At 65.4% G+C, this 42,562-nt stretch carries 40 protein-coding genes; 23 read left to right on the top strand and 17 right to left on the bottom strand.

The window, feature by feature from the left end:
- From AC6LJY_RS24080 to xseA, 4 genes are all read right to left on the bottom strand, one after another.
- Positions 1–1,629: methyl-accepting chemotaxis protein (locus AC6LJY_RS24080; protein ID WP_498136923.1), on the bottom strand; the 1,629-nt coding region annotated here is incomplete at its 3' end.
- Positions 1,630–1,907: 278 nt separating this feature from the next.
- The gene (gene sodB, locus AC6LJY_RS24075) at positions 1,908–2,486 is read right to left on the bottom strand and encodes a superoxide dismutase [Fe] (protein ID WP_046804702.1); all 579 of its coding nucleotides are present in this window, start codon (positions 2,484–2,486) and stop codon (positions 1,908–1,910) included.
- 162 nt (positions 2,487–2,648) lie between these two features.
- Positions 2,649–5,828, bottom strand: a complete 3,180-nt coding sequence (locus tag AC6LJY_RS24070) for an ankyrin repeat domain-containing protein (RefSeq protein ID WP_498136922.1) — start codon at positions 5,826–5,828, stop codon at positions 2,649–2,651.
- Positions 5,829–5,923: 95 nt separating this feature from the next.
- Complete coding sequence (xseA, locus tag AC6LJY_RS24065; protein WP_498136921.1) at positions 5,924–7,291, bottom strand: exodeoxyribonuclease VII large subunit; 1,368 nt, start codon at positions 7,289–7,291, stop codon at positions 5,924–5,926.
- Positions 7,292–7,644: 353 nt separating this feature from the next.
- Between xseA and AC6LJY_RS24060 the strand changes: the two genes are divergently transcribed.
- From AC6LJY_RS24060 to rpsT, 10 genes are all read left to right on the top strand, one after another.
- Positions 7,645–8,310 (top strand): MotA/TolQ/ExbB proton channel family protein, encoded by a 666-nt coding sequence (locus AC6LJY_RS24060; RefSeq protein WP_046804704.1) that lies wholly within the window; start codon positions 7,645–7,647, stop codon positions 8,308–8,310.
- Positions 8,307–8,720 (top strand): ExbD/TolR family protein, encoded by a 414-nt coding sequence (locus tag AC6LJY_RS24055; RefSeq protein ID WP_046804705.1) that lies wholly within the window; start codon positions 8,307–8,309, stop codon positions 8,718–8,720. The genes AC6LJY_RS24060 and AC6LJY_RS24055 overlap by 4 nt, the downstream gene beginning before the upstream one ends.
- A complete protein-coding gene (gene lpxK / locus AC6LJY_RS24050; RefSeq protein WP_498136920.1) occupies positions 8,717–9,820 on the top strand; it encodes a tetraacyldisaccharide 4'-kinase in 1,104 nt (367 codons plus the stop codon). Before AC6LJY_RS24055 ends, lpxK begins: the two co-directional genes overlap by 4 nt.
- A 64-nt stretch (positions 9,821–9,884) precedes the next feature.
- Positions 9,885–10,064 (top strand): Trm112 family protein, encoded by a 180-nt coding sequence (locus AC6LJY_RS24045; RefSeq protein ID WP_120156251.1) that lies wholly within the window; start codon positions 9,885–9,887, stop codon positions 10,062–10,064.
- 10 nt (positions 10,065–10,074) lie between these two features.
- A complete protein-coding gene (kdsB, locus tag AC6LJY_RS24040; protein ID WP_046804708.1) occupies positions 10,075–10,839 on the top strand; it encodes a 3-deoxy-manno-octulosonate cytidylyltransferase in 765 nt (254 codons plus the stop codon).
- Between the two features lie 91 nt (positions 10,840–10,930).
- Positions 10,931–11,587: an adenylate kinase gene (gene adk, locus AC6LJY_RS24035; protein WP_046804709.1), complete on the top strand. Its 657-nt coding sequence runs from the start codon at positions 10,931–10,933 to the stop codon at positions 11,585–11,587.
- Positions 11,588–11,722: 135 nt separating this feature from the next.
- Positions 11,723–12,481, top strand: coding sequence for a 3-hydroxyacyl-CoA dehydrogenase (locus tag AC6LJY_RS24030; protein WP_046804710.1), 759 nt, complete (start codon positions 11,723–11,725; stop codon positions 12,479–12,481).
- A gap of 184 nt (positions 12,482–12,665) precedes the next feature.
- The gene (gene murJ, locus AC6LJY_RS24025) at positions 12,666–14,225 is read left to right on the top strand and encodes a murein biosynthesis integral membrane protein MurJ (RefSeq protein WP_314358647.1); all 1,560 of its coding nucleotides are present in this window, start codon (positions 12,666–12,668) and stop codon (positions 14,223–14,225) included.
- A gap of 193 nt (positions 14,226–14,418) precedes the next feature.
- Positions 14,419–15,390 (top strand): FecR family protein, encoded by a 972-nt coding sequence (locus AC6LJY_RS24020; RefSeq protein WP_498136924.1) that lies wholly within the window; start codon positions 14,419–14,421, stop codon positions 15,388–15,390.
- Positions 15,391–15,679: 289 nt separating this feature from the next.
- Positions 15,680–15,943, top strand: coding sequence for a 30S ribosomal protein S20 (gene rpsT, locus AC6LJY_RS24015; RefSeq protein ID WP_025135824.1), 264 nt, complete (start codon positions 15,680–15,682; stop codon positions 15,941–15,943).
- Between the two features lie 208 nt (positions 15,944–16,151).
- On the opposite strand, the gene AC6LJY_RS24010 is transcribed toward rpsT, so the two are convergent.
- Complete coding sequence (locus AC6LJY_RS24010) at positions 16,152–17,060, bottom strand: LysR family transcriptional regulator (RefSeq protein WP_046804783.1); 909 nt, start codon at positions 17,058–17,060, stop codon at positions 16,152–16,154.
- Between the two features lie 114 nt (positions 17,061–17,174).
- Between AC6LJY_RS24010 and lysA the strand changes: the two genes are divergently transcribed.
- Positions 17,175–18,407 carry a diaminopimelate decarboxylase gene (lysA, locus tag AC6LJY_RS24005; protein WP_498136919.1) on the top strand — a complete coding sequence of 411 codons (1,233 nt, stop codon included), beginning with the start codon at positions 17,175–17,177 and terminating at the stop codon, positions 18,405–18,407.
- A gap of 177 nt (positions 18,408–18,584) precedes the next feature.
- Here the strand turns inward: lysA and garL are convergent, their stop codons facing one another.
- The 5 genes from garL to AC6LJY_RS23980 all read right to left on the bottom strand — a co-directional run bounded on the left by garL (position 18,585) and on the right by AC6LJY_RS23980 (position 23,490).
- Positions 18,585–19,352: a 2-dehydro-3-deoxyglucarate aldolase gene (garL, locus tag AC6LJY_RS24000; RefSeq protein WP_104144412.1), complete on the bottom strand. Its 768-nt coding sequence runs from the start codon at positions 19,350–19,352 to the stop codon at positions 18,585–18,587.
- 68 nt (positions 19,353–19,420) lie between these two features.
- Positions 19,421–20,419 carry a Bug family tripartite tricarboxylate transporter substrate binding protein gene (locus AC6LJY_RS23995; RefSeq protein ID WP_046804715.1) on the bottom strand — a complete coding sequence of 333 codons (999 nt, stop codon included), beginning with the start codon at positions 20,417–20,419 and terminating at the stop codon, positions 19,421–19,423.
- Positions 20,420–20,516: 97 nt separating this feature from the next.
- Entirely contained in the window at positions 20,517–21,629 is a 1,113-nt protein-coding gene (locus AC6LJY_RS23990; protein WP_498136918.1) for an Ldh family oxidoreductase, read from the bottom strand.
- A gap of 53 nt (positions 21,630–21,682) precedes the next feature.
- Positions 21,683–22,384, bottom strand: a complete 702-nt coding sequence (locus tag AC6LJY_RS23985; protein ID WP_162941334.1) for a FadR/GntR family transcriptional regulator — start codon at positions 22,382–22,384, stop codon at positions 21,683–21,685.
- 176 nt (positions 22,385–22,560) lie between these two features.
- Positions 22,561–23,490: a dihydrodipicolinate synthase family protein gene (locus AC6LJY_RS23980; RefSeq protein WP_498136917.1), complete on the bottom strand. Its 930-nt coding sequence runs from the start codon at positions 23,488–23,490 to the stop codon at positions 22,561–22,563.
- Between the two features lie 166 nt (positions 23,491–23,656).
- On the opposite strand from AC6LJY_RS23980, the gene AC6LJY_RS23975 reads away from it, so the two are divergent.
- From AC6LJY_RS23975 to AC6LJY_RS23965, 3 genes are all read left to right on the top strand, one after another.
- A complete protein-coding gene (locus tag AC6LJY_RS23975) occupies positions 23,657–24,658 on the top strand; it encodes a Bug family tripartite tricarboxylate transporter substrate binding protein (protein WP_046804719.1) in 1,002 nt (333 codons plus the stop codon).
- A 74-nt stretch (positions 24,659–24,732) separates the two neighbouring features.
- Entirely contained in the window at positions 24,733–25,704 is a 972-nt protein-coding gene (locus AC6LJY_RS23970; RefSeq protein WP_104144410.1) for a Bug family tripartite tricarboxylate transporter substrate binding protein, read from the top strand.
- A 150-nt stretch (positions 25,705–25,854) separates the two neighbouring features.
- On the top strand, positions 25,855–26,811 hold the full coding sequence (locus AC6LJY_RS23965; RefSeq protein ID WP_314358660.1) for an NAD(P)-dependent oxidoreductase: 957 nt from the start codon (positions 25,855–25,857) through the stop codon (positions 26,809–26,811).
- Between the two features lie 174 nt (positions 26,812–26,985).
- On the opposite strand, the gene AC6LJY_RS23960 is transcribed toward AC6LJY_RS23965, so the two are convergent.
- The 3 genes from AC6LJY_RS23960 to radA form a co-directional block, all read right to left on the bottom strand.
- Positions 26,986–27,222: a hypothetical protein gene (locus tag AC6LJY_RS23960; protein ID WP_046804722.1), complete on the bottom strand. Its 237-nt coding sequence runs from the start codon at positions 27,220–27,222 to the stop codon at positions 26,986–26,988.
- 200 nt (positions 27,223–27,422) lie between these two features.
- Entirely contained in the window at positions 27,423–28,262 is an 840-nt protein-coding gene (locus tag AC6LJY_RS23955) for a sulfite exporter TauE/SafE family protein (RefSeq protein WP_498136916.1), read from the bottom strand.
- A 48-nt stretch (positions 28,263–28,310) separates the two neighbouring features.
- On the bottom strand, positions 28,311–29,672 hold the full coding sequence (gene radA / locus AC6LJY_RS23950; RefSeq protein WP_046804723.1) for a DNA repair protein RadA: 1,362 nt from the start codon (positions 29,670–29,672) through the stop codon (positions 28,311–28,313).
- A 351-nt stretch (positions 29,673–30,023) separates the two neighbouring features.
- On the opposite strand from radA, the gene AC6LJY_RS23945 reads away from it, so the two are divergent.
- Together AC6LJY_RS23945 and hpaR are read left to right on the top strand one after the other, a co-directional pair.
- Entirely contained in the window at positions 30,024–30,653 is a 630-nt protein-coding gene (locus tag AC6LJY_RS23945; RefSeq protein ID WP_498136915.1) for a hypothetical protein, read from the top strand.
- A 141-nt stretch (positions 30,654–30,794) separates the two neighbouring features.
- Positions 30,795–31,265, top strand: a complete 471-nt coding sequence (hpaR, locus tag AC6LJY_RS23940) for a homoprotocatechuate degradation operon regulator HpaR (RefSeq protein ID WP_104144408.1) — start codon at positions 30,795–30,797, stop codon at positions 31,263–31,265.
- Between the two features lie 27 nt (positions 31,266–31,292).
- Here the strand turns inward: hpaR and hpaD are convergent, their stop codons facing one another.
- Together hpaD and hpaE are read right to left on the bottom strand one after the other, a co-directional pair.
- Positions 31,293–32,144 (bottom strand): 3,4-dihydroxyphenylacetate 2,3-dioxygenase, encoded by an 852-nt coding sequence (gene hpaD, locus AC6LJY_RS23935; protein WP_104144407.1) that lies wholly within the window; start codon positions 32,142–32,144, stop codon positions 31,293–31,295.
- Positions 32,145–32,166: 22 nt separating this feature from the next.
- Positions 32,167–33,633 carry a 5-carboxymethyl-2-hydroxymuconate semialdehyde dehydrogenase gene (gene hpaE, locus AC6LJY_RS23930; RefSeq protein ID WP_498136914.1) on the bottom strand — a complete coding sequence of 489 codons (1,467 nt, stop codon included), beginning with the start codon at positions 33,631–33,633 and terminating at the stop codon, positions 32,167–32,169.
- A gap of 186 nt (positions 33,634–33,819) precedes the next feature.
- Between hpaE and AC6LJY_RS23925 the strand changes: the two genes are divergently transcribed.
- The 4 genes from AC6LJY_RS23925 to hpaI are packed head-to-tail and all read left to right on the top strand — an operon-like array spanning position 33,820 to position 37,270.
- A complete protein-coding gene (locus AC6LJY_RS23925) occupies positions 33,820–34,866 on the top strand; it encodes a fumarylacetoacetate hydrolase family protein (RefSeq protein WP_498136913.1) in 1,047 nt (348 codons plus the stop codon).
- A 10-nt stretch (positions 34,867–34,876) separates the two neighbouring features.
- Positions 34,877–35,632 (top strand): fumarylacetoacetate hydrolase family protein, encoded by a 756-nt coding sequence (locus AC6LJY_RS23920; protein ID WP_498136912.1) that lies wholly within the window; start codon positions 34,877–34,879, stop codon positions 35,630–35,632.
- 18 nt (positions 35,633–35,650) lie between these two features.
- Complete coding sequence (hpaH, locus tag AC6LJY_RS23915; protein WP_120156259.1) at positions 35,651–36,454, top strand: 2-oxo-hept-4-ene-1,7-dioate hydratase; 804 nt, start codon at positions 35,651–35,653, stop codon at positions 36,452–36,454.
- A 15-nt stretch (positions 36,455–36,469) separates the two neighbouring features.
- Positions 36,470–37,270 (top strand): 4-hydroxy-2-oxoheptanedioate aldolase, encoded by an 801-nt coding sequence (gene hpaI / locus AC6LJY_RS23910; protein WP_046804731.1) that lies wholly within the window; start codon positions 36,470–36,472, stop codon positions 37,268–37,270.
- Between the two features lie 78 nt (positions 37,271–37,348).
- Here hpaI and AC6LJY_RS23905 read toward each other — a convergent pair whose 3' ends face one another.
- Together AC6LJY_RS23905 and alr are read right to left on the bottom strand one after the other, a co-directional pair.
- On the bottom strand, positions 37,349–38,068 hold the full coding sequence (locus AC6LJY_RS23905; protein WP_046804732.1) for an SDR family oxidoreductase: 720 nt from the start codon (positions 38,066–38,068) through the stop codon (positions 37,349–37,351).
- A 161-nt stretch (positions 38,069–38,229) separates the two neighbouring features.
- Positions 38,230–39,357 (bottom strand): alanine racemase, encoded by a 1,128-nt coding sequence (alr, locus tag AC6LJY_RS23900; RefSeq protein ID WP_046804733.1) that lies wholly within the window; start codon positions 39,355–39,357, stop codon positions 38,230–38,232.
- Positions 39,358–39,507: 150 nt separating this feature from the next.
- On the opposite strand from alr, the gene hpnC reads away from it, so the two are divergent.
- The 3 genes from hpnC to hpnE are packed head-to-tail and all read left to right on the top strand — an operon-like array spanning position 39,508 to position 42,537.
- On the top strand, positions 39,508–40,338 hold the full coding sequence (gene hpnC, locus AC6LJY_RS23895) for a squalene synthase HpnC (RefSeq protein ID WP_104144403.1): 831 nt from the start codon (positions 39,508–39,510) through the stop codon (positions 40,336–40,338).
- Positions 40,339–40,354: 16 nt separating this feature from the next.
- Positions 40,355–41,218, top strand: a complete 864-nt coding sequence (hpnD, locus tag AC6LJY_RS23890) for a presqualene diphosphate synthase HpnD (protein ID WP_046804735.1) — start codon at positions 40,355–40,357, stop codon at positions 41,216–41,218.
- Entirely contained in the window at positions 41,215–42,537 is a 1,323-nt protein-coding gene (gene hpnE, locus AC6LJY_RS23885; protein ID WP_104144402.1) for a hydroxysqualene dehydroxylase HpnE, read from the top strand. Before hpnD ends, hpnE begins: the two co-directional genes overlap by 4 nt.
- The last annotated feature ends 25 nt before the right edge of the window (positions 42,538–42,562 follow it).

Genomic DNA, 42,562 nt, shown 5'->3' with positions numbered 1-42,562 from the left:
GCGCGCGGCCAGGGACGCGGGCGGGGGCGTAAGCAAACGCGCCTCGGCGCCACGCCCGGAACCCGCGGCGGCGTCCACCTTGAAGCGGCGCACTTCCTGCGCGAGGCGGCCGGCTTGCTCTTGCATGCTGGCGGCTGCGGCGGCCGCTTCTTCAACCAGCGCGGCGTTCTGCTGCGTCACGGTATCCATCTGCGCCACGGCCTGGTTGACCTGGCCGATGCCGGACGATTGCTCTTCGGATGCGCTGGCAATTTCCCGCACCAGCGTTGCTACCTGACGCACGCTGTCGACCACTTCGCGCATGGTGCGGCCTGCCTCGTCCACCTGGCGCGTACCGCCCTGCACACGCGCGGCGGATTCGTCGATCAGCGCCTTGATTTCCTTGGCGGCCACCGCCGAGCGTTGCGCCAAGGTGCGCACTTCACCCGCGACCACGGCAAAGCCCCGGCCCTGCTCGCCCGCGCGCGCCGCTTCCACGGCGGCGTTCAGCGCCAGGATGTTGGTCTGGAAGGCAATACCGTCGATCACACCCGTGATATCGGCGATGCGGCGCGAGCTGTCCGAAATGGCGCTCATGGTCTGCACCACGCCTTCCACCACTTCGCCCCCGCGCACTGCCACGGTGGACGCCTGCGTCACCAGACGATCGGCCTCGCTGGCGTTGTTGGCGTTTTGCTGCACGGTGCTGGTCAGCTCTTCCATCGACGCGGCAGTCTGCTCCAGCGACGAGGCTTGCTCTTCAGTACGTTGCGACAGGTCGGAGTTGCCTTGCGCGATCTGCGAGGACGCCGAGGCGATGCTTTCACAGCCATCGCGCACGTCCGCGACGATGCGCGCCAGGCTTTCGTTCATGGCCTTCAGTGCCGTCATCAAGTCGCCCGTTTCGTCACGCGTGGCCACCTGGATGTCGGTGGTCAGATCGCCCGCGGCGACCTGGCGCGCGGCTTTCACCGCCTGTTCCAGCGGACGCACGATGCCGCGCGTGACCAGCCAGCCCAACAGCATGCCGATCACCACGCCGGCCACGGCCAGGATGATCATCACGGCGCGCACGGTGTCGTACAGGTCGGTGGCTTCGTCCACCGATTGCGCGGTGGCTTTTTCCTTGCCCACGGCCAGGTTGGTCATCAGGTCGTCAAGCTTTTGCGACGAGGCGATAACCCGCTTTTCGATCTCGGCCACACGCGGATCGGTTTGCGTCAACGACTGCGACTTCGCCGCCGTGAAGAACGCTTCCGACTCCCGCTTCCACACCTGTTCGGTTTCGACAAACTGCGCCAGCAGGCGCTTGCCCTCTTCTTCGTGGAAATTCTTCGCGGCCTTGTCGCGCAGCACGTCCATGTTCTTGACGGCGTCGTCAAACTGCTTTTTCAACGCCTGGCGATCCTGATCGGTGCTGGCGGCCAGGTAGCCGCTGCGGGCGCGGCCCGCGTAGATCAGATTCAGATTGGATTCTTTCAAATCCGAGATGCCACGCAGCTCGGTGTCGTACAGCCGGTCATTCAATTCGTTGATGCGCGACAGCCCCCAAACACCAAAGGCCCCGATGGCACCGCCGATTACCGCCACGAGCAAAAACGCGCCCGACAGGCGCGCCCCAATGCGCAAGCCTGAAAATAAGCGAAACATGCTTCCCTTCCCTGTAGTTACCCCGGTTGTAAGCGGGCATGCCGCGATCCGTTGGCCCCGTGGTTCAGCCCTGACCACTGGCAACAATAGCGGTCGGGATTCCTAGGGATAACCCTAAAGAAAAGGTTGTTTCTTTGTCATTTCCCTGGAATGAAATCGACAATCGACAGGGTTATGTCAGCTGAATTTTTCCTGAAATGGAATAAAAAAACCCCTGCGCAAGGCACCAGGGGTTTTTTCTTGCGGGCGCCGTGTGTGGCCCGGCTTGTCTTTACCGATCAGGCAAAGTTCTTGGCGGCGAAATCCCAGTTGGCCAGTGCCCAGAAATTTTCCAGGTACTTGGGACGCGCGTTGCGGTAGTCGATGTAGTACGCGTGTTCCCAGACATCACAGGTCAACAGCGGCTTGTCGGCGGTGGTCAGCGGCGTGGCGGCGTTGCTGGTGTTGACGATGTCAACCGAACCGTCGGCCTTCTTGACCAACCAGGTCCAGCCCGAACCGAAGTTGCCGGCTGCCGACTTGTTGAACGCTTCCTTGAAAGCGTCGAAGCTGCCCCACTTGGCGTTGATGGCATCAGCCAGCTTGCCGGTGGGTGCGCCGCCGGCCTTGGGGGCCAGGCTGTTCCAGTAGAACGTGTGGTTCCAGACTTGAGCGGCGTTGTTGAAAATGCCACCCGAGGACTTCTTCACGATGTCTTCCAGCGACAGCGTTTCGAATTCCGTACCCGGGATCAGGTTGTTCAGGTTCGTGACGTAAGTCTGGTGATGCTTGCCGTAGTGGAACTCCAGCGTTTCCTTGGAAATGTGCGGGGCCAGGGCGTCGAGTTCGTAAGGCAGGGGGGGAAGAGTATGTGCCATGTGTTGGTTCCTTCTGTTGAGTGCACGATCAAGCCGGTCAATTGTATCGGCAACTAATGAGGATACCGCGTTAACCCCGCGTCCGCGCGGGGTTAACGGCGCGCATGAGCATATGCGCATTCACGCCGACGCACGGCGTGTCGCACTGGGTTTTTGTAAACGCTACTCTTTCTCGTATCGCAGTTCCCTGCCGCCTTCCGACTCCACCAGCGTGCCGTCTTTGTGCACGGTGAATGTCTTGTGCAGCGGTGCACCGGCGGCTTCTTCCGGTACGTCCAGGTCCACGCGTATCGCGCGCGTGCCGGCGTCCAGTTTGCTGATGTCTACCTGATGCCAACGCGCGCCCGAGGGCAGCGGCACAAACACGGCCAGTGTTTTCAAAGCGCCCGGCTCGATGGGTGCGCTGATGCCGTCTTCACCTTCGGACGGGCGCGGACCGCCCCCGTGATCGGCATCCGCCGACGACATCGCCACGTCAACTTTCACCGGGCGATCGCGGTAGAAAACGCGCACGGACAAAAAGCCGGGCTGGGCGGGGCGTGCGGGCCGGGTATCAGCACGCACGTCGTGGACAGGCGAATACGGCTGGATCGGCGGCGTGTCCAGAAACACCTGCTTGCCGTCGCTGCGCCAGGCGCCGCGCGTCGCGATGTCGACGGCGCCGTAGCTCAGCATGTAGTCAAAGCTGCCGTCCGGCGACAACAGCAATTGGCTACCGACTTCGCGCACACCGTTCAGCACATACCGGCCCGCCAAGCCCGCGGAGTCGGCGGATTTGCTGGCAACCTTGGCGGCCCCTCGCCTGGACGGCGCGGGGGACGGGCAAGTGGCCGGCGGGGATGCACCGGCCGCTTGGACGACACGCTGGAACGCGGGTGCGGACTGGCATGCCAGCGTGTGGGCGAAGGACTGGCCAGGCGGTGCGGCGACCTTGTCAAAACGCGCACCGTGGCGCGCCAGCAATGACAGCATGGCGGGCTGACCGGATTGCAACGCCACCCACGCCGGCCCGCGGCCCATGGCGTCGGCCTGGTCGGGACGCGCGCCGGCCGTGAGCATGGCGCGGACCAAGTCTTCGCGGCCCAGTTCGATTGCGGTGTTCAAGGGCGTCGCGCCGTCGTCCAGTGCGGCGTCCAGCGACCCCCCGGTGGCGTTCACGAACCGCAACAGCTGCACAAGTTCGCCCTGCCGGGCCACGTACCACTGCCGGCTATGAAGCAACTGAACCACGATGCGTCGCGACAGCGGCGCGGCGTCGAGCGCGCAGGTCGAGGGCTTGCCGGTAAAACCGGCCGCCTGCAATGCCGCGATATAGCCCGGCGCTTCGATCAGGCTGGCTTCGCCGCGTTCGGGCATGCAGGCTTGCGCCACGGGTTGGCCGGTGGCTTTGCTGATGCGGCGCACCAGCGCGATGTCGCCCGAGGCCACGGCCGCGTTCAACAGCGCGTACGAAGCCGGGGCGCGCGGCAGGCGTGGATCGTCCAACTTGGCGCCTGCCCGCAGCAGCCGTTCCAGCATCGCGGCGTCTTGCCTGCCGATCAGCCAATACAGCGCGCTTTCGCCATCGGGCGCCAGGCCGACCGGGTCCGCGCCCTTGGCCAGCAAGGCGTCAACGACGGGCACTTGCCCCGACGCTGCGGCCAGCAGCAACAGCGGCGCGCCGTCGCCGCTGTCCGCGTCCCCCGCCTTCACTTCCGTGGGCACGCCAGCTTCGATCAGCATCAACGCCAATGACGTATCGCGGTTTTCCACCGCGCGCCGGATCGCCCCCGTGCCCAGCGCCTTCAGGTCGAAGCCCGCATCGGCGAACAGGCGCAGCGTTGCGGCATCACCCGATTGGACCGCGACATCGACGGGCGATTTCACGTCATAGCCTTCACGCTTGGCGCGGGGGTCGGCGCCCGCGGCCAATAGCAGCTTAATGGCTTCCGGTTTGCGGGCCTGTACCGCATCGGCAAGCGGCGTGTTGCCGTTTTGATCTTGCGGGTCGCCATCGACTGGCGCCCCCAGCGCCAGCAAACGTTGCAGCGTTTGCACGTCGCCACGGCGCGCCGCCAGATTCATGATGGGCTGGGCGTCGGACTCCACTTTGGTGAACAGCGCCGCGCTGGAACCCGTTTGTGGGCCGCGTTGTGCGAACGGCATGTTCTTTTGCAGCAACTGCGCCGCAATATCGGGATGACCGCCCTGCACCGCCGCCTGCGCGGCGTCCAGCCAGATGTCGTATTGGCCGCTCTGGCCGTAGCCGGTGTTGGGGATTTGGCGCGGCCCAAGTTCCTTCAACACGGGCACCGCGCCGGCATTGCCCAGGTAGGCGGCCAGCGCCAAGGCGGTCAGCCCGTCTTCATACGCCGGCTTGGTGCCGGTGGCGGCCAGCGCCTGCAACGGTGCCGCGCCCTCGGTCAGTTCAACCATGGGCGACCACGCCAGGTAATCCGCCACGTCGGCGCCCGCGTCGGCATAGGGCTTGGCGGCGCCGGCCTTGAACAAGGCCAGCACCATGTGTGTCATTGATGGGCGGTCGACCAGACGCGGCAGATAGGTCATGCGCACCGCGAATTCAAAATCGCGATTCAACAGGAATTCAAGCGGGGTGCGGTGTTCATCGCCGCGCTGATTGGCGTCGGCACCGGCCGCCAGCAGCATGTCCATGAGTTCGGGCGTGCCATACAGCAGCGCCAGATGCAGCGGCGGACGACGCGATTCGTAGGTGACGTCGTTCAGCGGTGGCCGGGTGGCCAGCAGCGCGGCCAGCATGCGCGTGCGCGCAGGCAGCGTGGCCTGGTGAGCTTGGCGTATGCGATCGGCATCCTCGGTTGAAATGCCCCAGTACACGTTCTGGGCGCGCAATTCGCGCGGCGGCTTGAGCAGCGCGTGCAGCAGCGGCACGCCGTCCAGCGCGTAGTCGCCGGGCTGCCGGACCTGCGCCAATGCAGAGGCAAAGGCGTCGGGATCGTTGTTGCGTACGGCGGCAAACAGTGCGCGGGTGTCGGGGGTGTCGGCCTCTTTGTAGTCGCGGTAGGGCGACTGGCAATCGCAGTTGGCGGCGGGGGGCTGGCTTGCGGCCTGAGGCGGGGTCTGGGCCGAGGTCTGGGCCGAGGTCTGGGCCGGGGTCTGGGCCGGGGTCTGGGTCGGGGTCTGGGTCGGGGTCTGAGCCGGTACCTGCGTTGATTCCTGCGCTGATACCCGTGCCGGTCCTTGTGCTGATTCCGGCGATGTTGCCTGCGCTGATACCGGCACTGGTGTGGCCTCTGCCGCTTCCACTAGCGCTACGTGCCCCAGCGCCATGACCGTTCCGGCCAACACACCGGCCATCCAACCCATGCTTTCGTTGTGCCGCATCGCATCGCCTCAGAGTGCGTCAACCTGTCGTGCACCACCCCGCCGGCGCCCCGCGCCGAATGCATGGGCGTTGCCGGCCGGCGGATCGTTTCTGCTTAACCGGCGTCGCGGCTATTGCGGGTTTGCTGCACCTGCACCTGCGCCCCGCCCTGTGCAAAGCTCAGGTCCAGCGCCTGCCCGGCCGCCAGACTTGCGGCATCCCGCACGATGCGGCCATCGGCGTCCCGCGCGATGGCGTAGCCGCGCGACAAGGTATTGCCCGGGTCCAGCGCGCGTAACTGCGCCGTGGCCGCCGCCAACCGGTTGCGACCCTGCACGAGCAGACGCGCATGCGCCTGGCCCAGCTGACGCACGGCGCCTGCCAGGCGGTCGGCGGCGCGTCCGGTATCGGGCACGCGATGCGCCAGGCGTTGCGTCAGCAGATTGACGCGCGCGGTGCGCCGGGCTTGTGGGCCCGACCACGCGGACGCAAGCCGGAAGGGCAGGCTGTTCAGGCGTTCTTGCTGGTGCTCAAGCCGTTGCGACGGCGACACCAACTGCCCGGACGCACGATCCAGGCGCTGCGCGGCGCGTTCCAGCCGCCGTTGCTGGCCCCGAACCATGGCCTGGGCCGACTGCATGACGCGGCCCATCAATTCGGAACGTGGCACGCAGGCCAATTCGGCGGCGGCCGTGGGCGTGGGCGCGCGCACATCGGCCACAAAGTCCACGATGGTGAAGTCGGTTTCATGCCCCACGCCGCTGATCACCGGAATTTCGCTGACCGCGACCTGCCGCGCCAGGTCTTCGTCGTTGAAGCTCCACAGATCTTCGATGCTGCCCCCGCCGCGCACCAGCAGCAAGGTGTCGACCTCGGCGCGGGCGTTGGCCAAGCGCACTTGGGCGGCCAGGCGGCTGGCGGCATCGGCGCCCTGAACCGGGGCCGGATAGATGATGACGGGCACTTGCGGCGCGCGCCGGGCAAGCGCCGACAGCACATCGCGCAGCGCCGCTGCGTGCAGCGACGTAATGACCCCGATTGCACGCGGCAAGCGGGCGGGCTCGCGCTTGCGGGCCGGATCGAACAGGCCTTCCGAGGCCAATTGCTCTTTCAGCCGTAGAAACGCTTCATACAGATTGCCCAGACCGGCCCGGCGCATGGCGTCGGCCTGCAACTGGTAGTCGCCGCGCGGCTCGTACAGGGACACCCGCGCACGGATTTCGACCTGGTCGCCCGCCTTTGGGACAAAGCCGACTGCGCTGGCGCGGCTTCGGAACATGACAGCCCGCACCGAGGCCCGGCTGTCCTTGAGCGTGAAGTACCAATGCCCGGATGCCGCCTGCGTGAAGTTCGAAATCTCTCCGCGCACCCATAAAGCCGGGATGCTGCGCTCCAACAACTGCCCCACTGCTTGGTTTAGCTGGGCAACTGTCAGGATATCCCGCGTGAATGCGTTGTTTGTGACTGCAAATTCAATTGTCATGAGGCTTTCCGATGCGTACCTGTCCACAGGGCATACGTAGCGGGGCGCAATGATACCGCGTCCACAGATTTTTGCAGCGGCAGGCCCGAAAGCCAGCAAACTCCGTGCAAGTTATTGATTTTTATATATAAATTATAAAAACTCGATTGCGCTAATTTGAAGCAAACAAGCGCAAGCCCTGTGCCCACAAGCGTTCCGGCGAAGTTTTGCACAGAATTATCCACAATTTCTGTGGATAAATCGCGGGCCTTCCCGCCTTGCCACAAACCCGCCGCCCCGTTACAGTTTCGGCTTGATCTGATGCCACGGCGCACGCACTGTTGCCGCCCTATGGCCCCCGGGAGTTGAACGCTTTGCTTTCCATTTTGCGCGAGGCCGGCTGGCCCATCTGGCCCCTGCTGGCGACATCCGTGCTGGGACTGGCGCTGATTTTCGAGCGCTTCCTCTCCCTGCGCCGCAGCCTTATCCTGCCCCGCGGCCTGAACGAACAGGTCGTGGACATGCTGCGCAACCGCCAGGACACCCCCGAAGCCATCAACCGCCTGGAACGAAACTCGCCGCTGGGCCGGGTGCTGGCCGAAGTGATGCGTCACCGCCATCTGCCTCGCGAAGAACTGCGCAACGTGGTCGAAGACACCGGCCGGGCCGTGGCGCATGACCTCAGCCGCTACATCCCCGCCATCGGCACCATCGCCGTCGTCGCGCCCTTGATGGGGCTGTTCGGCACCGTGGTCGGCATGATCGAGATCTTCGGGTCGTACACGCCCGGCGGCGGCGACCCCGCCCAACTGGCGCGCGGCATCTCCATCGCGCTGTACAACACCGGCTTCGGCATCCTGATCGCCATTCCCGCCATGATTGCCCACCGCTACCTGCGCGGTCGGGTCGACGGCTATCTCAGCGCCATGGAGCAATCCGCCTCGCGCCTGGTCCGCGCCGTGTCGCCCGTGCCGCCGGCCCCTTCCACCCATCCCGCAGCCCACCCCGCGGCCTACCCCGCACGCGAGGGGCGTTCATGAATTTCCGCGGTTCCCGGGGCGATCGCGACGAGCTGGACATCAACCTGATCCCGCTGATCGACGTCTTGCTGGTCATCCTGATTTTCCTGGCCGCCACCACGTCGTTCACCCGCTTCACGCAGTTGAAGGTGACCCTGCCGCAGGCCTCGTCCGAGCAGGACACGCCGCCGGCGCTGGAAGTGGCCGTCAGCCAGGATGGGCGCTATGCGCTGAACGGCACGCTGATCGACGTCTCCACGCCTCCTGAAATCGCCGACGTACTGCGTCAGGCGGCCGCCGGCAAGACCGAGCCGCTGGTCATCATCAACGCCGACGCCCAAGCCACCCACCAATCCGTGATCAACATCATGGAAGCCGCCCGCCTGGCCGGCATCGGGCGCGTCAACTTCGCCGCCCAGACCTCACGGTGAGCACCCCGCGTTCGTCTCCTTCGCTGCTGGCCCGCCAGTGGCAGCATGGCGGCTGGCTGTCGACCCTGCTATCGCCCCTGGCTGCGCTGACCGAATGGGCGGTGGCCAGAAAGCGCGCCGCCTACCTCAGCGGCGCCAAGCCCAGCTACCGCGCGCCGGTGCCGGTCGTGGTGGTGGGCAACATCTACGTCGGAGGCACCGGCAAGACCCCCATGGTGATCGCCACGGTGCAAGGCTTGCGGGCGCGCGGGTTCACCCCGGGCGTGGTCAGCCGCGGCTATGGCGTGAAGATCGGCCGCGAAGCCCGGGTCGGCGTCGGTGCATTGGCGGCTGATCGCTTTGGCGACGAGCCCGCGTTGATCGCGCGCGCCACGGGTGCCCCGGTATCCGTGCACCCGAAACGCGCGTTGGCCGCCCGTGCGCTGCTCCAGGCGCATCCCGATGTGGACGTGATTGTCTCGGACGACGGCCTGCAACATCTGGCGCTGGCGCGTGACGTCGAAATCGTGGTGCAGGACGCGCGCGGCGTGGGCAACGGTAGGCTGCTGCCCGCCGGCCCACTACGCGAACCCGCGCACCGCTTGCAGGACGTGGATGTGGTCGTCACCAACATCGGCACGCCGGTCGGCCCCGGGGTCCAGGCTAACGCCAACGCCGACGCTGTTCCCGCCCGCCGCCCGCGTCCGGTGCGGATGTGGCTGGAACCGGGCGACGCCCGCCACATCGAAGACGGCGCGACGCGCCCGCTTTCCGCCTTTGCGGGCCAGCCGCGCGTGGCCGCCGCCGCGGGCATCGGCAACCCGGAACGCTTCTTCTCGACGCTGCGCGCGGCCGGAATCGAAGCGGACGCGACGCTGCCCTTGCCCGACCATCACGACTACGCCGACTCGCCCTTCCAGGGCCTGATGGCCGACGCGATCCTGGTGACATCCAAGGACGCCATCAAATGTGCTGCGCTGCACGACACGCGCCTGTGGGAAGTCCCCGTCACGGCGGCTTTTTCCGACGCCCGGTTGTTTGACTGGCTGGCACAAACGCTACACCAACGTCTCGCTCCAAAGTCGGCATCGGCAATCACCCAAGCGCGGCCGCCGACTTGAAAATCTGACTCTCGCCCGGGCCCGCCGGGCCTTGCCCGCCGCAAACTGTTTTAGAATCCCCGTCATGGAATCCCGACTTCTCGACATCCTCGTCTGCCCCCTGTGCAAGGGGCGCCTTGAAAACGACCGGCAGCACGCCGAACTCGTTTGCCGCGCCGACCGCCTGGCTTTCCCGATTCGCGACGGCATCCCCGTCATGCTTGAGTCGGAAGCCCGAGTGCTGGACGAAACCGCCCCCACCTGACCGCCGCACCGTGAGTTTCATCGCCTTGATCCCGGCGCGCGCCGCCTCGACCCGCCTGCCCGACAAGCCCCTTGCCGATATCGCCGGCAAGCCGATGGTCGTGCGCACTGCCGACCGCGCTGCGCTGTCCGGCGCATCCCGGCTGTACATCGCCACGGACGACGCGCGCGTGCAGGCGGCCGTGCAGGCCCATGGCCTGACCGCCCTGATGACGCGCGGCGACCATCCCACGGGCACCGACCGGCTTGCCGAAGCCGTCCAGCAACTGGGCTTGGCGGACGACGCCATCGTCGTGAACGTGCAAGGCGATGAACCGCTGATCGAACCCGAACTGATCGACGCCGTGGCGGCCAAGCTGCAAGCCTGCCCCCACGCCGATATCGCCACCGCCGCCTGCCCGCTGGCCGACGCCGAGGCGCTCTTCAACCCGAATGTCGTGAAAGTCGTGTGCACCGCCGACGATCGCGCCCTGTATTTCTCGCGTGCCCCGATTCCCTGGGCGCGCGATGCGCTGGCCAGCGGCGAACGTGTGCTGGCCGACGGGCTGCCCGCCTGGCATCACATCGGCCTATACGCCTACCGCGTGTCGTTCCTGCGCCGCTTCCCGACGCTGCCGCAAGGCATGCTGGAACGCTTCGAGGCGCTGGAACAGCTGCGCGCCATGGAACATGGCCATCAAATCGTCGTACACCGTACGCTCAACCCTCCCGCAGCGGGCGTAGATACCCCGGCGGATCTGGAACGCGTGCGCTTGGTCTACAGCAAACAGATGTAAGGGTTATTTCCCATGGCGCAGCCCCGCATTGGCTGCTGCGTTGCGGCATAATCCCCCGGATCACAAAAAATAAACCCCATCAGGAGCACTCATGCGTCTCATCTTGCTCGGACCTCCCGGCGCCGGCAAAGGCACCCAGGCCGCGTTTCTCACCCAACACTTCGGCATTCCCCAGATCTCCACCGGCGACATGCTGCGAGCCGCGGTGAAGGCGGGCACGCCCTTGGGTATTGAAGCCAAAAAGGTCATGGATGCCGGCGGTCTGGTTTCCGACGAGATCATCATCGGCCTGGTCCAGGACCGCCTGAAGCAGCCCGACTGCGCCGGCGGCTACCTGTTCGACGGTTTCCCCCGCACCATCCCGCAAGCCGACGCGCTGAAAAGCGCCGGCGTCAAGCTGGACTACGTGGTGGAAATCGAAGTGCCCGAAGAGGACATCATCGAACGCATGAGCGGGCGCCGCGTGCACCAGCCCAGCGGCCGCAGCTACCACGTGCGCTTTAACCCGCCCAAGGTTGAAGGCCGCGACGACCTCACTGGCGAAGAACTGATCCAGCGCGACGACGATCGCGAGGAAACGGTGCGCCATCGCCTGTCCGTGTACCGCGAACAGACCCGTCCGCTGGTTGATTACTACTCGACCTGGGCACAGCAGAACGCCGCCGAAGCCCCGAAGTACCGGAAGATCTCGGGCGTGGGCGCCGTCGACGAAATCAAGTCGCGCCTGTTCGAGGCTGTCAACAGCTGATAGGCGCTTGGTTGGCCCAAAGGCCTTCGGCGCCGGCTGGACGCACTGCGCTCCAGCATCGGCCCGAAGGCCTTGTCGCATTCGGCGCCTGCCGCGCCGCTTTCATCCCCTTTGAATTGAACTGGTGGTAGAGACATGGAAATCGCGAACAAGGTATTCATCGTTACGGGTGGCGCATCGGGACTGGGCGCGGGCACCGTGCGCATGCTGGTGGAAAACGGCGCCAAGGTCGTCATCGCCGACGTGCAGGACGAGCCGGGCCAGGCCCTGGCCAAGGAATTGGGCCAGCGCTACGTGCATTGCGACGTCACGCAGGAAGCCGACGGCAAAAGCGCCGTGGCGGCCGCGCTGGAACTGGGTGCGTTGTTTGGGCTGGTGAACTGCGCGGGCGTCGCGCCTGCCGCAAAGATCGTCGGCAAGAACGGCGCGCACCCGCTGGAACTGTTCCAGAAGGTCGTGTCGATCAACCTGATCGGCAGCTTCAACATGATGCGCCTGGCCGCCGAAGCCATGAGCGCCAATACCCCGGAACCCACGGGCGAACGTGGCGTCATGATCAACACGGCGTCCGTTGCCGCCTTCGACGGCCAGATCGGCCAGGCTGCCTACGCGGCATCGAAGGCGGGCGTGGCGGGCATGACCCTGCCGATCGCGCGCGATTTGGCCAAGACGGGCATCCGCTGCATGACCATCGCCCCGGGCATTTTCGGCACGCCGATGATCTTCGGCATGCCGCAGGAAGTGCAGGATTCGCTGGCTGCCAGCATCCCCTTCCCCGCCCGCCTGGGCCGTCCGGAGGACTACGCCAAGCTGGTCTACAGCATCATCACGAACGACATGCTGAACGGCGAAACCATCCGCCTGGACGGCGCCATCCGCATGCCGCCGAAGTAAGAATGCCCCCACGCCGCGCATGCTTCGCACGCTTGCTGCCCCCCGAGGGGGCGCCTTTCCCCTTGGGGCGGCCCGGCGGGGAAAGGGCATTCTTGCGTAGTGCGTGGGCGGGGAGCGCACCGGTCCTTTCAACAGGCGTTGTGTTTGCGGGGCCAGTCCGCCCCAATTTTTTGTAGTCCCATCCATGAGCCTGTTTCGTTCGGCGGCCACCGTCAGCAGCTTCACCCTGCTGTCCCGCATTTCCGGCCTGATTCGCGACATCCTGGTCGCGCGCGCCTTTGGCGCCGGCCCTATCACCGACGCCTTCTGGGTCGCCTTCCGCATTCCCAACCTGCTGCGCCGCCTGTTCGCCGAGGGCGCGTTTGCCCAGGCGTTCGTGCCCATACTCGGCGCCGCGCGCAACAAGCGGTCTGAAGAAGACGTCCGCATCTTGCTGGACCGCGTGGCGCTGCTGCTGACCGCCACGCTGATGCTGATCACGTTGATCGGCATCGTCGCCGCGCCCTGGGTGGTGTCGGCCATGGCCAGTGGCCTGCGTGGCGCTGCCCGCGATACCGAGTTCGGCGCTGCCGTCTGGATGACGCGGATGATGTTTCCCTACATCTTTTGCATGTCTCTGATTGCGTTCGCCTCCGGCGTGCTGAACACCTGGCGCCGATTCGCCGTACCGGCCTTCACGCCCGTGCTGCTCAACCTGTCGATGATCGCCGCGTGCATCTGGCTGGCGCCGCGCATGGATGTGCCCGTCTACGCACTGGCCGTCGGCGTGATGATCGGCGGCGTGGCGCAACTGGCCGTGCAATGGGTGGCCCTGGCCCGCCTGGGGCTGACTCCGCGCTTTTCGCTGCGCTTTCACCAAGCCTGGGCCGACCCCACCGTGCAGCGCATCCTCAAGCAAATGGCGCCCGCCACGCTGGGTGTGTCGGTGGCGCAGATATCCCTGCTGATCAACACCAACATCGCCACCTGGCTCACGCCGGGCAGCGTCACGTGGCTGTCCTTCGCCGACCGGCTGATGGAGTTTCCCACCGCCTTGCTGGGCGTGGCGCTAGGCACCGTGCTGCTGCCCAGCCTGTCCGCCGCCCACGCCCGCGATGACCATGGCGGCTACAGCGGCCTGCTGGATTGGGGCCTGCGTCTGGTGCTGCTGCTGGGCCTGCCCGCCGCGGTGGGCATGGCGCTGCTGTCGGACGGCCTGGTAGCCACCCTGTTCCACTATGGCGCCTTCGCCGCGCAAGACGTGCTGCAAACGCGCCTGGCCGTGATGTCGTACTCCGCCGGCTTGATCGGCCTGTTGGCCGTCAAGATTCTTGCCCCGGGGTTCTATGCCAAGCAAGACATCCGCACGCCCGTCAAAATCGCCATCGGCGTGCTGGTTTTGACACAGTTGATGAACCTGGTGCTGGTACCGTTCATGGCGCATGCCGGCCTGGCGCTGGCCATTGGCCTGGGCGCCTGCCTGAACGCCTTGGCGCTTCTGATCGGCTTGCGCCGCCGGGGCGTGTACCAGCCGGGGCCGGGCTGGACCGTGTTCGTGCTGCGCCTGCTGCCGGCCCTGGCGGCGTTGGCCGCATTGCTGTGGTACGCCGACGGCAAAATCGACTGGCTGGGCATGCAGGCCCATGCGGGACAGCGCGCCGGCTTGCTGGGTGGCGTTTTGGTGGCAAGCGGGGTGGTGTACTTCGGAACGTTGTTACTCTTTGGCTTCCGGCTTAAGGACTTTGGACGTCGGCCAAAAGTCTGATTTCGGCCATTGCGCAGACAATCCCACCAAAAAGCCGGCTTCCCGCCGGCTTTTTGCACTAGATTCGTCAAGAAATGCCAACAGCCCGGTAATCTTTGGTAAAAAACCTTTATTATTTACAAATTGCCATCAAGAGGAACCCCCGCCGATTCACGGGCGGGAACATGAAGTGAAGTACGCCCAAGGACAACCCATGGCGGACCAGGTGATCAATTGGTTGCTACTGCTGCGCTCAGGTAAAGCGACAGCGCAGGACTACAACGACTTCCTGGCGTGGCGTGCGGCTGACCCTGTCCATGAGAACGCCTGGCAACAGCTGACGGGCTCATTGGCAGGTTCGACGTTTGGACGGCTAGGCGACGCTTATCCCGCAGCCGGGTACGCCGCCGGAGCCGCCCCCACGTCGCAGTCGCTGATCCCTCCGCCCCCGGCCATCGTGCCGCCACGCCGCCGATTTCTGGCCGGCTCGCTGGCGCTCGCCAGTACGGCAGCCGGCGCCGCCTATGTCGGCAACGCCTTCTATCCGCTGAGCAACGTTGCCGCCGATGCGGCCACGGCCACCGGCGAACGCCGCCGCTACCTGCTGTCCGACGGCAGCCAATTGCTGCTGGACGCCCGCAGCCGCGTCAACCTGGATTTCACGCCCGCCTACCGACAGGTTCGCCTGCTGGACGGCGCCGTAACAGTCTCGGTGGCGCCCGACGCGCGCCGCCCCTTCCTGGTACAGACCGCCGAAGGTACCGTGCGCGCACTGGGCACCCGGTACATGGTGCGCCAGCAAGTGCAGCGCACTGTGGTCGTGGTGCATGAACACGAGGTCGAAGTCGAAACGATGGCCGGCGCGCACGGCACCGTGCGCGCGGGAACGGGCGCCCGGTTCGACGTGTCACGCATGGATATCCCGCGCGCCGAGCTGATGGCGGAAGCCGCATGGGAATCCGGCTGGGTCGACGCACGGGGCCGCCCGCTGGCGGAAGTGATTGCGGCGCTGCGCCCCTATCGCACGGGTACGCTGCGCGTATCGATGGCGGCCGGCGGCCTGCCCGTCTCGGGGCATTTCCCCCTGGACGACACCAACGCCGCGCTGGACACCCTGCAAGAGATGATGCCCATCCATGTCCGCCGCTTTACCCCGTGGTTTGTCTCTATCAACGTCGCGACCTGACAACGCTATGCCGCGCGCCTGTGCCTGGCGCCCGCTTCGTTGTATACTCAGCACCGTGTTTTTATCCAGTAGGCGCCGCGGGTTTTCCTCAAGGCTGTGTTTCAGGCTTTAGCAGGGGATCATCCGAAAGGGTTCTCTAGCCAGGGCTCTTTAGCCCGGGAACATTTCCCCCCAGCGCCCCCCGCCCGGTTGACGGGCGCTCCATCGACAGATCTGACATTAAAAGCTTGCAATCCCATCGGGACTTGCTACAATGTTCGACTTTGCCGAATTCAACTTATATAGCAACATGGCCAATACCGCCCAAGCCCGCAAGCGCGCTCGCCAATCCGTTGAGCGCAACAAGCACAATTCCAGCCTGCGCTCGATGCTGCGCACCGCCATCAAGCGCGTTCGCCAATCTATCGCCGCTGGCGACAAAGCTGCGGCTGGCGACGTGTTCCAGAAGGCCTCGAGCGTGATCGATCGCGTGGCTGACAAGAACATCATCCACAAGAACAAGGCTGCTCGCCACAAGAGCCGCCTGGCTGCCGCTATCAAGGCGCTGGCCTAAGATTCTGCCGCCCCGCTTTCTGGGGCGTCATGAATACGGCAAATAAAGAAGGATGCCCTCGGGCATCCTTTTTTGTTGCCTGAACGGATCGGCTGCCTGAGTCGGGCTGCCTGAGTCGGGCTGCCTGAGTCGGGCTGCCTGAGTCGGGCTGCCTGAGTCGGGCTGCCTGAGTCGTTTCACTGCCTGAACGATAGAACAAGCAGAGCCATCATCCGCCGGCCAGCCGGGCCTTGATCGCTTTGGCGGCGTCGGTCAAGGATGCCACGAACGCTTGCACCAAGGGATTGGCGGGCCGGTGTTCAGGAAAGACTGCATTCACGCGAAAGGGCAGCGAACGCCGCAGCGGGCGGATATGCAGACCCCTGCCGACGAAGTCCAGCGCCGTCAGCGGGTTCACGATGGCCAACCCCAGCCCTTGCCTGACAAAAGTGCAGACCGACACGGCGGTGGGCGTTTCGACCACCGAGCGCCGCAACACGCCGACTTCAGCAAAGGCTTCGTCAATCTGTACCCGGTAGGGATCGTGGGCGGACAGGCTGACAAAGGCATGCCCTTCGAAATCAGCAAGATCGATTTCCTGGCGCGCCAAGAGCGGATGCCCATCGGGCAACACGCAGACCTCGTCCACTTGCAGCAACAGCTGCAAGCGCGTGCCGGCCGGCGCGGCATCCCGCTCGGTCAACCCAAGATCGTAGCGTTGGGCCGTCAGCCATTCCTCCAGAAACGGCGATTCTTGCGTCTCCACGGACAGGCTGACGCCAGGATGAAGATCGTGAAAACGCCGAAACGCATCCGGCAAGATGGAATGCGAGAACGCCGGCAAAGCGATCACGGACAGCTGCCCGCCCCGGAATTCGCGCAAACGGGCCGCGGCCGACACAACGCGCTCCAGCCCCGCATACGATTGCCGGATCTCGTCGTACAGCGCCAGCGCCGGCATGGTGGGCCGTAAACGCCCATGCACGCGTTCAAACAAGGCAAAGCCGATGCCCTGCTCCATCCGCGCCAATTCACGGCTGACGGTCGGTTGCGACGTGCTCAAGAGCTGCGCCGCGCGCGTGACGCTGCCCGCGATCATCACCGCGCGGAATACTTCGATATGGCGATGCGTCAACACGATGCGCTCCATATCAGGAATGAATGACCCTTCAACATATAAGCATTTTACTGGATGACACGAACCCGGCATCATGCCGCCTGGTTTCCTTTCCTTTTTCAAGGTTCATGCTTCATGGCTTTTGATCCGCGCCAACTTACCGAACTCGCCACGCAACATGGCACGCCGCTGTGGGTGTACGACGCCAGCGTCATCCGCGAACGCATCGCGCAGCTGCGCCGCTTCGACACCATCCGCTACGCGCAGAAAGCGTGCTCGAACCTGCACATCCTGCGCATGATGCGCCAGGAAGGCGCGGTGGTCGACGCCGTGTCGCTAGGCGAGATCGAGCGCAGCCTGGCCGCCGGATTCGACCCCAAGGGTGAACCGGAAGGCATGGTCTTCACGGCCGACCTGATCGACCACGCCACGCTGGCCACCGTACTTCGGCACGGCATCACCGTGAACGCCGGCTCGCTGGACATGTTGGACCGCGTGGGCCAGGCCTCGCGCGGCCACCGCGTTTGGCTGCGCATCAACCCCGGCTTCGGCCATGGCCACAGCAACAAGACCAACACCGGCGGCCCGCAAAGCAAACACGGCATCTGGATCGACGACGTGGCCCGGGCCGTGTCCATCGTGCGCCGCCACGGCCTGAAGCTGGTCGGCATTCACATGCACATCGGTTCGGGCGTGGACTACGGCCACCTGTCCAGCGTCTGCGACGCCATGGTCGACGTGGTGCGCTCGCTGGACCACGACATCGAAGCGATCTCGGCCGGCGGCGGCCTGTCGATTCCCTACCGCGATGGCGAGCCGCGCATCGACTGCGACCACTACTTCGAACAATGGGACGCGGCCCGCAAGCGCATCGAACAGTTTCTGCAACACCCGATCCGCCTGGAGATCGAACCCGGACGCTTCCTGGTCGCCGAGGCCGGCGTGCTGGTGACTGAGGTGCACGCCGTCAACCACCGCCCCGAGCGCGACTTCGCGCTGGTGGATGCGGGCTTCAATGACTTGATGCGCCCGGCCATGTACGGCAGCTACCACCGCATTTCCGTGCATGCTCCGGACGGTTCCGACCCGCAGGGCGCGGCCCAAACGCGCATTGCCGTCGCCGGGCCGTTGTGCGAATCGGGTGACGTGTTCACGCAGGAAGAAGGCGGCGTGATGTCGGATCAGCTGCTGCCGCAGCCGCGCATTGGCGACTTCATGGTGTTGCACAACGCGGGCGCGTACGGTTCGTCGATGTCATCGAACTACAACAGCCGGCCGCTGGCGCCTGAAGTGTTGCTGGACAACGGCCAGGCGCGGCTGATCCGTCGCCGCCAGACGGTGAGCGAACTGCTGGCGCTGGAAGACTGAGCGCCGGGCAACACCAGGCACAACGCTCAAAGCGCCACACCAGAGCACTGAAAGCCACTGAAAGCAAAGCACTGCCAACAAAGCACCACCAACAAAGCACTGCAAACAGCGCGCGCAATGCAAATCGCCCCGCATCGTTCGCGGGGCGTTTTCGCATATCAACGTCAGCCGGCGCAATCAGCTGGGAAAGGTTTCCCGCAAGGCAAAGGTGGCCTGCTTGAACACGCCCAGGTCCGTGCCCACCGCTACAAAGTGCATGCCCATGTCCAGATAGCGGCGCGCGTCCGCCTGCACCGGCGCCAGGATTCCCACGGCCTTGCCCTGGGCCGACACGCGTTCGTGCAGATGCCGAATGACCTCTTGCACTTCGGGGTGGCTCGGGTTGCCGATGTGGCCCAACGCGGCCGCCAGGTCCGACGGGCCGATGAACACGCCGTCCACGCCTTCCACCGCCGCAATCTCGTCCACCGCATCGATGCCCGGACGGCTTTCAATTTGCAGCAGCACGCAGATGTTGTCGTTGATGGTTTGCAGGTAATCGGGCACCGTGCCGTAACGGTTGCTGCGCTGCGCGCCGGCCACGCCGCGTATGCCCTCGGGCGGATAACGGGTGGCGGCTACCGCCAGCCGCGCGTCCGCTTCCGATTCAATGAACGGGATCAGCAGGTTGTAGAAGCCGATATCCAGCAAGCGCTTGATCTGCACCGGGTCGTTCCACGACGGACGGCCGACGGCCGCGCTGGCGCTGCCCTGCAACGCCTGTAGCTGCTGCAGGAACATCGGCACTTCGTTCGGCGAATGTTCGCCATCCAGCAGCAGCCAGTCAAAATCCGCCAGGCCGACGAGCTCTGCCGTGATGTGGCTGGACATACACATCCAAAAGCCGATGAGCCGCTCGCGCGCCAGGATGCGTTGGCGGAAACGGTTGGGTAAAGGTGAGTTCATTGCCACTTCCAATGTCGCAAAATAAAAACCAGAAACAACGCGCCGGGCTATGACCCGGCGCGCCCGTATTAATCCATGCGCGCGCCCGATGCCTTGGCCGCCTTGCCCCACTTGGCGATTTCGTTATCGACAAACGCCGAGAACGACTTCGGGTCGTCGCCCACCACCACAAAGCCCACGCTTTCGAGCTTTTGACGGATCTCGGGCGCCGCCAACGCCTTTACCGTCGCCTGGTTCAAGCGCTGGATCACGGCAGGCGGTGTCTTGGCGGGCGCCGACAAGCCGAACCACGATTCAGCCGAAAAACCGGGATAGCCGGATTCCGCCACCGTGGGCGTGTCGGGATAAGCGGGGTTGCGCTTGGCGCTGGCCACGGCCAACGCGCGCAGCTTGCCCGACCTGACTTGCGGCAGCAGCGTGTCCTGATTCAAGAACATCACTGACACACGCCCGCCGATCATGTCGGTAATCGCGGCCGCGCCGCCCTTGTAGGGCACATGCACCAAATCAATCTTGGCGTCTTGCTTGAGCATCTCCATGGCCAGATGGCCGGACGAGCCGCTGCCCGAACTCGCATGCGTGTACTTTCCCGGATTTTCGCGCGCCAACTTGATGAAATCGGCGAACGTCTTGCCCGGAAACTCCATGTTCGCGACCAGCACATTGGGGCCGGTGGCCAGCAAGGAGATATGCGCGAAGTCGCTGTTGCGATACGGCATGTTTTGGTAGACCGCGTAGCTGATGGCGTTGGAACCCACGCCCGATAGCAGCAGGGTATAGCCGTCAGGCTCCGCCTTGGCCACGACGTCCGATCCGATGTTGCCGTTGGCGCCGCCCTTGTTCTCGACGATGACGCTTTGGCCCAGCTCTTTGGAGAGCTCGGCGGCCAGCAGTCGGCCGACCGAGTCTGTGCTGCCGCCGGCCGGGAAAGGCACGATCAGCTTGACCGGTTTGGCGGGCCAGGCCGCCTGCGCCATGGCCGCCCCGGGCAATAGCGTCAGGGCACCAAGCGTGGCCGCCGCGAGCACGGCAAGGCGTCTGCGCGCCGAAGGTTTGGGTTGTTGCATGGTTGTCTCTTCCGTATGGTTTTTCTTGGGGAATGAGCCCGGTGGCCGGGTCTGCTGTTTTGGGTACAACAAAATCAGTGCAACAAGCGCCGTGCGATCAGATATCGTCCAGCAGATAGGGCGTGCCCGCGCGCTCGCAGATGCCGCGCAGGCGTTCGGCCAGGGCTGCCGAAATGGGTATGCCCGCGCGCAACCGACGCGCGCGCTCGGCCGCTTCGGGCTCGCCCGCCACCAGCACGGGTTCGTCGGGATTGGCGGGCGGCGTGTCGTGCAGCGCGTCGATCATGTCGTCCATATCGGATTCGAACGAGCCCGCCGCGCGGAACGCATCGGGGTTAAGCGCCAGGAAGAAGTGGCCCACGTCATCCGGTTCACCGGCCTTGCGCGTAGGCGCGCGGCGCGCGGCAAACGCGCTGCCGCTAAGTGTGCCGCCCAGAATCTGCGCCATCATCGCCAAGCCATAGCCCTTATGGCTGCTCATTGCCGGCGTGCCGCCCAAGGGAGTCAACCCGCCTTCGGGCTGCTTGAAGATGTACTGCATGGCCGCGTCGGCATCGGTCACCGCCGCACCCTGCCCGTCCACCGCCCAGCCGGGCGGCAGAGGCTTGCCCAAAAAGTCATACACCTTGACCTTGTTCGCGGCCACTGTCGTGGTGGCCATGTCCAGGACGAAAGGCTCGTTGTGCGCGGCCGGGGCGCCGAACGCAATAGGGTTGGTGCCCAGCATGGGCATGGCGCCGCGCGTGGGCACCATGATGATGCCGTTGGCGCTGCTGGTCACCAGGCCGACCACCCCGCGTTCCACCGCGATGCGCGCGTAAACGCCGGCCGCGCCGAAGTGATGCGAATTGCAGACCGACACCGCGCCCACCCCGTGTTCCAGCGCCTTGTCCACGGCCAGATGCATGGCCTGCGCCGCCACCGGATAGCCCAGACCGCCCATGCCGTCGATCAGCGCACTGGCGCCGCTGTCGCGCACCACGCGCGCGCGGGCATCCAGCCGCAACGACCCGGCACGCCACTTTTCCTCGTACGAAGGCAGCATCGAAATGCCATGCGAATCAATTCCCAGCAGATCCGTCCGCGCCATCAGGCCGGCGGTGGTGTGGGCCAGGTCTTCGTCCATGCCCCACGCTTTCAAGACCTGCAATATCTGTTCAAGCACCTGCTCTACCGGCACGTTTCTCGCTGTTGCTCCATTGCCTTGCACGGGTTGTCTCCGTTTGATGTGGTGAAGGGTGGCGGCGAGCCACGCGGGATGGATCAGTCGCGTTCGCGGTCCACCAGCCGATGGCGCGCCTGCCCCAGGTGAAACTGCATGGCGACGCGGGCGCGTTCGCTGTCCTGTTCGCGGATGGCGTCCAGGATGGTGGCGTGCTCGTCCACGACACGCTGCGCGCGCTGGCGCGAGCCGGTGCGGGTCAGGCTCAACGTCAGGCGCATGAAACCGTTGATGGATTCGTGGATGCTTTCCAGCACGCCCAGATAAAAATCATTGCCGCTGGCTTCGGCGATGCTGGCGTGGAAAGCCAGATCGGCCTCGGGCGAGACCTGGCCATGCGTCAGGCTGTCGGCAAAGGCCGCGTGCGCGTCAGTGATCTTCTTGAGCTGTTCGTCGGTGCGGCGCAGCGCCGCCAGCCGCGCGGCATCGCCTTCCAGCGCCACGCGCACCTCTTGTGCGCGCAGGTACGCGCTGACGTTCTGCACATCGTTGAACGTTTTCAGGCGTGGCGCGGGCTGGTGGCTGACGAAGGTGCCCAGCCCCTGATGCGCGGTGATCAGGCCATCGGCGCGCAGCCGCAGCAGCGCTTCGCGCACCACCGGCCGCGAGACCCCGAAGCGTTCCGATATCTCGTTTTCGGACGGCAGCTTGTCGCCGACATTAAGCCCGCCCGACACGATTTGTTCGAAGATTTGCCCGTAGACCTGGTCCGCCAGCCGCACCCGGTGTCCCCGTTCAAGCACATGGGAACCGGCGGCTTCGGCCTCGGCCGGCGCCTGCGGTTCGGATGATGTTGTTGCTTTGGATCGGGCCACGAAACCTCCTGAATGCGTAAGGCCTGCCCGCCTTTACGCGGACAGCGCCCATCGTACCGCCAACCGGCGGCAAGACGGGCGATGCGCGGCCGAGCCGTTCACGTTCAGGCCACCACGGCTTCCCGGTCCCAGGCCGCCAACTCGCGCGCGACGGGCGCCACGCGTTCGCGTTCGGCGCTGGAAATGCCGGTCAGCAGCGGCAACATGGGGCCCATGTTCGCCACGCCGGACAAGGTCACCGCGTCGTGCAGCACGCGAATCGGGCTGATGCCGTCGCGGCAGTCTTCCAGGCCCAGATATTGTTGGCGCACGGATTCGGCTTCGTCGTAGCGGCCATCGCGCAGCAGATGCAGCAAGCGCATGGACCCGCGCGGGGCGATGCAGACCGAGCCCGACGTGAAGCTCTTCAAGCCGAAATCGCGATAGTGCACGATGGCGGGGCGTTCGCCGATGCCGCTGACGATCCAGCGCGCGTCCACCGCTTGCAGCATCGACGACAGGTACGCGTCCTTGGCCGGTTCATCGCGCACCACCGCGTACTTGAACGCGGCGATGCGGCCTTCTTCGATCAAGCGCGCGGCGGTCTCGGGGGCCAGGTAGTCGGCGGACTTGATATAGACCACGGCCGGCTTGCCCAGCGCATCGGTAAAGCGGCGCACGCCGTCGGCCAGGCCGGCGTCCGTGTACGGGAACGACATCGGCAACAGCATGGCGGTGGGAAACGCGCGCGAACGCAGGATGGCGGCCTGGTCCATCATCTTGCCGTAGTCAGGGCCGACCGAGGGCAGGATCCATGTGTCCGCGCCGGCCAGGCCGGCCAGCATGTCCACGATGCGCGCGTATTCGCTGACGCCCACGTTGTAGAAATTGGCGTTGCCGCCGTACATGACGTTGCGCACGCCGCCCGCTTCCAGATGGCCAAGCAGGGCCTTGTTGGCGGCTTCGTTCAGCGAAAGATCGTCGTGGCGCGCCAGCGGCGGCACGGCAATGACCGAGCGTTGCAAGTCCTGCGCGGTGACCGGGGAAGTTTTCATGGACGGGGCTCCTGGCTGATCCAGTTGTCAGATAAGTAAGGTGAAAAAAGTATACTTGGTTGACAAGCATATTCTCAATACCTATATTTGTTTGACAAGTGAAACGGCATCACCAGAACATCCCACAAACGATGCGCGGCCACGCGCACACCGAGGAGACAACACCATGCATGCCCTATTCGCGCGACGCCGGCTGCTCGCTGCCGCCAGCCTCACGGCCATCGCCTTGACCTTGCCCGCCGCGCAGGCCCACGCCGACTATCCCGAACGCGACGTGAAGATCATCGTGCCCTTCCCTGCCGGCGGCACCGCCGACATCGCCGCGCGCGTGGTGGCTGCGGAACTGGGCAAAAGCTGGAACAAATCAGTGGTGGTCGACAACAAGGCCGGCGCGGGCGGCAACGTGGGCACGGCCGAAGCCGCGCGCGCCACGGCCGACGGCTACACCTTGTTGATGGGCACCGTCAGCACGCACGCCATCAACCAGTCCGTCTACAGCAAGCTGCCGTACGACCCGGTGAAGGACTTTGTACCGGTCACGCTGGTCATCCCGGTGCCGAACATTCTTGAACTGAATCCCAAATTCGCGGACAAGCATGGCATCCGCACGGTGGCGGACCTGATCAAATACCTGAAGGCCAATCCCGACAGCGTCAACATGGCGTCCACCGGCAACGGCACGTCCACGCACTTGTCGGGCGAACTGTTCCAGACAATGACGGGCACGCGCATGACGCACGTGCCCTACAAGGGCAGCAGCCCCGCGCTGACCGACGTGATGGGCGGTTCGGCCGACCTGATCTTTGACAACCTGCCTTCGTCCATGGGCTACATCAAGGGCGGCAAGCTGCGCCCGCTGGCCGTCACCACGGCGGCCCGCTCACCCGCGCTGCCGGACGTGCCCACGATGGCCGAAGCCGGCGTGAAGGGCTACGAGGCATCCAGCTGGTTCGGCCTGTTGGCGCCTGCCGGCACGCCGCCCGCCATCGTGGAAAAAATCCAGCGCGACGTGGCCGCGGCCTTGCAGCAAGAGCCGGTGCGCGCGCAGTTGCAGGCGCAAGGGGCCACGCCGTCGGGCAACACGCCTACGCAGTTCAAACAGTTCATGGCGCAAGAGACCGTCAAGTGGGCCGAGGTGGTGAAAGCCTCGGGCGCGAAAGTCGACTGAACCAACGCAGATTCAGGCCCGTGCGCAACGCGTGAGCGCCGGGCTTTTCATCACCACGCGAACCAGGAGACAACATGAATAAACTGTTCTGCGCGGCTGCCGCGGCGGGCGCCGTTCTACTTGCGGGCCCGGCGGCGCAGGCCGCCGGTTATCCGGAAAAGCCGGTCACCATGATCGTGCCCTTCGTGCCGGGCGGCTCGTCCGACATCACCGCGCGCTCGGTCACGCCCGCCCTGACCAAGATCCTGGGCCAGACCTTCGTGGTCGAGAACAAGCCCGGCGCCAACAGCGCCATCGGTGCCCAGGCGCTGGCCCGCAGCACGCCCGACGGCTACACGATGATGGTGGGCTCGATCGGCACCTTCGCCATCAACGAGGCGCTGTACAAGAACCTGTCCTACAACCCCAGCAAGGACTTTGCTTACCTGACGCAGGCGGTGCGCAACCCCAATGTGCTGGTCGCGTCTCCCAACTTTCCCGCCAGCACGGTGGCCGAACTGGTGGCCTATGCCAAGAAGAATCCGGGCAGCGTGTCGTACGCGTCCTCCGGCACCGGGTCGTCCGACCACCTGTCGGCGGTGCTGTTTCGCCAGCGCACGGACAGCACGGGCGTGGACGTGCCCTACAAGGGCGGCGGCGCTGCCATCGCGGACCTGATCGGCGGACAGGTGAACGTGTCGTTCCAGAACCTGGGCGCGGTGCAAAACCACATCAAGGCCGGCAAGCTCAAGGCGCTGGCCATCACCGGCGATGCCCGAGCGACCGACCTGCCCAACGTGCCGACCTTGGCCGAAGCCGGCATCAAGGACATGGTGGTGTATTCGTGGCAAGGCTTTGCCGTGCCCAAGAACACGCCGCCGGCAGTCGTTGAACAGCTGTCCAAGGCCTTGCAGACAGCGTTGCGCGACCCGAAGACCGAGCAGACGCTGCAAGGCCTGGGCTTTGAAGTCGTGGCGAATACTCCGCAGCAGTTCACCGCCTTCCAGCAAGGCGAGGTCAAGCGTTGGAAGGACGTCATCCAGAAGGCGAACATTCAGCTGGAGTGAAAGCCGCCACGCCTGATCCAGGCCAAGGCCAGCGCTAAGGCCAGGGCCAGGGCCAGGCAACCGTGAGGGGATGCCTGCGGGCATCCCCTCAGCGGTTTTCAAGGTCGAATCAAGTAGCATGACCGTTTTGCCACCCATCCGTACGACAACATGACCACCAAGCATCGCATCATCCAGGTCGGCTCGCTGGCCGGCTCGCCTTCCGCCAACAAGAACCTAGCCGAGCGCTATGACGTCGTGGAGCTATGGAAATTCCCCGACCGCAAGGCGGCCTTGGCTGACCATGGCAAGGGCATCACCGCCGTCGTCACGTCGGCCAACTTTGGCGCGGACGCCGAACTGATCAACGCGCTGCCCGATCTGAAAGCCATTTGCAGCTGGGGCGTGGGCTATGAAACCATCGACGTGGACGCCGCCAAAAAACGCGGCGTGCAGGTCAGCAACACGCCGGACGTGCTGACGGACTGCGTCGCGGATCTGGCCTGGGGCTTGTTGATCGCGGGTGCGCGCCGCATGGGCCAGGGCGAACGCTTTGTGCGCGCCGGCCAATGGGGTCAGGTGCACGGCAGCATCCCGCTGGGCCAGCGCGTCAGCGGCAAGAAGCTGGGCATCGTGGGCCTGGGCCGCATCGGCGAAGCCATCGCCAAGCGTGGCACGGGTTTCGACATGGACGTGCGCTATCACAACCGCAGAAAGCGCGACGACATCGCGTACGGCTACGAAGCATCGCTGGTAGACCTGGCCGCGTGGGCGGACTTCCTGGTGGTCGCCACCGTGGGCGGGCCCAGCACGCGCCACCTGGTCAACCAGGCCGTGCTGGAAGCGTTGGGTCCCAAGGGCATCATCGTCAATATCGCGCGCGGGCCGGTCATTGACGAGGCCGCGCTGGTGGCCGCACTGGAAGCGGGCAAGCTGGGCTGCGCGGCGCTGGACGTGTTCGAGCACGAACCCAAGGTGCCAGACGCGCTGAAGACCAGCGACAACGCCGTCGTGCTGCCGCACATCGGCAGCGCCACGCTGGAGACCCGCCTGGCCATGGAAAACCTGATGCTGGACAACCTGAAGGCGTACTTCGACACGGGCCACGTGATCACGCCGGTGGAATGAACGCCGCCGCGCGATGGCGCGGCCAAGCAGATAGCAAAAAAAGAAAGCAAAAGAACAGAAAGCAAAAATGAAAAAGCCTCTCGGTGCCCATACCGAGAGGCTTTCGACTTTCCGGCCCCAAGAGGTCGGTAGTCTTCCTGCAAAGGAACTACATCGGGCTTTTCAGCCCCCTGCCTACTTCGCCGGCGTCGTGGCGCCGGAATGGTCCATCTTTGATGCGCCTGATTTCGCGGCCGCCGGTTTGGCGGACGTTTTGTCAGACTTGTGATGCTTATGCTGCGCGTGGGTCTTGGTATCACCCGCCTTGGTCGTGGCATCGGCGCCCGCCGCGAACGCCGAAGGCGCAGCAGCAAGACCGAGGCACAAGGCCGAGGTGGATAAGAACGCAGCGATACGGGAGTGAGTCGTCATTACATGAACTCCTGAATGTGCAAGGCCGAAGCCTAACCGACACGGGGCGGCAACATCGCCGCTTACCCCGTACTCCGTTTGAAGTTCACCGGCTGCGAAGGTTCAATGCGGAACCAGAAAATTTCGGCTGCTAACGCTTGGAAATATGGCTTGAGGATATGGCTTAAGGATATGGCTTGAAGTTATGCCTACGGTTATGCCTACGACTCAAACGCCAGCAAGGCCACGGTGGCGAACAGCATCAATGCGAAGCAGACTCTCAGCTTGCGTTCAGGCAGCTTGTAGGCCAGGCGCACACCGACCGGCACGAACAGCAGGCTGCCGATGGCCAAGGGCACGCCCACCGTCCAGTCCGCCTGGCCGGCCCATGCATACGTGATCAGCGCGATGGTCGACCCGGGGATCACCATGCTTAGCGCCAGGGCCTGCGCCACCGTCTGCGGCAAGCGGAACACCGTGGTGATGATGGGCACGGCCAGCACCGCACCGCCCACGCCGAAGAAGCCACCCAACGTGCCGCACAGCATGCCCAGCACGCTGGCGCGGCGCGGGGTGAAGACCGGTGCACGCTTGTGGTCGGACTGCGGCTTGTGGTTGGAGTGCAGCTTCTGGTCGGACTGCGCTTTGGACGGCGCTTGCCCTGCTGCACGGCGCGCGGCAAGGCGGCCCGCACGCCAGGTCTGCCAGACGGAGAACAGCGCGATAAAGAACAGGAACACGGCGAAGCTTCGACGCAGCACGCTGGAATCAATGCCCAGCGCCAGCCGCGCGCCCACCCAGGTGAACACCACCGCGCCGGCCGCCCCGGCGGCAGCCACGCGCTTGTCGATGCGCGTTTGCTGGTTGTATTTCCGCACCGCCATGGTGATGGCGGGCAGCACCATGATCAGCGCGGTGCCCTGCGCCAACTGCTGCGACATGCCCATCAACAGCACCAGCGCCGGAATGGCGATGAGCCCGCCCCCGATGCCCAGCACGCCGCCCATGAAACCAATCAGGCTACCCGCGGCCAGGCACGCGGCAATCACTAACAGACTCACGTCTTGCTCCAACAGCCCTTGCCTGCGCGGCAAGGGGAAAACAGCGCGTCAGCGCAACTTGTCCAACGCGGCGTCCAGCCGGTCCACCGCCCAGATCTCCAACCCTTCAATGGGTTGGCGCGGGGCGTTGGCCTTGGGGATCAGCGCAATCGAAAAACCCAACTTGGCGGCTTCGCGCAGGCGTTCCTGACCGCGCGGCGCGGGACGGATCTCGCCGGCCAGACCAACTTCGCCGAACGCGATCAGGCCGCGCGGCAAGGGCTTGTCGCGCAACGAAGACATGATGGCCAGCAGCACCGGCAAGTCGGCGGCCGGTTCGGTGATGCGCACGCCGCCCACGGCGTTGACGAACACGTCCTGGTCAAACGTGGTGACACCCGCGTGCCGGTGCATCACCGCCAGCAACATGGCCAGCCGGTTGCCTTCAAGGCCCACCGTCAGGCGGCGCGGATTGGGCGAATGCGAACTGTCGACCAATGCCTGGATTTCAACCAGCAGCGGGCGCGTTCCCTCTTGCGTGGCCATCACGCAGGAACCGGCCACCTGCTGCTCGTGCTGGGACAGGAACAGCGCGGACGGGTTGGCCACGCCGCGCAGGCCACGGTCGGTCATCGCAAAAACGCCCAGCTCGTTGACGGCGCCAAAGCGGTTCTTGAATGCGCGCACCAGCCGGAACGAGGAATGCGTGTCGCCTTCGAAATACAGCACGGTGTCCACAATGTGCTCCAGCACGCGCGGGCCGGCCAGCGCGCCGTCCTTGGTGACGTGGCCGATCATGACGATCGCGATGCCGGTCTGCTTGGCCAGGCGCGTCAATTGCGCCGCGCATTCGCGCACCTGCGACACCGACCCCGGCGCGGCGCTGAGTTCGCCGCTGTACAGGGTCTGGATGGAGTCGATAACGGCCACGGTAGGCTTCTGTTCGGACACGGCGGCCTGGATCGCTTCCAGGCGGATCTCGGCCAGCAGGTTCACGTTGCCCGTCTGCAAGTCCAGCCGGCGTGCGCGCAAGGCGACCTGTTCGGCCGATTCCTCGCCCGTCACATACAGCACGTTGGTGGTTTCGGACAGCGAGGCCAGCGCCTGCAACAACAGCGTGGATTTGCCGATCCCCGGATCGCCGCCGATCAGCACCACGGCGCCGGCGACCAGGCCGCCGCCCAGGACGCGGTCGAATTCGTCCAGCCCGGTCGGCTGGCGTGGTGTTTCGCGGGCTTCGATTTCAGACAGGCTGCGCACCGGGCTGGCAGAGGCCAGCGGCGCGTAACGGTGCGCGGCGGCGGCGGGCGTCGAGGACTCGACGGTTTCTTCCAGCGTGTTCCAGGCGTTGCAATGCGGGCATTTACCCTGCCACTTCGGGGTGGTGCCGCCGCAGTCGGCGCACACATATACGGTTCGGGATTTGGCCATGCGCGAAAGTGTACCGGCAAGCGCAAGATTTCAATCTGCTTTCAATAACAGGGCCGGGCCAAAATAACATCGCCGCCGTGCAAGAAAACCCCGCCCGGAATCGCGCAAATCGCGCATAATCGTCCAGTGCAGCGCATTGTCGAACCGCCCAGCCCAGGGCGGCATACCCGGCGCCGAACGCCCCTCAGGGCGCGGCAACGGGAATCGCGGCGCATTCGCCCTGCGGCCCTGGCCGCATAAACCGGAACACGACCCTAGCCACGACGAGACCGCCGGACCACCGGCGCGGCGCCCAGCAAGGTCAAACGCGTAGGCGTCTTGCCACCAGACGCCGCCGCGAGGAGTACGCGCATGAGCATTACCTATCGGCCCCCCTTCGACGAAGACGATGAACGGGATCTGCGCGCCCTGTACCGCAAGCCCGGACCCGGCAGCAGTCCCGAACTGGACGCGGCGGTACGTCGTGCCTGGCACCCTGGCCACAGCTGGCACCCCGGCTGGGCAGCCGCCGCCTGCGCCGCCATGGTCGCCGGCTTGTTCGCTTGGACGGACATGCGCGAAGCCGCGGACATGCACGAGCAGAATTCGCCGCTGACCGCTTCCCATGACAGCAGCACCGAACGCAACCCCGCCCCCATTGCATTGACGGACGCGTTGTCGGGCAAGTCGGCCACCGTGGCCCAACGCGTCTCTGCCCCCCAAAACGAACCTGCCGCTGTCCCGCCGCTACCGGCAGCCACCGCCGAACCGCAACCGCAAGCCGCCCCCGCGGGCGTTGCACAGGAAGGCGACGCCACCGCCACCGAGGTCGTGGCGTTCAGCGAAGCCGATATCGAAGCCCGCGTGGCGCACATCCGGCAGTTGGTGCAAGACGACCAGCAAGCCGATGCCGTGCAGGCGTTGCACGAACTGCAACAAGGCGCGCCCGACCTGGCCTTGCCCGACGACTTGCAGGAATTGGCGCAGCAGAACCCCGCCTGACGGCAGGACATAGCGCCGCCGCACTGCTTGCCCGCACCGCCGCCGCCGCGCCCATCAGGCGCCGCCGGCGGCGGTGTTGCGCGCATGACGCATCAAAATTTGTGGTCAAAAAATGGGCGGCTTCTTGCTAACATAGCCGCCATGAGTCCCAGCTTCCACCACCGCAATCTTCCCCACCTGCTGCTATACGCGCGCGAAACCCTGATGGCGCATTTCCGCCCCGTGCTGCACGCGGCCGGCGTCACCGAACAACAATGGCGGGTGTTGCGCACCCTTAGCGAAACGGGCGCGATGGAGCCCAACCAGATTGCGCGCAGTTGCCAGATTCTCAGCCCCAGCCTGACGCGGATGCTGGCCGGCATGGAAGAACAGGGCCTGATCAAGCGCGCCCGCTCCAGCGCGGACCAGCGTCGCCAGGAAATATCCCTGACGCCCAAAAGCCACAAACTGATCGACCGCATGCGCCCGCAGGTGGACGCGAAGTATCAGGAAATCGAGGCCAAGATCGGCAAGGAATTGCTCGACCGCCTGTATCAGGACGTGGACACAATGGTCGAGCTGATACGCCGTGACCCGCCCCCGGCCGACGCCAAGGAAACGGCCGACGCGTAGCAGCATCGGCCCGCCACCTGCCGAAACTTAGTCCGGCACCGGAAAGATCGCGTTGATCTGCCCCGTGCCCGAACTGGTGAAGTAGTCGGTGACGATTTCCACCGGCCTGTCGTAGCCGTCCCACCCCAGCAGGCCCAGCAGCATGGCGGTGTCGTGCATGCCGCCCTCGCCCACGCACAAATCGGCGTATTCGGGCAGCATGGCGCAAAACGTCTTCCAGTCGCCCTGGCGCCAAAGATCGACGACGCGCAAGTCCACCTGCTTGAAAAATTCGCGGCTGATCTGGTGCATCGCGGCTTCGGGACTGTTGTTGTCGTTAAAGCGATGCGACAACGACCCGCTGGCCAGCACGGCAACGCGGCTGTCGCTGGCCTGGATGGCCTGGCCCAACGCCGCGCCAAAGCGCCGGCTTTCGTCCAGGCTGTGCCAGGCGCACCATGCCGCTACCGACACCACCTTGAAGCGGCCATCGGCGTTCATGTAGCGCATGGGCACCAGCGTGCCGTATTCCAGTTCCAGGCTGTCGATTTCGTGGCTGCGCGTGCCCACGCCCGCCGCGTTGGCGCTTTCGGCGATGCGGCGACCCAGGTCGGGGTTGCCGTCGTACGCGTAGTGCATGTCCTTGATGAAATGCGGCAGTTCGTTGCTGGTGTAGCAGCCCTTGAAGGCGCGGTTGGCGTTGACGTGATACCCCGCGTTCACCAGCCAATGCACGTCCAGCACCACGATCGTGTCCACGTCCAGCTCGCGGCAGCGTTGGCCAATGATGCGGTGGCCCTCGATGGCGGCTTCGCGGCAACCGTGATGCTTGCCGGGAAGCTCCGACAAGTACATCGACGGCACGTGGGTCACCTTGGCGGCCAGTGCAAGCTTACCCATGATGGTTGTCTCCTTGTTGCATTCACACGCCCCATCTGGGGATGTGGTGGCTGCCCATCGACACGCACACGTTCTTGATTTCGGCGAACACCTCGTAGCTGTATTCCCCGCCTTCGCGTCCCGTGCCGGATTCCTTGGTGCCGCCGAACGGCTGGCGCAGATCGCGTACGTTTTGGCTGTTGATGAACACCATGCCTGCTTCGATGCCGCGCGCCAAGCGGTGCGCGCGGCCGATGTCGCTCGTCCAGATGTACGAGGCCAGGCCGTATTTGACATCGTTGGCCAGCGCCAGCCCGTGGGCTTCGTCCTTGAACGGGATCAGGCAGGCGACCGGCCCGAAAATTTCTTCCTGCGCGCAACGCATGCGGTTGTCCACGTCGGCCAGCACCGTGGGCCGCACGAAATTGCCGCCCGCCAGATGGGCGGGCAACCCTTCCGGCTTGCCCGCGCCGCCCGCCAGGATACGCGCCCCTTCCTGTTCGGCCAGTTGAATGTAGCCGGTGACCTTTTCCCAATGCTGACGCGTGATCATCGCGCCCACGTGGGTGGCCTCATCAGCCGGGTCGCCGACCACCAGGCGCTGGGCGCGCGCGGCGAACTTTCGCACGAAATCGTCGTAGATGGATTGCTGCACGAAGATGCGCGAGCCCGCGGTGCAGCGTTCGCCGTTCAGCGAAAAAATCGTGAACAGCGCCGCGTCCAGCGCGCGGTCGACGTCGGCGTCGTCAAAAATCAGCACGGGCGATTTGCCGCCCAGCTCCATCGAATATTTCTTGATGCCGCCCGCGCTGGCCATGATTTTCTTGCCGGTGACCGTGCCGCCTGTGAACGAGATGGCGCGCACGCCCGGGTGCCGCACCAGCGCATCGCCCGCGTCCGCGCCATAGCCCTGCACCACGTTCAGCACGCCGGCGGGAATGCCGGCTTCAAGCGCCAGCCGGCCCAATTGGTCGGCGGTCAGCGGGGACAATTCAGACATCTTCAGCACGGCGGTATTGCCCAGCGCCAGGCACGGCGCCGTCTTCCAGGTGGCCGTCATGAAGGGCACGTTCCACGGTGACACCAGCGCGCACACGCCCACCGGCTGATACAGCGTGTAGTTCAGCATTTGATCGTCCACCGGATAGGTGTGGCCGTTCATGCGGGTGCAGACTTCGGCAAAGAAATTGAAGTTCTCGGACGCGCGCGGAATCAGCTGTTTGCGCGTTTGCGAAATGGGCAGGCCCGTGTCCTGGGTTTCCAGTTCGGCCAGATGCGGCACGTTGGCGTCGATAAGTTCGCCCAGGCGGCGCATCAACCGCGCGCGCTCCTTGGCGGGCGTGTTAGCCCACTTGGGAAACGCGTCCGCCGCCGCCGCCACGGCCGCGTCGATTTCTTTCTTCCCGCCCGCCGCCACTTCGGCAATGGCCTCGCCCGTGGCGGGGTTGTAGGTGACGAAGCGGTCAGCGCTATCGACCTGCTGGCCGTTGATCCAATGCTTGATGCTCACGTGCGGCTCCTCGTTCTTATCGCGGCGCAATGCGTCGCCCCATTTAATTAACACGTTAACTTTATGCTGCCGGGATGGCGCTGTCAACGGCGGGATTCCCGGGTCGCATCGCGCGTCTGGCGCATTGCCGTCGATCCGCTTTCCCGCTATTCTAATTAACATGCTAACTATTTTGGCGGAGACACCATGCCCCATATCTGGATCGAGTATTCAGGCAACCTTGCCCTGGATACCCGTGCGCTGATGCGCGCGGTGCAAGGCGCCGCCGTCGGCGACGGCAGCTTGTTTCCGCTGGCAGGCGCGCGCACCCGGGCACTGCGTGTGGACGACTGCCTGATCGTGGACGGCCACCCCGACAACGCGTTCGTGCACGTGGTGCTGCGCATCGGCCACGGCCGCACCGACGCGCAAAAGGCCGCGTTGGGCGAGCAGGTGTTCCTGGCGCTGAACACCGCGCTGGCGCCGCACCTGGCCATGCGGCCGTTGGGCATTTCGATGCAGATCGAAGAAGCGGACCCGGTGCTGAACTACAAGCACAACAACTACCGCCACTATCTTGCGCAACGCGCGGCGGCGGCCAGCGCGGCCTTGGCGCAGCCGCCGCGCACCGTGGTCGGTGTGGCGCTCAACACGCGCCAGTCGCTTGACGCATTGGGCGACGCCGTCAACGCGCCGCCCTACAAGGCCGCCCCGCGCGCACCCGTGCTGTACATCAAGCCCGCCAACACCTATGCGCGCGACGGCGACACCATCACGCTGCCCGCCGATGCGCAAGAGGTGCAGGTAGGCGCCTGCCTGGGCGTGGTGTTCGCGCGCCGCGCCAGCCGCGTCAGCCAGGCGGATGCGCTGGACTACGTGGCGGGCTATCGCGTGGTGGCGGACCTTTGCGTGCCGCACGACAGCTATTTCCGGCCCGCCCTTAAGCAACAGTGCCGCGATGGGTTCTGCCCCATCGGCGACACGCTGGCGTCGGTATCGCCGGCAATCAATCCGGATGCGTTGGACATCGAAGTGCTGGTGGACGGCGTTGTCAGGCAGCGCGCCAGCACCGCCGACCTGTTCCGCCCCGTTGCGCGCCTGATCGCCGACGTGACCGAGTTCATGAGCTTTGACGCCGGCGACATCCTGCTGGTGGGTACGCCGCACGATGCGCCACGCGTGCGCGCCGGGCAACGCTATGACATCCGCATCGCGCAGGTCGGCACGCTGGGCAACACGTTGGCCGCAACCTGAGGACATCACCATGAAACACGCACGCATCGCTTACGAGGGCGTCATCCACTCCGTTACCGAAGCCGACGGCGCGCCGGGCAGCGTACGGCTGCCGGACGGGCGCGTCCTGGCCGAAGGCGCGGTGACATGGTTGCCACCCATCGAACCGCGCACCACCTTCACGCTGGCCATCAATTACGCGGATCACGCCAAGGAACTGGCGTTCAAGGCGCCCGACGAGCCGCTGGGTTTTCTGAAAGCCGCCAATACGTTCGTGGGCCATCGCGCGCACACGCTGCGCCCGGCCGACGTGGCATTCATGCACTACGAGTGCGAGCTGGCCGTGGTCATCGGCAAGACGGCGCGCAACGTCACGCGCGAGCAGGCCTACGACTATGTCGCGGGCTACACGGTGGCCAATGACTATGCGCTGCGCGACTACCTTGAAAATTGGTATCGCCCCAACCTGCGCGTGAAAAACCGCGATACCTGCACGCCGCTGGGCCCCTGGCTGGTGGACCGCGACGATGTGCCCGACCCCATGAACCTGACGCTGCGCACCACGGTCAACGGCGTTCAGACCCAGCTTGGCAACACGCGCGACATGGTGTTCGACGTGCCCGCGCTGATTGAATATTTCAGCAGTTTCATGACCTTGTCCCCGGGCGACCTGATCCTGACCGGCACGCCGGACGGCATCGTCAACGTCATGCCCGGCGACGTGGTCGTGACGGAAATCGAAGGCGTCGGAAGGCTGGTCAACACGCTGGCGCCCTTCCCGTCTTAACCCTAATCCGGACCTTCCATGCTAGACACCCAAACCGTACGCAGCATCGCCGCGCGCCTGCATGAAGCAGAACGCACGCGGACGCAGATCCGCCAGATTTCGCTGGACCATCCCGACATCGATATCGCCGACGCCTACGCCGTCCAGCGCGCCTGGATGGACATCAAGCTGGCCGAAGGCCGCACCCGGCGCGGTCACAAGATCGGTCTCACGTCCCGCGCGATGCAGCAGTCATCGCAGATCGACGAGCCCGATTTCGGCATGCTGCTGGACGACATGTTCTTCGAGGACGGCGGCACCATTCCCGCCGGCCGCTTCATCCTGCCGCGTCTGGAAGTCGAGCTGGCCTTCGTGCTGGGCAAGCGGCTGCAAGGCCCGCACGTGACGCTGTTCCAGGTGTATGACGCGGTGGACTACGTGATCCCCGCGCTGGAGATCATCGACGCGCGCTCGCACGGCATCGACCCCGATACCAAGCGGCCGCGCAAGGTATTCGACACCATCGCCGACAACGCGGCGAACGCAGGCGTGGTGATGGGCGGGCGGCCTATAAAGATGGGCGATTTCGACCTGCGCTGGGTCGGCGCGATTTTGTCGCGCAACGCCGTGATTGAAGAAACCGGCGTGGCGGCGGGCGTCTTGAATCACCCGGCCAATGGCGTAGTATGGCTGGCTAACAAGCTGGCCGCCCACGACGTGGCGCTTGAAGCGGGCGAGATCATTCTGTCGGGTTCCTTCACCCGCCCCGTTGCCGCCCGGCCGGGCGACACCTTCCACGTCGATTACGGGGCGCTGGGTTCCGTCAACTGTCATTTCAACTAACACGGCACGCCGTCCATGGACATCCTGACCAATACCTTCAAGCAAGCCTTGCGCGACCGCCAACCCCAGATCGGCCTGTGGGCCGGCCTGGCCAGCGCCTACACATCTGAAATCATTGCGGGGGCCGGCTTCGACTGGCTGCTGATCGACGGCGAACATGCGCCGAACACCTTGCAGACCACCTTGTCGCAATTGCAATCCGTGGCCGCCTATCCGGTGGCGCCCGTGGTGCGCCCGGCGTGGAACGACCCGGTGCAGATCAAGCAGATCCTGGACACCGGCGCGCAGACCTTGCTGGTGCCGATGATCCAGTCCGCCGACGAAGCGCGCGCGGCCGTAGCGGCGGTGCGCTATCCGCCGGCCGGCATCCGGGGAGTGGGCAGCGCGCTGGCGCGTTCGTCGCGCTGGAATCGCATCCCCAACTACCTGGAACGCGCCAACGACCAGATGTGCGTGCTGGTGCAGATTGAAACGCCGGCTGGCATCGACGCGCTGGACGACATCCTGGCGGTGGATGGCGTGGACGGGGCGTTCATCGGCCCGGCCGATTTGTCCGCGGGCATGGGCTTTTTGGGGCAGCCGGATCACCCCGAGGTGCTGGCAACCATCGACCAGGCCATTGCGCGCATCGTGCGGTCTGGCAAGGCCGCGGGCATCCTGCACAGCGGCGTGGCGCAGGCCAAGCACTACCTGTCGTTGGGCGCGACCTTCGTGGCAGTCGGCGTGGATGCCGTGTTGCTGGCGCGCGCGGCGGAAAACCTGGCCGGCGAATTCAAGGACGTGCGGCCGGTGGCGGCGGGCAAAGGCCCCTACTGAATCCGCGACGCATCAAACGGGCAGAAAAAAAGCGCACCGACTAATTCCGGTGCGCTTTTTGTTTGGGCCTGACCGTGATCAGGATCGGCCGGCCACGCTGCCGCCGCCGTCCACGCCCAGCACCTGGCCGGTAATGAACCCCGCGTCGTCCGACAGCAGGAAGGCAATGGCGGCCGCCACTTCGGCCGGCGTGCCCAGGCGCTTCATGGGCACGGAGGCCAGCGCGCGCTTTTCGCCATCGCTACCTGCCGGGCGGGTGGCGCGGAACATTTCCGTTTCAATCGGGCCGGGCGCGACCGCGTTGGCGGTCACGCCGTATTCGGCCAGTTCAAGGGCCCACGTGCGGGTGCAGCCCACCAGTGCGCTCTTGGCGGCCGAGTACGCCGTACGGTCCAACCCGCCATGGATGGCGCGGCTGACCACGTTGACGATGCGGCCGGCGCGGCGCACCTTCATGGATTCGATGAACGCCTGGGTGACCTGCACCGCCACGCGCACATTCAGGTCCAGCACGTTGTACAACGTGGCCAGGTCGATTTCGCCCAAGGGTTGCGGCGACGCAATGCCCACGTTGTTGACCACGGCGTCCACGGGAAACTTCTCGCGGATTTCGCGCAGCACTTCCTCGGTGCGGCCGGCGTCAGCCAGGTCACAGGCATACAGATAGCCGGGAAAGTCCACGTCGGTGGTGTTGCGCGCAATGCCGACCACATGACAGCCCATGTCGGACAGACGCTGCGTCAGCGCCCAGCCTATGCCCTTGGTGGCGCCCGTAATGAGCACACATTTGTCCTTCATGGATTGAAACCTCGTCGTCAGATTGCTGGGTCAAAAACGGGCGCGTGGGCGCCCGGTGTTCCAAGTAGACACCATCCGGGGATGGCTGTCTTGTAAATTGCGTAGCAATTTCTGCCCACCGGACACCCGGCCAAAATCGGCCAGGTCGGGCGGCGATACGCTCAGGCGTCGCGGCTGACCGGCACGCGTGGCGCCAGGGCGCACAGCAATTCGTAGCCGATGGTGCCGGCGGCCTGTGCCACTTCGTCCACCGAGGGGCCGTCTTCGCCCCACAACACGACGGGCGCGCCGACACCGGCGGCGGGAATCGGGTCCAGGTCGACGATCAGCATGTCCATCGACACGCGGCCGACCAATTGCGTACGGATGCCCGCCACGACCACGGGCGTGCCGGTGGTGGCGTGGCGCGGGTAGCCGTCGGCGTAGCCGCAGGCGACGATGCCGATCCGCATGGCGCGTTCGGCGCGGAAAATCGCACCGTAGCCCACGGAATCGCCCGCCTTCAGTTCCTGCACGGCGATGATTTCAGAGGCCAGCGTCATGGCCGGCTTCAGGCCGAAGGACGCGGCTTCGGCATCCGCGAACGGCGACGCGCCGTACAGGCAGATGCCCGGGCGCACCCAATGGGTCTGCGTGGGCGAGCTGACGGCGATGTCGGCAAAGCGCAGCGTGGCGGCCGAGTTGCAGACGCTGATGGTGCCGGGCATCTTATGCGTCACCGAATTAAACAGGGCCAGCTGCTCGCTCACACCCTGAGGGCCGTCGGCGCAGGCAAAGTGCGTCATCTTGCCCACCGACCCCAGCGTGCCCTGCTGCTGTAGCAACATGGCGCGTTCATGGGCAGCGGGGTAGGAAGCCGGGCTAAAACCCAGGCGGTTCATGCCGCTGTTGAGCTTGAGCATGACATCCACGCGCCGGGTGAAACGGGCGCGCGACAGCATGTCCAGCTGCTCGCGATTGTGTACCGTGGTGCTCAGGTGATAGCGGTCGACCAGATCCAGATCGGCGGGTTTGAAGAACCCTTCCAGCAGCAGGATCGGGCCGCCCCAACCGGCCTCGCGGCAGCGCACGGCCTCGTCCAGGTCCAGCATGGCCAGGCCCTGCGCCTTGGAAAACCCCGTCACTGCCTGCTCGATGCCATGGCCGTAGGCATTGGCCTTGATGACTGCCCAGATGGACGGCGGCAACCCGCCCGCGGCGGCGGCGGTCTGTTCAAGATGGTGGCGCACGGTGGCAAGATTGTGCGCAAGCGCGGAGACGGAGACGGTGGCGGATATGGGGCGCGGCATGGTGTGGGATCCTGTGGCGCTTAAGTCTAACTGATCGCCGCCCGGAGGGAGGGCATCTGCAATGACATCTCTGATGGCATCGCGCCCCCAAAGGCGACTACTCTAAAATGGTGCGATCCCGTCCCGGGACCGCCCTCTGTACCGCTATCCATGTCCATCGATCACTACGAGAACTTTCCCGTCGCCTCGCTGCTGTTGCCGCGCAGGCTGCGCGGCGCCGTGACCGATATCTACCGGTTTGCCCGCGCCGCGGACGATATTGCCGATGAAGGTAGCGCGTCCGACGAAGAACGGCTGGCGCAACTGGCGGCTTTCCGCACCGAACTGCACCGCATCGGCGCCGAACCGGGCGTGACGCCCGCGCCGGGCTTGCCGCCGCTGGCCGACATCTTTACGCCGCTGGCCCAGACCATCGCGCGCCATCAACTGCCCATCACGCCGTTCTACGACCTGCTGTCCGCATTCGAGCAGGACATCACCGTCAAGCGCTACGAAGACTACGCCACCCTTGCCGACTACTGCACGCGCTCGGCCAACCCGGTGGGCCGCCTGATGCTGCATCTGTTCGACGCGTGCAGCCCCCAGGACGTGGCCGAAAGCGACGCCATCTGCACCGGCTTGCAGCTGGTGAACTTTTGGCAGGACGTGCGGGTCGATTGGCACAAGCAGCGCGTGTACCTGCCGCAAGAAGACCTGCGCCGCCATGGCATTACCGAAGAAGACCTGGCGGCGTGCCGGCTGACCCCGCAATGGCGCGAGCTGATGGCCTTCGAGGTCGAACGCACGCGTGCACTGCTACACTTCGGCGCTCCGCTGGCGCGCCGCCTGCCCGGCCGCATCGGCCTGGAGCTGCGCCTGGTGGTGCAAGGCGGGCTGCGCGTGCTGGAGCGTATCGAGGCGAGCGGCTACGATGTATTCATGAACCGCCCCGAATTGGGCGCCAAAGACTGGGCCATCATGCTGTGGCGCTCTATCAAGTAACAGGCCCTGCCTATCTATGACCCCTGACGAATATTGCCAGGAGAAAGCCGCCAAAAGCGGTTCCAGCTTCTACTACTCATTCCTGTTCCTGCCGCCCGAACGCCGCCGCGCGATCACGGCGCTTTACGCCTACTGCCGCGAAGTGGACGACGTGGTCGACGAATGCACCGACCCGTCGCTGGCCCGCATCAAGCTGGCCTGGTGGCGCACGCAGGTCGACCAGATGTTCGACGGCAAGCCCGATCACCCCGTGACGCGCGCGCTGCAACCGCACCTGCAAACCTGTTCCATCACCCGCGAACGCTTGCTGGCCGTGGTGGACGGCATGGAAATGGACCTGGACCAGACGCGCTACCTGGACTGGCCCGGCCTGCGCAAATACTGCTGGCACGCGGCCGGCGTGGTGGGCGAATTGTCCGCCGGCGTGTTCGGCTATAGCGATCCCAAGACGCTGGTCTATGCCGAAAAGCTGGGCCTGGCGTTCCAGATGACGAACATCATCCGCGACGTCGGCGACGACGCGCGCCGGGGCCGCATCTACATCCCGGTCAACGACATGCAGCAATTCGAGGTCAAGGCCTCGGACATCCTGAATGGCGAATACTCCGAGCGCTTCAGCGCGCTGATGAAGTTCCAGGCCGATCGCGCCCGCGAACTCTATCGCGAAGCCATGAGCAACCTGCCCGAGGTCGACCGCCGTTCGCAGCGGCCGGGCTTGATGATGGCGGCCATCTACTACGCGCTGCTTGATGAAATCGAGCGCGACAACTGGCAGGTGCTGCACCAGCGCATCTCGCTCACGCCGCTGCGCAAGCTGTGGCTGGCCTGGAAAACGTGGGTGGGCGGCGGACGCGGACTGGTCCGCCGGCTGGCGCGGTGAAGGCGGCGGTAATCGGCGCGGGCTGGGCCGGCTTGGCGGCCAGCATCGCGCTGCGCGAAGCCGGCGCCAAGGTCACGGTGTTTGAAGCCGGCCACACGCCCGGCGGCCGCGCGCGCCGCGTCTTCCATGAATCGTTTGAAGCGCCGCTGGACAACGGCCAGCACATTTTGTCGGGCGCCTACCGGCATACGCTGGCGCTGATGCGCCGCGTGGGCCGCAACCCCGATGCGCTGCTGATGCGCCGGCCGCTGCGGCTGGCCAGCCTGGACGGGCGCTTTCGCCTGTCCGCTCCCCGGCTGCCCGCGCCCTTGCACATGGCCGCCGCCTTGCTGTTTGCGCGCGGCCTGAGCTGGGCGGAACGCTATGCGTCGCTGCGGCTGATGCGCGGTTTGAAAGCCATGTCCTGGTCTCCGCCGCGCGACTGGACGGTGCTGCATCTGCTGCACTATCACGCGCAGTCCGATGCGCTGATCCGGCAGCTTTGGGAACCGCTGTGCCTGGCGGCGCTGAACACCCCATGCGCCACCGCCAGCGCCACACTGTTTGCGCGCGTGTTGCGCGACAGCCTGGCAGGCACGCGCGAAGACAGCGATCTGCTGCTGCCCTGCACCGACCTGTCGGCGCTGTGGCCCGACGCCGCGGCGCGCCAGGTCACCATGCGCTACGGCAACACGGTGCGCCAGCTGCATCCGTCGGACGACGGCATTGTGGTCAACCAGGAACGCTTTGACGCCGCCGTGCTGGCCGTGCCCCCGACGTACGCGGCTCGCTTGCTGGACGCGCCCTTGCGCCAGGCCGGCGCGACGGGCCTGCTGGAAGCGCTGAAGGCCTTTGACTACCTGCCCATCGCCACCCTGAACGTGCGGCTGGCCGAACCCTGGCGGCTGCCCGAACCCATGATGATGCTGCGCGAGGAAGCCGCGCGCGGGCATGTGGGGCAATGGGTTTTTGACCGTGCGCAATTGGCGGGTGACGCCAAGGCGGGCGAATTTGCCGTGGTGGCCAGCGCGGCCACCAGCATCGCCGAACGCAACCGGCGCCAGGTGATCGAAGCGCTGATCGACCAGGTGGCCGAACAGGCGGCGCGCCATCCCGCGCGTTTGCCCGCCATGCCGGAAGTGACGGCGGCCGAACTGCTCATTGAAAAGCGCGCCACTTTCGCGGCGGTGCCGGGCGTGACGCGCCCGCTGAACACCACCCCATGGCGCACGCTGGCCCTGGCGGGCGACTGGACCGATACCGGCTACCCCGGCGTGCTGGAAGGCGCGGTGCGAAGCGGCCTGCAAGCCGCTCGCGTGTTGAACCCCCGCGCCGATTAACGCGTGAACGCGGCGGGCGCAAGCC

It is taken from the genome of Achromobacter sp. RT286_PF (genome assembly GCF_059760425.1).
The sequence above is the reverse complement of the archived record's forward strand: the minus strand, read 5'-3'. Positions and strand labels throughout refer to the sequence as shown.

Excerpts from the sequence above, each read along its gene's own strand:
- sodB (WP_046804702.1), bottom strand. The coding sequence starts at position 2,486 with ATGGCACATACTCTTCCCCCCCTGCCTTACGAACTCGACGCCCTGGCC.
- AC6LJY_RS24070 (WP_498136922.1), bottom strand. The coding sequence starts at position 5,828 with ATGCGGCACAACGAAAGCATGGGTTGGATGGCCGGTGTGTTGGCCGGA.
- xseA (WP_498136921.1), bottom strand. The coding sequence starts at position 7,291 with ATGACAATTGAATTTGCAGTCACAAACAACGCATTCACGCGGGATATC.
- AC6LJY_RS24055 (WP_046804705.1), top strand. The coding sequence starts at position 8,307 with ATGAATTTCCGCGGTTCCCGGGGCGATCGCGACGAGCTGGACATCAAC.
- AC6LJY_RS24045 (WP_120156251.1), top strand. The coding sequence starts at position 9,885 with ATGGAATCCCGACTTCTCGACATCCTCGTCTGCCCCCTGTGCAAGGGG.
- adk (WP_046804709.1), top strand. The coding sequence starts at position 10,931 with ATGCGTCTCATCTTGCTCGGACCTCCCGGCGCCGGCAAAGGCACCCAG.
- AC6LJY_RS24030 (WP_046804710.1), top strand. The coding sequence starts at position 11,723 with ATGGAAATCGCGAACAAGGTATTCATCGTTACGGGTGGCGCATCGGGA.
- murJ (WP_314358647.1), top strand. The coding sequence starts at position 12,666 with ATGAGCCTGTTTCGTTCGGCGGCCACCGTCAGCAGCTTCACCCTGCTG.
- AC6LJY_RS24020 (WP_498136924.1), top strand. The coding sequence starts at position 14,419 with ATGGCGGACCAGGTGATCAATTGGTTGCTACTGCTGCGCTCAGGTAAA.
- rpsT (WP_025135824.1), top strand. The coding sequence starts at position 15,680 with ATGGCCAATACCGCCCAAGCCCGCAAGCGCGCTCGCCAATCCGTTGAG.
- lysA (WP_498136919.1), top strand. The coding sequence starts at position 17,175 with ATGGCTTTTGATCCGCGCCAACTTACCGAACTCGCCACGCAACATGGC.
- garL (WP_104144412.1), bottom strand. The coding sequence starts at position 19,352 with ATGAACTCACCTTTACCCAACCGTTTCCGCCAACGCATCCTGGCGCGC.
- AC6LJY_RS23995 (WP_046804715.1), bottom strand. The coding sequence starts at position 20,419 with ATGCAACAACCCAAACCTTCGGCGCGCAGACGCCTTGCCGTGCTCGCG.
- AC6LJY_RS23980 (WP_498136917.1), bottom strand. The coding sequence starts at position 23,490 with ATGAAAACTTCCCCGGTCACCGCGCAGGACTTGCAACGCTCGGTCATT.
- AC6LJY_RS23975 (WP_046804719.1), top strand. The coding sequence starts at position 23,657 with ATGCATGCCCTATTCGCGCGACGCCGGCTGCTCGCTGCCGCCAGCCTC.
- AC6LJY_RS23970 (WP_104144410.1), top strand. The coding sequence starts at position 24,733 with ATGAATAAACTGTTCTGCGCGGCTGCCGCGGCGGGCGCCGTTCTACTT.
- AC6LJY_RS23965 (WP_314358660.1), top strand. The coding sequence starts at position 25,855 with ATGACCACCAAGCATCGCATCATCCAGGTCGGCTCGCTGGCCGGCTCG.
- AC6LJY_RS23960 (WP_046804722.1), bottom strand. The coding sequence starts at position 27,222 with ATGACGACTCACTCCCGTATCGCTGCGTTCTTATCCACCTCGGCCTTG.
- radA (WP_046804723.1), bottom strand. The coding sequence starts at position 29,672 with ATGGCCAAATCCCGAACCGTATATGTGTGCGCCGACTGCGGCGGCACC.
- AC6LJY_RS23945 (WP_498136915.1), top strand. The coding sequence starts at position 30,024 with ATGAGCATTACCTATCGGCCCCCCTTCGACGAAGACGATGAACGGGAT.
- hpaR (WP_104144408.1), top strand. The coding sequence starts at position 30,795 with ATGAGTCCCAGCTTCCACCACCGCAATCTTCCCCACCTGCTGCTATAC.
- hpaD (WP_104144407.1), bottom strand. The coding sequence starts at position 32,144 with ATGGGTAAGCTTGCACTGGCCGCCAAGGTGACCCACGTGCCGTCGATG.
- AC6LJY_RS23925 (WP_498136913.1), top strand. The coding sequence starts at position 33,820 with ATGCCCCATATCTGGATCGAGTATTCAGGCAACCTTGCCCTGGATACC.
- AC6LJY_RS23920 (WP_498136912.1), top strand. The coding sequence starts at position 34,877 with ATGAAACACGCACGCATCGCTTACGAGGGCGTCATCCACTCCGTTACC.
- hpaH (WP_120156259.1), top strand. The coding sequence starts at position 35,651 with ATGCTAGACACCCAAACCGTACGCAGCATCGCCGCGCGCCTGCATGAA.
- hpaI (WP_046804731.1), top strand. The coding sequence starts at position 36,470 with ATGGACATCCTGACCAATACCTTCAAGCAAGCCTTGCGCGACCGCCAA.
- AC6LJY_RS23905 (WP_046804732.1), bottom strand. The coding sequence starts at position 38,068 with ATGAAGGACAAATGTGTGCTCATTACGGGCGCCACCAAGGGCATAGGC.
- alr (WP_046804733.1), bottom strand. The coding sequence starts at position 39,357 with ATGCCGCGCCCCATATCCGCCACCGTCTCCGTCTCCGCGCTTGCGCAC.
- hpnC (WP_104144403.1), top strand. The coding sequence starts at position 39,508 with ATGTCCATCGATCACTACGAGAACTTTCCCGTCGCCTCGCTGCTGTTG.
- hpnD (WP_046804735.1), top strand. The coding sequence starts at position 40,355 with ATGACCCCTGACGAATATTGCCAGGAGAAAGCCGCCAAAAGCGGTTCC.